The sequence below is a fragment of the Nocardioides sp. Kera G14 genome (genome assembly GCF_020715565.1).
Lineage (GTDB): Bacteria > Actinomycetota > Actinomycetes > Propionibacteriales > Nocardioidaceae > Nocardioides.
The window spans coordinates 962,907-1,015,230 of sequence record NZ_CP085839.1 but is presented as its reverse complement, the minus strand read 5'-3'; the positions used below and the strand labels follow the sequence as shown (position 1 = coordinate 1,015,230).

Annotated in this window: 60 protein-coding genes, 1 tRNA gene and 2 pseudogenes (2 of these 63 only partly in view); 32 read left to right on the top strand and 31 right to left on the bottom strand. The window is 69.7% G+C overall.

The genetic code is table 11. The features are described from left to right. The 4 genes from LH076_RS05090 to LH076_RS05075 all read right to left on the bottom strand — a co-directional run. Window positions 1-563, bottom strand: partial view of a sigma-70 family RNA polymerase sigma factor gene (locus LH076_RS05090; RefSeq protein ID WP_227783576.1) — the 5' portion only. Its footprint begins 25 nt before the window's first position; only the first 563 of its 588 coding nucleotides appear in the window; its start codon is at window positions 561-563; its stop codon lies beyond the left edge, outside the window. Between the two features lie 67 nt (window positions 564-630). Further along, complete coding sequence (locus LH076_RS05085; protein ID WP_227782915.1) at window positions 631-1,272, bottom strand: alpha/beta family hydrolase; 642 nt, start codon at window positions 1,270-1,272, stop codon at window positions 631-633. Between the two features lies 1 nt (window position 1,273). Beyond that, window positions 1,274-1,969, bottom strand: a complete 696-nt coding sequence (locus LH076_RS05080) for an SOS response-associated peptidase (RefSeq protein ID WP_227782914.1) — start codon at window positions 1,967-1,969, stop codon at window positions 1,274-1,276. Between the two features lie 24 nt (window positions 1,970-1,993). Then, window positions 1,994-2,530: a hypothetical protein gene (locus LH076_RS05075; protein ID WP_227782913.1), complete on the bottom strand. Its 537-nt coding sequence runs from the start codon at window positions 2,528-2,530 to the stop codon at window positions 1,994-1,996. Between the two features lie 334 nt (window positions 2,531-2,864). Between LH076_RS05075 and LH076_RS05070 the strand changes: the two genes are divergently transcribed. The 6 genes from LH076_RS05070 to LH076_RS05045 all read left to right on the top strand — a co-directional run bounded on the left by LH076_RS05070 (window position 2,865) and on the right by LH076_RS05045 (window position 10,567). Beyond that, window positions 2,865-5,309 carry a sigma-70 family RNA polymerase sigma factor gene (locus LH076_RS05070; RefSeq protein WP_227782912.1) on the top strand — a complete coding sequence of 815 codons (2,445 nt, stop codon included), beginning with the start codon at window positions 2,865-2,867 and terminating at the stop codon, window positions 5,307-5,309. Between the two features lie 13 nt (window positions 5,310-5,322). Beyond that, window positions 5,323-6,636 (top strand): 3-phosphoshikimate 1-carboxyvinyltransferase, encoded by a 1,314-nt coding sequence (gene aroA / locus LH076_RS05065; RefSeq protein ID WP_227782911.1) that lies wholly within the window; start codon window positions 5,323-5,325, stop codon window positions 6,634-6,636. Window positions 6,637-6,643: 7 nt separating this feature from the next. Further along, complete coding sequence (rsgA, locus tag LH076_RS05060; RefSeq protein WP_227782910.1) at window positions 6,644-7,657, top strand: ribosome small subunit-dependent GTPase A; 1,014 nt, start codon at window positions 6,644-6,646, stop codon at window positions 7,655-7,657. Window positions 7,658-7,678: 21 nt separating this feature from the next. Further along, entirely contained in the window at window positions 7,679-8,548 is an 870-nt protein-coding gene (locus tag LH076_RS05055; RefSeq protein ID WP_227782909.1) for an inositol monophosphatase family protein, read from the top strand. Window positions 8,549-8,603: 55 nt separating this feature from the next. After that, on the top strand, window positions 8,604-8,978 hold the full coding sequence (locus tag LH076_RS05050) for an FKBP-type peptidyl-prolyl cis-trans isomerase (RefSeq protein ID WP_227782908.1): 375 nt from the start codon (window positions 8,604-8,606) through the stop codon (window positions 8,976-8,978). Window positions 8,979-9,397: 419 nt separating this feature from the next. Next, entirely contained in the window at window positions 9,398-10,567 is a 1,170-nt protein-coding gene (locus LH076_RS05045; RefSeq protein ID WP_227782907.1) for a PQQ-dependent sugar dehydrogenase, read from the top strand. Here LH076_RS05045 and LH076_RS05040 read toward each other — a convergent pair whose 3' ends face one another. Beyond that, complete coding sequence (locus LH076_RS05040; protein ID WP_415753316.1) at window positions 10,568-10,792, bottom strand: RNA-binding S4 domain-containing protein; 225 nt, start codon at window positions 10,790-10,792, stop codon at window positions 10,568-10,570. It abuts the gene before it with no gap. Window positions 10,793-10,905: 113 nt separating this feature from the next. Further along, window positions 10,906-12,150 (bottom strand): DUF445 domain-containing protein, encoded by a 1,245-nt coding sequence (locus LH076_RS05035; RefSeq protein ID WP_227783575.1) that lies wholly within the window; start codon window positions 12,148-12,150, stop codon window positions 10,906-10,908. Between the two features lie 55 nt (window positions 12,151-12,205). Here LH076_RS05035 and LH076_RS05030 point away from each other — a divergent pair, with 55 nt between their 5' ends. Beyond that, window positions 12,206-12,601: an adenylyltransferase/cytidyltransferase family protein gene (locus tag LH076_RS05030; protein WP_227782905.1), complete on the top strand. Its 396-nt coding sequence runs from the start codon at window positions 12,206-12,208 to the stop codon at window positions 12,599-12,601. On the opposite strand, the gene LH076_RS05025 is transcribed toward LH076_RS05030, so the two are convergent. Continuing rightward, complete coding sequence (locus LH076_RS05025; protein WP_227782904.1) at window positions 12,588-12,935, bottom strand: hypothetical protein; 348 nt, start codon at window positions 12,933-12,935, stop codon at window positions 12,588-12,590. The two genes, LH076_RS05030 and LH076_RS05025, sit on opposite strands and share 14 nt — an antisense overlap. Before the next feature lie 39 nt (window positions 12,936-12,974). Here LH076_RS05025 and purU point away from each other — a divergent pair, with 39 nt between their 5' ends. Then, window positions 12,975-13,832, top strand: coding sequence for a formyltetrahydrofolate deformylase (gene purU, locus LH076_RS05020; protein ID WP_227782903.1), 858 nt, complete (start codon window positions 12,975-12,977; stop codon window positions 13,830-13,832). 58 nt (window positions 13,833-13,890) lie between these two features. Beyond that, window positions 13,891-14,172, top strand: a complete 282-nt coding sequence (locus LH076_RS05015; protein ID WP_227782902.1) for a hypothetical protein — start codon at window positions 13,891-13,893, stop codon at window positions 14,170-14,172. On the opposite strand, the gene LH076_RS05010 is transcribed toward LH076_RS05015, so the two are convergent. Continuing rightward, a complete protein-coding gene (locus tag LH076_RS05010) occupies window positions 14,169-15,332 on the bottom strand; it encodes a matrixin family metalloprotease (protein WP_227782901.1) in 1,164 nt (387 codons plus the stop codon). The two genes, LH076_RS05015 and LH076_RS05010, sit on opposite strands and share 4 nt — an antisense overlap. A gap of 216 nt (window positions 15,333-15,548) precedes the next feature. On the opposite strand from LH076_RS05010, the gene LH076_RS05005 reads away from it, so the two are divergent. Then, window positions 15,549-17,180, top strand: a complete 1,632-nt coding sequence (locus LH076_RS05005) for a nitrate- and nitrite sensing domain-containing protein (protein WP_227782900.1) — start codon at window positions 15,549-15,551, stop codon at window positions 17,178-17,180. A 101-nt stretch (window positions 17,181-17,281) separates the two neighbouring features. On the opposite strand, the pseudogene LH076_RS05000 reads toward LH076_RS05005, so the two are convergent. After that, a pseudogene (locus LH076_RS05000) lies at window positions 17,282-17,704 on the bottom strand (ATP-binding cassette domain-containing protein); the annotation flags it as partial. Continuing rightward, a complete protein-coding gene (locus LH076_RS04995; RefSeq protein WP_415753140.1) occupies window positions 17,701-18,171 on the bottom strand; it encodes an amino acid ABC transporter permease in 471 nt (156 codons plus the stop codon). The pseudogene LH076_RS05000 and the gene LH076_RS04995, both read right to left, overlap by 4 nt. Before the next feature lie 259 nt (window positions 18,172-18,430). Between LH076_RS04995 and LH076_RS04990 the strand changes: the two genes are divergently transcribed. The 3 genes from LH076_RS04990 to LH076_RS04980 are packed head-to-tail and all read left to right on the top strand — an operon-like array spanning window position 18,431 to window position 20,560. After that, the gene (locus LH076_RS04990) at window positions 18,431-19,591 is read left to right on the top strand and encodes a CDP-glycerol glycerophosphotransferase family protein (protein ID WP_227782899.1); all 1,161 of its coding nucleotides are present in this window, start codon (window positions 18,431-18,433) and stop codon (window positions 19,589-19,591) included. Beyond that, on the top strand, window positions 19,588-20,241 hold the full coding sequence (locus LH076_RS04985) for a hypothetical protein (RefSeq protein WP_227782898.1): 654 nt from the start codon (window positions 19,588-19,590) through the stop codon (window positions 20,239-20,241). Before LH076_RS04990 ends, LH076_RS04985 begins: the two co-directional genes overlap by 4 nt. A 10-nt stretch (window positions 20,242-20,251) precedes the next feature. Next, window positions 20,252-20,560 (top strand): hypothetical protein, encoded by a 309-nt coding sequence (locus LH076_RS04980; protein ID WP_227782897.1) that lies wholly within the window; start codon window positions 20,252-20,254, stop codon window positions 20,558-20,560. Between the two features lie 168 nt (window positions 20,561-20,728). On the opposite strand, the gene LH076_RS04975 is transcribed toward LH076_RS04980, so the two are convergent. Together LH076_RS04975 and LH076_RS04970 are read right to left on the bottom strand one after the other, a co-directional pair. Continuing rightward, the gene (locus LH076_RS04975; protein WP_227782896.1) at window positions 20,729-21,703 is read right to left on the bottom strand and encodes an SRPBCC family protein; all 975 of its coding nucleotides are present in this window, start codon (window positions 21,701-21,703) and stop codon (window positions 20,729-20,731) included. Between the two features lies 1 nt (window position 21,704). After that, a complete protein-coding gene (locus LH076_RS04970) occupies window positions 21,705-22,052 on the bottom strand; it encodes an ArsR/SmtB family transcription factor (protein WP_227782895.1) in 348 nt (115 codons plus the stop codon). A gap of 122 nt (window positions 22,053-22,174) precedes the next feature. On the opposite strand from LH076_RS04970, the gene LH076_RS04965 reads away from it, so the two are divergent. The 3 genes from LH076_RS04965 to LH076_RS04955 all read left to right on the top strand — a co-directional run bounded on the left by LH076_RS04965 (window position 22,175) and on the right by LH076_RS04955 (window position 23,181). Next, window positions 22,175-22,384, top strand: coding sequence for a hypothetical protein (locus LH076_RS04965; protein WP_227782894.1), 210 nt, complete (start codon window positions 22,175-22,177; stop codon window positions 22,382-22,384). A 5-nt stretch (window positions 22,385-22,389) separates the two neighbouring features. Continuing rightward, complete coding sequence (locus LH076_RS04960) at window positions 22,390-22,665, top strand: hypothetical protein (RefSeq protein ID WP_227782893.1); 276 nt, start codon at window positions 22,390-22,392, stop codon at window positions 22,663-22,665. A gap of 84 nt (window positions 22,666-22,749) precedes the next feature. Further along, a complete protein-coding gene (locus LH076_RS04955; RefSeq protein ID WP_227782892.1) occupies window positions 22,750-23,181 on the top strand; it encodes a DUF5709 domain-containing protein in 432 nt (143 codons plus the stop codon). Between the two features lie 18 nt (window positions 23,182-23,199). Here the strand turns inward: LH076_RS04955 and LH076_RS04950 are convergent, their stop codons facing one another. Both LH076_RS04950 and LH076_RS04945 read right to left on the bottom strand, forming a co-directional pair. Next, window positions 23,200-24,297, bottom strand: a complete 1,098-nt coding sequence (locus tag LH076_RS04950; RefSeq protein ID WP_227782891.1) for a glutamate--cysteine ligase — start codon at window positions 24,295-24,297, stop codon at window positions 23,200-23,202. A gap of 5 nt (window positions 24,298-24,302) precedes the next feature. Continuing rightward, window positions 24,303-25,442: a M20 metallopeptidase family protein gene (locus tag LH076_RS04945; RefSeq protein WP_227782890.1), complete on the bottom strand. Its 1,140-nt coding sequence runs from the start codon at window positions 25,440-25,442 to the stop codon at window positions 24,303-24,305. A gap of 41 nt (window positions 25,443-25,483) precedes the next feature. Here LH076_RS04945 and LH076_RS04940 point away from each other — a divergent pair, with 41 nt between their 5' ends. Further along, window positions 25,484-26,038, top strand: a complete 555-nt coding sequence (locus LH076_RS04940) for a hemerythrin domain-containing protein (protein ID WP_227782889.1) — start codon at window positions 25,484-25,486, stop codon at window positions 26,036-26,038. Here LH076_RS04940 and LH076_RS04935 read toward each other — a convergent pair. Together LH076_RS04935 and LH076_RS04930 are read right to left on the bottom strand one after the other, a co-directional pair. Continuing rightward, entirely contained in the window at window positions 26,016-26,810 is a 795-nt protein-coding gene (locus LH076_RS04935) for a glycerophosphodiester phosphodiesterase family protein (RefSeq protein WP_227782888.1), read from the bottom strand. The genes LH076_RS04940 and LH076_RS04935 overlap by 23 nt on opposite strands. A gap of 92 nt (window positions 26,811-26,902) precedes the next feature. After that, window positions 26,903-27,661: a lysophospholipid acyltransferase family protein gene (locus LH076_RS04930; RefSeq protein WP_227782887.1), complete on the bottom strand. Its 759-nt coding sequence runs from the start codon at window positions 27,659-27,661 to the stop codon at window positions 26,903-26,905. Window positions 27,662-27,715: 54 nt separating this feature from the next. Between LH076_RS04930 and LH076_RS04925 the strand changes: the two genes are divergently transcribed. Beyond that, window positions 27,716-29,401 carry an aldehyde dehydrogenase family protein gene (locus LH076_RS04925; protein WP_227782886.1) on the top strand — a complete coding sequence of 562 codons (1,686 nt, stop codon included), beginning with the start codon at window positions 27,716-27,718 and terminating at the stop codon, window positions 29,399-29,401. Window positions 29,402-29,440: 39 nt separating this feature from the next. Here LH076_RS04925 and LH076_RS04920 read toward each other — a convergent pair whose 3' ends face one another. Continuing rightward, the gene (locus tag LH076_RS04920) at window positions 29,441-29,899 is read right to left on the bottom strand and encodes a VOC family protein (protein ID WP_227782885.1); all 459 of its coding nucleotides are present in this window, start codon (window positions 29,897-29,899) and stop codon (window positions 29,441-29,443) included. A 30-nt stretch (window positions 29,900-29,929) separates the two neighbouring features. Between LH076_RS04920 and LH076_RS04915 the strand changes: the two genes are divergently transcribed. Next, window positions 29,930-30,964 (top strand): YihY/virulence factor BrkB family protein, encoded by a 1,035-nt coding sequence (locus LH076_RS04915; RefSeq protein ID WP_227782884.1) that lies wholly within the window; start codon window positions 29,930-29,932, stop codon window positions 30,962-30,964. Window positions 30,965-30,985: 21 nt separating this feature from the next. Here the strand turns inward: LH076_RS04915 and LH076_RS04910 are convergent, their stop codons facing one another. Further along, complete coding sequence (locus LH076_RS04910; RefSeq protein WP_227782883.1) at window positions 30,986-31,414, bottom strand: SRPBCC family protein; 429 nt, start codon at window positions 31,412-31,414, stop codon at window positions 30,986-30,988. 137 nt (window positions 31,415-31,551) lie between these two features. On the opposite strand from LH076_RS04910, the gene LH076_RS04905 reads away from it, so the two are divergent. The 4 genes from LH076_RS04905 (at window position 31,552) to LH076_RS04890 (ending at window position 34,633) form a co-directional block, all read left to right on the top strand. After that, on the top strand, window positions 31,552-32,523 hold the full coding sequence (locus LH076_RS04905) for a family 43 glycosylhydrolase (RefSeq protein ID WP_227782882.1): 972 nt from the start codon (window positions 31,552-31,554) through the stop codon (window positions 32,521-32,523). A 54-nt stretch (window positions 32,524-32,577) separates the two neighbouring features. Further along, the gene (locus LH076_RS04900) at window positions 32,578-33,681 is read left to right on the top strand and encodes an S-(hydroxymethyl)mycothiol dehydrogenase (protein ID WP_227782881.1); all 1,104 of its coding nucleotides are present in this window, start codon (window positions 32,578-32,580) and stop codon (window positions 33,679-33,681) included. Then, on the top strand, window positions 33,681-34,292 hold the full coding sequence (locus LH076_RS04895; RefSeq protein ID WP_227782880.1) for an MBL fold metallo-hydrolase: 612 nt from the start codon (window positions 33,681-33,683) through the stop codon (window positions 34,290-34,292). Before LH076_RS04900 ends, LH076_RS04895 begins: the two co-directional genes overlap by 1 nt. A gap of 62 nt (window positions 34,293-34,354) precedes the next feature. Continuing rightward, a complete protein-coding gene (locus tag LH076_RS04890; RefSeq protein ID WP_227782879.1) occupies window positions 34,355-34,633 on the top strand; it encodes a hypothetical protein in 279 nt (92 codons plus the stop codon). On the opposite strand, the gene LH076_RS04885 is transcribed toward LH076_RS04890, so the two are convergent. Next, window positions 34,621-35,487: a sigma-70 family RNA polymerase sigma factor gene (locus LH076_RS04885; protein WP_227782878.1), complete on the bottom strand. Its 867-nt coding sequence runs from the start codon at window positions 35,485-35,487 to the stop codon at window positions 34,621-34,623. The genes LH076_RS04890 and LH076_RS04885 overlap by 13 nt on opposite strands. Before the next feature lie 46 nt (window positions 35,488-35,533). Here LH076_RS04885 and LH076_RS04880 point away from each other — a divergent pair, with 46 nt between their 5' ends. Further along, window positions 35,534-35,761, top strand: coding sequence for a hypothetical protein (locus tag LH076_RS04880; protein ID WP_227782877.1), 228 nt, complete (start codon window positions 35,534-35,536; stop codon window positions 35,759-35,761). A gap of 3 nt (window positions 35,762-35,764) precedes the next feature. On the opposite strand, the gene LH076_RS04875 is transcribed toward LH076_RS04880, so the two are convergent. Then, entirely contained in the window at window positions 35,765-36,340 is a 576-nt protein-coding gene (locus LH076_RS04875; RefSeq protein ID WP_227782876.1) for a hypothetical protein, read from the bottom strand. A 47-nt stretch (window positions 36,341-36,387) separates the two neighbouring features. Further along, the gene (locus LH076_RS04870) at window positions 36,388-37,236 is read right to left on the bottom strand and encodes an ERCC4 domain-containing protein (protein ID WP_227783573.1); all 849 of its coding nucleotides are present in this window, start codon (window positions 37,234-37,236) and stop codon (window positions 36,388-36,390) included. 138 nt (window positions 37,237-37,374) lie between these two features. Here LH076_RS04870 and ligD point away from each other — a divergent pair, with 138 nt between their 5' ends. Next, window positions 37,375-38,325 carry a non-homologous end-joining DNA ligase gene (gene ligD, locus LH076_RS04865; RefSeq protein ID WP_227782875.1) on the top strand — a complete coding sequence of 317 codons (951 nt, stop codon included), beginning with the start codon at window positions 37,375-37,377 and terminating at the stop codon, window positions 38,323-38,325. Window positions 38,326-38,341: 16 nt separating this feature from the next. After that, complete coding sequence (locus tag LH076_RS04860; RefSeq protein WP_227782874.1) at window positions 38,342-39,268, top strand: hypothetical protein; 927 nt, start codon at window positions 38,342-38,344, stop codon at window positions 39,266-39,268. On the opposite strand, the gene ilvD is transcribed toward LH076_RS04860, so the two are convergent. From ilvD to LH076_RS04845, 3 genes are all read right to left on the bottom strand, one after another. Beyond that, window positions 39,258-40,949 (bottom strand): dihydroxy-acid dehydratase, encoded by a 1,692-nt coding sequence (gene ilvD, locus LH076_RS04855; RefSeq protein ID WP_227782873.1) that lies wholly within the window; start codon window positions 40,947-40,949, stop codon window positions 39,258-39,260. The genes LH076_RS04860 and ilvD overlap by 11 nt on opposite strands. 171 nt (window positions 40,950-41,120) lie before the next feature. Next, window positions 41,121-41,567: an acyl-CoA thioesterase gene (locus LH076_RS04850; protein ID WP_227782872.1), complete on the bottom strand. Its 447-nt coding sequence runs from the start codon at window positions 41,565-41,567 to the stop codon at window positions 41,121-41,123. Between the two features lie 179 nt (window positions 41,568-41,746). Next, entirely contained in the window at window positions 41,747-43,210 is a 1,464-nt protein-coding gene (locus LH076_RS04845; RefSeq protein WP_227782871.1) for a protein adenylyltransferase SelO, read from the bottom strand. A gap of 421 nt (window positions 43,211-43,631) precedes the next feature. On the opposite strand from LH076_RS04845, the gene LH076_RS04840 reads away from it, so the two are divergent. Continuing rightward, a complete protein-coding gene (locus tag LH076_RS04840) occupies window positions 43,632-43,898 on the top strand; it encodes a hypothetical protein (RefSeq protein WP_227782870.1) in 267 nt (88 codons plus the stop codon). Window positions 43,899-44,251: 353 nt separating this feature from the next. On the opposite strand, the gene LH076_RS04835 is transcribed toward LH076_RS04840, so the two are convergent. From LH076_RS04835 to LH076_RS04825, 3 genes are read right to left on the bottom strand one after another with little or no spacing between them, the layout of a single operon-like run. Continuing rightward, window positions 44,252-44,698, bottom strand: coding sequence for a cupin domain-containing protein (locus tag LH076_RS04835; RefSeq protein WP_227782869.1), 447 nt, complete (start codon window positions 44,696-44,698; stop codon window positions 44,252-44,254). Next, window positions 44,695-45,051, bottom strand: coding sequence for a carboxymuconolactone decarboxylase family protein (locus LH076_RS04830; protein WP_227782868.1), 357 nt, complete (start codon window positions 45,049-45,051; stop codon window positions 44,695-44,697). The genes LH076_RS04835 and LH076_RS04830 overlap by 4 nt, the downstream gene beginning before the upstream one ends. Beyond that, window positions 45,048-46,097 carry a zinc-dependent alcohol dehydrogenase family protein gene (locus LH076_RS04825; protein WP_227782867.1) on the bottom strand — a complete coding sequence of 350 codons (1,050 nt, stop codon included), beginning with the start codon at window positions 46,095-46,097 and terminating at the stop codon, window positions 45,048-45,050. The genes LH076_RS04830 and LH076_RS04825 overlap by 4 nt, the downstream gene beginning before the upstream one ends. A 224-nt stretch (window positions 46,098-46,321) precedes the next feature. Between LH076_RS04825 and LH076_RS04820 the strand changes: the two genes are divergently transcribed. After that, on the top strand, window positions 46,322-46,981 hold the full coding sequence (locus tag LH076_RS04820) for a TetR/AcrR family transcriptional regulator (protein ID WP_227782866.1): 660 nt from the start codon (window positions 46,322-46,324) through the stop codon (window positions 46,979-46,981). Window positions 46,982-47,160: 179 nt separating this feature from the next. Here LH076_RS04820 and LH076_RS04815 read toward each other — a convergent pair. Together LH076_RS04815 and LH076_RS04810 are read right to left on the bottom strand one after the other, a co-directional pair. Next, window positions 47,161-47,234 (bottom strand) — tRNA-Met (locus LH076_RS04815). 61 nt (window positions 47,235-47,295) lie between these two features. Next, the gene (locus LH076_RS04810) at window positions 47,296-48,147 is read right to left on the bottom strand and encodes an alpha/beta fold hydrolase (RefSeq protein ID WP_227782865.1); all 852 of its coding nucleotides are present in this window, start codon (window positions 48,145-48,147) and stop codon (window positions 47,296-47,298) included. A 101-nt stretch (window positions 48,148-48,248) separates the two neighbouring features. Between LH076_RS04810 and LH076_RS04805 the strand changes: the two genes are divergently transcribed. Beyond that, window positions 48,249-49,649 (top strand): circularly permuted type 2 ATP-grasp protein, encoded by a 1,401-nt coding sequence (locus LH076_RS04805; RefSeq protein WP_227782864.1) that lies wholly within the window; start codon window positions 48,249-48,251, stop codon window positions 49,647-49,649. 8 nt (window positions 49,650-49,657) lie between these two features. On the opposite strand, the gene LH076_RS04800 is transcribed toward LH076_RS04805, so the two are convergent. Then, window positions 49,658-50,122 (bottom strand): ATP-dependent zinc protease, encoded by a 465-nt coding sequence (locus LH076_RS04800; protein WP_227782863.1) that lies wholly within the window; start codon window positions 50,120-50,122, stop codon window positions 49,658-49,660. Between the two features lie 27 nt (window positions 50,123-50,149). Here LH076_RS04800 and LH076_RS04795 point away from each other — a divergent pair. From LH076_RS04795 to LH076_RS04790, 3 genes and pseudogenes are all read left to right on the top strand, one after another. Next, window positions 50,150-51,007 (top strand): annotated as a pseudogene (locus LH076_RS04795) (ATP-grasp domain-containing protein); the annotation flags it as partial. Between the two features lie 9 nt (window positions 51,008-51,016). Further along, window positions 51,017-51,346 carry a cation:proton antiporter regulatory subunit gene (locus LH076_RS16995; protein ID WP_415753314.1) on the top strand — a complete coding sequence of 110 codons (330 nt, stop codon included), beginning with the start codon at window positions 51,017-51,019 and terminating at the stop codon, window positions 51,344-51,346. Between the two features lie 38 nt (window positions 51,347-51,384). Next, window positions 51,385-51,645, top strand: a complete 261-nt coding sequence (locus LH076_RS04790; protein WP_227782861.1) for a hypothetical protein — start codon at window positions 51,385-51,387, stop codon at window positions 51,643-51,645. Between the two features lie 52 nt (window positions 51,646-51,697). On the opposite strand, the gene LH076_RS04785 is transcribed toward LH076_RS04790, so the two are convergent. Beyond that, window positions 51,698-52,324 carry the 3' portion of a DUF4032 domain-containing protein gene (locus LH076_RS04785; protein ID WP_227782860.1) on the bottom strand. Its footprint extends 573 nt past the window's final position, so 627 of the gene's 1,200 nt are visible here — the last part of the coding sequence; its start codon lies off the right edge, out of view — the gene reads right to left on this strand; its stop codon occupies window positions 51,698-51,700.

Sequence of the window (52,324 nt, the reverse complement as noted above, 5' to 3'; positions counted from 1 at the left end):
TCGCTGAGCAGGTCGCGGAGCTGGCGCCGGCCGCGATGGAGCCGCGACATGACCGTGCCGATGGGCGTGTCCATGATCTCGGCGATCTCCTTATAGGCGAACCCCTCGACGTCGGCGAGGTAGACGGCGAGGCGGAACTCCTCGGGCAGCTTCTGCAGCGCCTCCTTGACCTCGGAGTCGGGGAGGTGGTCGAGCGCCTCGGTCTCCGCGGACTTCAGGCCGCTGGAGCTGTGCGACTCGGCGCGGGCGAGCTGCCAGTCCTCGACGTCCTCGGACATCGACTGCTGCGGCTCGCGCTGCTTCTTGCGGTAGGAGTTGATGAAGGTGTTGGTCAGGATCCGGTAGAGCCAGGCCTTCAGGTTGGTGCCCTCGCGGAACTGGTGGAAGGACGAGAACGCCTTGGCGAACGTCTCCTGGACCAGGTCCTCCGCGTCGGCGGGGTTGCGCGTCATCCGCATCGCGGCGGAGTACAGCTGGTCGAGGAACGGCAGAGCGTCGCGCTCGAAGCGCTGCGCCCGCTCGTCGTCGGTCTCGACTGGGGACTCAAGGGTTGGCTCGGACATCAGGTCCCAGACTACGGCCTCAGCCGCGACGCCCTCGGGACGCTCCAACACGATGGTCATGTGGGTTTCAACCCACGAGGCGCAGAGTCCATTCCGCGACCGCGTCGACGATTCCCCGGAGGCTCATCTCCTCGGCCGCGAGGTGGCGGGCGGGGATCTTGAAGCCGTGGTCGGCGTAGGGCACCTCGACGAGCTCGGTGCGGGGCAGTGCAGGGAACTCCTCGGGCCGGCCGAACGGGTCCCTCTCCCCCTGGACGACGAGCGTGGGGAGCTGGGTGTGGGCGAGCTCGTCGAGGCGGGACTTCTCCGGCCTGCCCGGTGGGTGCAGGGGGAAGGCCAACGCCAGGCAGCCCGTCGCTCCCAGCGACTTCGCGGTCCGGCAGGCCGAGCGGGCACCGGCCGAGCGCCCGCCGACGATGAGCGGTGTCCTGGACCTGAGCTGGTCGGCGACGGCGGTGAGGCCGGTGTCGAGGGTCTTCGGGGGCGAGGCGATCTTCTTGCCGGCGACCTTCCACGGTTGTTCGAAGAGGAGCACGCTCACGCCGTAGCTCGGCAGCCCGAGCGCGAGCGCCTGGAGATCACGGCTGTCGACACCGCCACCGGCGCCGTGGCTCAGCAGCATGGTCGCCACCGGCCGGGCGGCCCGGCGTTGGAGCAGCCGGCCGTCGCCGTACGGCGTGGGGACGGTCGTCTGGGTGACGGCGGCCATCTCAGGCCTCGGTCAGCGGGGCGATGAGCTCCGGACCGTTGTTGCGCACGTTGCCGACGGCGGTGGTGACCGGCCAGGCCTCGACGTGCGTGGCGGGCGTGAGTAGGTCGAGGGAGGCACCGCCCTCGCCGAGCCACGCGCCCCACCGGTCACGCTCGACCAGCAGCGGCATCCGATCGTGGAGCAGGCCGAGCTCATCGGTCGCCGTCGTCGTGATCACGGTGCAGGACCAGAGGAAACCCTCGCCCTCGGGCGCCCCGGGATCCCGCCAGATCTCGTAGAGGCCGGCCATGGCGAGCGATCCGCCGTCGACGGGATGGATGTAGAACGGCTGCTTGGTGCCGTTCTCGGCCTGGTACCACTCGAAGTAACCGTCGGCCGGCACGAGGCAGCGACGGGCCGCGAAGGCCTTGCGGAACGCGGGCTTCTCGGCGACGGTCTCCACCCGGGCGTTGATCATCCGGGCCCCGCCCTTGGCGTCCTTCGACCACGACGGCACGAGCCCCCAACGGGCCGTGCGCAGCTGCCGCGCCGGCGCTTCTGTCTCGTGGGAGGTGCGCTCGGCGACGATGTAGACCTCGTCGGTCGGTGCGACGTTGTAGCTGGCCGGCAGCTCGGTCGCGAGCCTGAGCTCCTCGACATCGAACTCCTGGGCGAGCTCACCCGCCGACTTGCTCGAGGCGTAGCGACCGCACATGCGGCCAACCCTAGTCAGGCCGCGTCAGGCGCTCCGGGCGAGCTCGTCGAGGAGGTGGGCAGCCGACGCGTCCGTGGTCGGAAGTCTTTCGATCCAGACCCGAGCGGCGCGGTCGGAGACCATCCGGCGCAGCAGGTTGACCCGCTGGACGAGGGCGTCGTCACGCCTGGCGACCACGACGACCCGACTGGCTCCGACCTTGCCGATCGCCTCCTGGCCCGTGAAGACGCTGCGTGCGGCGTGACCCACGAGGGTCAGGCGCCGGGCGACGGCCCACAGGTCGAGGCCATCGGGCTGGGCCAGCTCGGCGACGACGAGCGCATGGCGGTCCGCGTCCTCGCGGGCGTCGCGGTAGAGGCCTGCCAGTCGCTCCCGCAGGTGGGCCATCGACGAGAGGCCGGTGAGCGGGTCCGAACAGGAGAGGCCGTGGAGGTAGGCGAGGGTGGCCTCGCTCCACGCAACGCTGAGTGCTTGCATCTCGTCGAAGTCGGGATCGCGTTCGGCGACGAGTCGAGTGGTCGACCGGAGCCCCTCGATGCTCTCTCCCAGCGAGACCCCCATGTCCGCCAGGTCACGACCGACCACCCAACACGCCTCGAGGACACGCCCCGGCTCGGCGGAGGCCAGAGCCTCCCCGGCTGCTTCGAAGCGCGGTGGCAGTGCCGCCGCCCCCCGTCCCTCAGAACGGCGGGCACGTCCTCCGCGCCTACCGAACAGCCCCAACTCCGGTCTCCGCCCTCATGTCTGCCGCTGCTGTGTACGACGAAGAGACGGCAGGGTTGCCCGGTCATGACGCGACTGAGGAAACTTTTCGTCGAGGTTCTTCGGAGAGATCGCGTCATGACGCCGCGCGCGAGACGTCGTTGTCCTCGAAGGAACACAGAGGGGGTAGTCCATGTCCGAGGTGAGCGACGCGCTCCCACAGCTCGATGAGCCCGGCGACGCCGAGCTCATCTCCGCTGTGCGCGGCGGTGACACGCAGGCCTACGGCATGCTCTTCGAGCGCCACGTCGAGGCGGCGCGCCGCCTCTCACGGCAGCTCGTGTCGGCCGGCGACGTCGACGACCTGGTCTCCGAGGCCTTTTCGAAGGTCCTGACGGTGCTGCAGAAGGGAGGCGGCCCGGACCTCGCCTTCCGCGCCTACCTGCTCACGTCGATCCGTCGCCTGCACGTGGACAGACTGCGCAGCGGGGCGCGGCTGCAGACGACCGACGACCTGACGCCGTACGACCCCGGGGTGCCCTTCGAGGACACGGCCGTCGCGGGCTTCGAGAACGCCACCGCGGCCAAGGCGTTCGCGTCCCTCCCCGAGCGCTGGCAGCAGGTCCTCTGGCACACCGAGGTCGAGGGCCAGAAGCCCGCCGACATCGCGCCGCTGCTCGGCATGAGCGCCAACTCCGTCTCCGCGCTGGCCTATCGCGCGCGGGAGGGGCTGCGCGAGGCCTTCGTCTCGATGCACGCCCAGGAGGCGGTCGAGGACGCGTGCGCCAAGACCCGCGCCGGTCTGGGGGCCTACCTCCGCGGCGGCTCCTCCAAGCGCGACGCGGCCAAGGTCGAGTCCCACCTCAAGGACTGCCGCGAGTGCTCAGCGATCCATCTCGAGCTGGCCGAGGTCAACTCCAACCTCGGCGCCGTCCTCGCCCCGATGCTGCTCGGCTCGGCCGGCGTGGGCTACCTGGCCGCCGCGCACACAGCTGCGCTGGCCGCCGCCAAGGGCGGCGTGCTGCTCTTCCTCGACCGCGCCAAGGACTGGGTGCTGCACAACCCTGCCGGGCGCGCGACCGGTGGCGCGGCTGCCGCGGTCGTCACCTGCGTGGCCGTGGCCGCGGGCGTCCAGGCCGCCGGTCACCATGCTCCTCCTGTCGCAACTCCTCGGAAGCCGGTGAGCGTCAGCACCGCCACGCCGTCGAACGTGCCAGCACCGCCGGCGCCGGCCCCGGCGACCACGACCCCGGCCGCCCCCACCACACCTCCCGTCGCCATGGCCGCGACCGCCAGCCCAGCACCGGCGGTGGTCCCGGCTACGGTGGCCGCGCAGCCCTCGGCGTCCGAATCCGACTCCGACGAGGCCGAGCCGCCGGTGATCTCCACTCCGCTGCCCGCCGTCACGCTGGCCCCCGAAGCCGGCTCCACGGTCATCGACCTGACCAACGGTGCCACCCACCCCGACGGCGACCCGCTCACCGTGAAGTCCGCCCGGATCGTCGGGGCTGCCCATGGGGCGGTCGACCTCGGCGGTGTCGCGGCACGGCCGATGGTCGGCGTACGCCGGAGTTCGGGTCCGACCACGATCACCTACACCCCGGATCCGGCGTGGCGCGGCACCGAGACCATCGCCTACGTCCTGAGCGACGGACATCACGGCACGGTCTCCGGCACGGTCTCCGTCACCACGCCCGACCGGGCGCCGGTCGCGACCGACGACAGGCTCGAACTGCACGCCGCCTACTCCGTCACCACGCCGCATGTGATCGACGTGCTCGGCAACGACCGCGACGCCAACCACGACACCCTCACCGTCGCCTCGGTGGGCTCAGCCCGGCTCGGCAGCGTCGAGCTCGTCGACGGCGAGATCCGCTACACCCTGCCGGTCTGGAAGCGCGGCCAGGTCGCCGACCAGACCGACACCTTCAGCTACACGGTGAACGACGGCTTCGGTGGTACGTCGACCGGCACCGTGTCCGTGGTCATCGGGTTCACCCCCAACGCGGCGCCGGTGCCGACGTCGACCTCGCTCGATGTGGACTACGAGCATGCGAAGACCGTCCGGCTCGACGACCTTGCGGTCGACCCCGACGGGGACGAGCTGTCCGCCACCATCGCGACACAGGCACACCACGGCACCGCCACCCTCGCAGGTGGGATGGTGACCTACACGCCTGAGGAGCACTTCTCCGGAGAGGACTCGTTCACGCTCTCGGTCGACGACGGAGTCGCCTCGACGACCGTGGTCGTGCCAGTCACGGTCGCCCCGAACCCGGTCCACCTCGGCCTCACCGACGACCATCCGGCGGAGCCGACCGGCGACGTCGGCAACCACTTCGCGGTCAGCGGGTTGCCGACCGGCGGATCGGCGAAGCTCGAGATCAGCGTGACCGGCTTCGCCGGCTACAACGGCCATGCCAGTGGCAGCGGCCAGTGGGACGTGGCGGGAGGTGCGCACTGCACCACTCCGCCGGCTGACGGAAGCTCGAGTTTCACGGTGGTCTGCACCGTGTCGGACAACGGAGAGGTGCTGCACTGGGACTTCGACGTCGACAGCACCTGGTCACTGCAGGCGACCCTGACGGCGACCGACTTCGACGCCGACGCCGTCGAGATCACCAAGGGCAGCAACTGAGTAAGGTTGACGGGTGATCCCCGACCCCTGGCCCGCGCCGCACGCGACCCAGCCCGTCGAGACGGTCGTGTCGCTGCCTGGGTCGAAGTCGCTGACCAACCGCGCACTGATCCTTGCGGCGATCTCGGACGGGCCGTCGACCGTGCACGGCGCGCTGCGGTCCCGAGACTCGCTGCTGATGGCCGGAGCACTGGAGGCGCTGGGCGCGGAGATCGACACCCTCGGCCCGGACTGGTCCGTGACACCGATCCCCGCGGTCGGTGCCTTCGAGCGACTCGACGCCACCGTGGACGTCGGCCTCGCCGGAACGGTGATGCGCTTCGTGCCGCCCGTCGCGGCGCTGAGCCGCGGTGCGCTCGCCTTCGACGGCGACGAGCACATGCGACAGCGGCCGGTCGGTCGGATCCTCGACGCACTGCGCGATCTCGGTGTCTCCGTCGAGGGTGAGGCCCTCCCCTTCACCCTGCACGGCACCGGATCGGTGCCCGGCGGGGTCGTCACCATCGATGCGTCGGAGTCGAGCCAGTTCGTCTCGGCCCTGCTGCTGGCCGGGGCGCGTTATGAGCGGGGTGTCGACGTACGGCACAGGTCGGACGCGCCGGGAAGCACCGTTCCCTCCCTCCCCCACATCGACATGACCGTCGACATGCTGCGCGGGCACGGGGTCGAGGTGGACACCTCCGAGCCGAACCGTTGGGTGGTCGCGCCGGGCCCGGTCAAGGCCGTCGACGAGACGATCGAGCCCGACCTCTCCAACGCCGGTCCCTTCCTGGGTCTCGCGGCGCTCACGGGCGGCACCGTCACCGTCATGGGTTGGCCCGAGGAGACCACGCAGCCCGGCCGCGACTGGGTCAGCATCCTGTCGCTGATGGGCTGCACCGTCTCCCTCGGCGAGGAGGGACTCACCGTCACCGGTCCTGCCGTCGGCCACCTGCAGGGCGTCGACCTCGACCTGCACGACGTCGGCGAGCTGACCCCGGTGGTCGCAGCCCTGTGTGCACTGGCCTCCACGCCGTCGCGGCTCACCGGCATCGCCCACATCCGCGGCCACGAGACCGACCGGCTGACGGCTCTCGCGACCGAGCTCAACGCGCTCGGCGCGAGCGTCGAGGAGCTCCCCGACGGACTGGTCATCACGCCGACTCCCCTGCACGCCGGCCTCTTCCACACGTACGCCGACCACCGCATGGCCCACGCCGGCGTACTGCTCGGCGCCGCGGTCCCGGGCATCCTCGTCGAGAACGTCAACACGACGTCCAAGACCTTCACCGACTTCGCGCCCTTCTGGGCCGGGCTCTTCGACACCGCCGTCGACACCGGGAGCTGAGCCGGGCTTGGCGCGGAACAACGCCCGCTACGGGCGCGAGGACGTCGAGGCCTACGACCGCCCCCGGCGCCACACCCGACCGCGTACCAAGGACCGACCGACCTACGAGGACGCCGTCGACGGGATCGTCGTCACCGTCGACCGCGGCCGCTTCACCGTCCATATCGACGGACCCGACGGCCGCCGCGAGATCTGGGCGGTCAAGGCACGGCCGCTGGGCCGCAAGGGTGTCGTCACCGGTGATCACGTTCGTGTCGTCGGCGACACGTCGGGCATCGACGGGGCGCTGGCACGCATCGTGGAGGTGCGCGAGCGCACCACCGTGCTGCGGCGCACCGCCGACGACGACGACCCGGTCGAGCGGGTCCTCGTCGCCAACGCGGAGCAGCTCGTCGTCGTCACGGCGTTGGCCGACCCCGAGCCACGCCACGGCCTGATCGATCGGGCCCTGGTGGCGGCGTACGACGCGGGCATGCAGCCGCTGCTCTGCCTCACCAAGGCCGATCTCGCCGACCCGGAGGTGCTGCTGTCGACCTATCGCAGCCTCGGTGTGCCGTGGGTCGTGACCCGCTCGCTCGAGGGTGACCTGGGAGAGCTCAAGGAGCGGCTCGTGGGCAAGACATCCGTCCTGCTGGGGCATTCGGGCGTCGGCAAGTCCACGTTGGTCAATGCTCTGGTGCCCTCGGCGGCTCGCGAGGTGGGGCATGTCAACGCCGTCACGGGACGCGGTCGGCACACCTCCACCTCGGCCCTCATGCTCGCCCTGCCCGACGGCGAGGGCTGGGTGATCGACACCCCCGGCATCCGCTCCTTCGGACTTGCGCACGTCGAGCCCGACCACCTGATCGAGGCCTTCCCCGACCTCGACGAGATGACCGAGGACTGCCCGCGCGGCTGCACCCACGGCAGCGACGAGCCCGAGTGCGGCCTCGACGAGGCCATCGAGCGCGGGGAGGCCGATCCCGAGCGCGTGGAGTCCTTCCGCCGACTGCTTGCGGCCCGCTCCGTCACCGACTACTAGTCCGGCTACTACGCTGGGCCGGTGCCTGAGGACTACACCGACGACCTGCGACTGGCGCACCTGCTCGCCGACGACGCCGACTCGATCAGCAACGACCGCTTCAAGGCGCTCGACCTGCACGTCATGACGAAGCCCGACCTGACCCCGGTCTCCGACGCGGACAAGGCGGTCGAGGACTCGATCCGCCGCACCCTCTCGCGTGCCCGCAACCGCGACGCCATCACCGGCGAGGAATTCGGATCAACGGCCGGCTCCTCTGCGACATCTGGCCGCCGCTGGATCATCGACCCGATCGACGGCACCAAGAACTACGTCCGCGGCGTGCCCGTCTGGGCCACGCTCATCTCGCTCGCCGTCGAGGACGAGGTCGTGATGTCCGTCGTCTCCGCCCCCCAACTCGGCCGCCGCTGGTGGGCGTCGAAGGGGCAGGGGTCCTGGACGGGCAAGTCCCTGATGAAGGGCACCCAGCTGCACGTCTCCGACGTACGGCGCCTCGACGACGCCTCGTTTGCCTACTCCGACCTCTCGGAGTGGGAGGACCGTGGCAACCTCGACGGCATGATGGCGCTGATGCGCCGGGTGTGGCGCACGCGCGGCTACGGCGACTTCTGGTCCTACATGCTGCTCGCGGAGGGCGCCGTCGACATCGCGGCGGAGCCCGAGCTGGCGCTCTACGACATGGCCGCGCTCGTCCCGATCGTGGTGGAGGCGGGCGGGTCGTTCACGTCGCTCGACGGCAAGCCCGGGCCGTGGGGCGGCAATGCGCTCGCGACCAACGGTCACCTGCACGAGGCTGCGCTCTCCTTCCTCGGCTCCTCGTCGTCCACCGACGACCCCGACGAGCCGCCCACGACCGGCCCGGGCACCGTCACGCACCTGCACGGCCGCTGACCACCGACCGTCGCTCGGTGAGCCGCTCAGTAGGCCGCTCAGTAGGCTGGTCGGCATGACTGCTGAGAAGCCCGAGATCGACTTCGTCGACCCGTCCGAGACCTACACCGACCTCGTGATCACCGACCTCCGCGAGGGCGAGGGCGACGAGGCCGTGGCCGGGAAGACCGTCACCGTCCACTACGTCGGTGTCGCGCTGTCGTCGGGCGAGGAGTTCGACGCCTCCTACAACCGAGGCGCGCCCTTCCAGTTCCCGCTCGGCGGCGGCCGCGTCATCGCCGGCTGGGACCAGGGCGTCGCAGGCATGAAGGTCGGCGGTCGCCGCCAGCTCGTCATCCCGCCGCACCTCGGCTACGGCAGCCGCGACCTCGGCGTGATCAAGCCGAACGAGACCCTGATCTTCGTCGTGGACCTGCTCGGCGTCAGCTGACGTCTCGGTCATGCATGCCGCTCGATCCCGTGAGGACGCAAGCGCGGGTACTCCACGCGGGCGTGAGACTTGATCGGCGCTCTCCACGACATAGTGGCATTCCCCATGTCAGCCTCGTTCTCGCCGACTACGCCAATGGGACCGGCCCGTTGGACCACTCAATTGGACCAATGCGCTCCATCCACGCGCTTGGTTGGAGTGGCCTGGTGGTCCAACAGAGTGGTCCAACCGGGTGGTCCAACAGGCGTAGCGCGGTGCCACGCGGCGTACAGACGTTGGGACCAGCGCGTCATGCGGGGTGAATGAGGGACAAGCGGTCGCTCTTACGGCGCCATCCCGGACTCATCGTCACAGTCTCGGCTGGATGCGGCTGGAGCCGCCCGATGACCCGCCTTGGTCGTACGCGGGATGCTGGGGTCATGCGGAGGAGATCGGCGCTGTCGCTTGTCGCCGGCCTCAGTGTGTTCGCACTCGTGGCCGGATGTGGGGACACGTCCGACGACGACCCGTCCGCGTCCCCGACCGCAAGCTCCGCGACGACGAGCACACCGGCGAGGAGCACACCGGCGCCCTCGAGCTCAGCCCCTGTCTCGAGCCCGCCACCCACCGACGCCATGCCGTCGGCCAAGGTCGTGAAGACCATCGCCAGCGGCCTCGACGTGCCGTGGGGGCTGGCGCTGCTGCCCGACGGCTCTCTGCTGGTCTCCACTCGCGATGACGGGGTGATCCATCGGATCGACCTCGCCACCGGCCGGATGAGCCGGTTCGGTGAGGTGACCGGCGCGGTGAGCAACGTCGACCAGGGTGGAGAAGGTGGGCTGCTGGGGATCGCGGCGTCGCCGACGTACGCCTCCGACCACACGCTCTTCGCCTACTACTCCACCGCCGACGACAACCGGATCGCCCGCAGCACCGACGGCCGACGGTGGCAGGTGATCCTCGACGGCATCCCGCACGGCGTGCACCACAACGGTGGCCGTCTCGCCTTCGGCCCGGACGGCATGCTCTACGTCGGCACCGGGGAGTCCGGCGAACCGTCGCTCTCGCAGGACCCCGACTCGATGGGCGGCAAGATCCTCCGGATCACGACGGCCGGGAAGCCGGCGCCGGGCAACCCCGACCCGAGCTCGCCGGTCTGGACGATCGGCCACCGCAACGTGCAGGGACTGGCCTTCGACAAGGACGGACGGCTGTGGGCCAGCGAGTTCGGCGACCACACCGCCGACGAGCTCAACTGGATTCGGAAGGGCCGCAACTACGGCTGGCCCGACACGCAGGGGCGCACCGACGACCAGCGGTTCACCAGCCCGGTGGCGCAATGGGGCACCGAGGAGGACAGCCCGAGCGGCATCGCGATCGCGTCGGGCGCCGTCTGGATGGCTGCCCTCCAAGGCGAGCGGTTGTGGCGAATCCCCTTACAGGGCACGGATGCCGGCACTCCGAAGGGCTTCCTCGACGGTCGCTACGGGCGGCTGCGCAGCGTGCTCGCGATCGACGACCACACCCTCGTGGTGACGACCAGCAACCGCGACGGCCGCGCGACGCCGCGCACGGGCGACGACCGGGTTCTGCTTGTCAGCGTCAGCTGATCACCAGGGCAGGTCGTCCTCGAACTGCTCCCCGTCGACCGGGGTGGCGAACTGGCCGCCGAGCTGCACGACGTCGCCCATGCTCAGCTGCCGGCCGCGGCGGGTCTCGACCTGTCCGTTGACGAGCACCTCGCCGCCGGCGATGACCTCCTTGGCCACCGAGCCCGAGTCGACGAGGTTCGCGAGCTTGAGGAACTGGCCCAGCCGGATGATGTCCCCCGTGATCGGCACCTGCTCGGCGAGCTCGTGCGGATCGGGCGTGGACGCCTCAGGCGTCGAGGAGCGCTTGCGGCGGCCGAACATGTCTCGCAGTCTCTCACGCCGGCATCACGGACAGGTCACGTCACAAGGACGGTGACAGCGTGGATCAGTACGCCGACAAGGCCTCCGACGATCGTGCCGTTGATCCGGATGAACTGCAGGTCGCGGCCGACGTGGAGCTCGATCCGCTCCGAGGCCTCGCGACCGTCCCACCGCTCGATCGTGTGCGTGATGATCGCTGTCGCCTCGGACCCGTAGCGCGAGACGATGAAGACCGCGGCGTCGCTGGCGAGCGCGTCGATCCGGTTCCGCAGGGCCTCGTCAGCCAGGAGCGCCGCGGAGAAGTTGGTCAGCTCGTGGAGCAGGCGCTCACGGACCGCGCCCGAGGGATCCTTGAGCGACGTGGTGAGCGCCCGGCGCAGTGCGTTCCAGACCGAGATCGAGGAGGCGAGCACCTGCGGGTGCTCGAGCATCCGGTCCTTGAGCCGCTCGGCCCTCTCCTGCGTCTCCGGGTCCTCCTGCAGGCCGGTCGCGAGCTGCGCGAGCCAGGAGTCGAACGCGAAGCGCGCGCGGTGCTGGGAGTCTGCCTGGATGTCCTCGATCCACTTGATCATCTCGAGGTGGATCCTGCTCGCCACCCCGTGGTTGAGCGCCTGCGGCGTCCACCACGGCGCCCGCTCCTCGAGCACGTCGGTGACGGTGTCGGGGTTCTCCACGAGCCATTCGCGGAGCTCGAGGAGGCCGAGATCCACCAGGCCACGATGGAGATCGTCCTCCACGGCCTCGGCCAGCAGGCCGCCGAGGATCGGGGAGATGGGCTCCTGCCGCAGCCGCGGGAAGACGGCCTCCGACAGCAGTGCCGAGACGTGGTCGTCACGGACCCGGGCGAGCCCCGCGGCAGCAACCGTCGAGATCTCGTCGACCACGGTGCGGGCGTTCGCGGGGTCGGAGAGCCACGTGCCCACACGGAGCGCGGGCTTCACCGTCGCGATCCGGTCGCGGATGATCGACTCGTGGAGGAAGTTCTCGCCCACGAACTCCTCGAGGCCGCGGCCCAGCTCGTCCTTGCGTTTCGGGATCAGCGCGGTGTGCGGGATCGGCAGGCCGAGCGGGTGCCGGAACAGGGCGGTGACGGCGAACCAGTCAGCGATCGCACCGACCATCGACGCCTCGGCGCCCGTGTTGACGAAGCCCCAGAACCCACCCCGGTCGAGCGTCAGGAGGTAGACGACGGCCGCGAAGCAGAGCAGCCCCGTGGCCAGGGTCCGCATCCGGCGCAGCGCCTGCCGACGTACGGCGTCGCCCGCTGTGTCCCCCGCCATCAGACTCACGTGTGCGATTCTGCCGGGTCGGACCTGAGGTGGCAGGATGCGGGCCGTGTCGCGCACGGTCATCACCTTCGGAACCTTCGACGTCTTCCACGTCGGGCATCTGCGCATCCTCGAGCGTGCCGCCTCGTACGGCGACCGGCTGGTGGTCGGCGTCTCCGCGGACGCCCTCAACCTCAAGAAGAAGGGCCGCGCCCCGATCTACAGCGAGGCGGAGCGGCTCTCCATCGTCAACGCACTGAAGGGTGTTGATGAGGTCTTCGTCGAGGAGAGCCTCGAGCTCAAGCGGCACTACATCGAGCAGTTCGCCGCCGACGTCCTCGTGATGGGTGACGACTGGGCCGGTCGCTTCGACGAGTTCAAGGACATCTGCGAGGTCGTCTACCTGCCGCGCACGCCGGCGATCTCCACGACCGCGCTGATCGAGAAGATCAGTCAGGCCTGACCTCTTCGAGCGTCGAGGTGCCGGTGGACCTGTCACCGGTGCTCCACTGCCAACTCTCGTGCAGACGGATCCGGCCGTCCTCGAGCACCTCGGGCGTCGAGTGGCAGCTACCGGCCTGGAGTTCACCCTCGACGGTCAGCTGGTGATAGCGGAAGTCGAGGTTTCCCTCGGCGTCGACCAGTCCGATCAGGTGGCCGGCGACGATGTCGCCGCCCTGGTAGGCGGACGTGATCACGCGACGACGCTGTCGGTAGACGAACACGGTCTCCGTGGACACTGTGCCGTTCGGGGAGAGCGAGACGGGTCGGAACACCCGGCCGTCGTAGTCGATCACGGGCCGAAGGTTATCGCCGCAGCCCTAGACTGGTCGGTCGTGACCCGCCCCGAGTTCGTGCTGACCATCGACTGTCCCGACGCTCCGGGACTCGTGCACGCCGTCAGCGGCTTCCTCGTCGCACGTTCGGGCAACATCATCGAGGCGCAGCAGTTCAACGACCCGAACAGCGGGCGCTTCTTCCAGCGGGTGCACTTCGAGGTCCTCGACGACACGGTCACCCTGGCCGACCTGAGCGAGGGGTTCGCCGCGGTGGCCGATCACTTCAGCATGGCGTGGGAGCTGAGGGATGCGGTGACGCCGTACCGCACGCTGTTGATGGTGAGCAGAGAGGGCCACTGCCTCAACGACCTGCTCTTCCGATGGTCGACCGGTGCCCTGCCGATCGAGATCCCGGCGATCGTCGGCAACCACCTCGACCTCAAGCCGCTCGCCGACCACTACGGCATCGACTTCCACCACATCCCCGTCACGGCCGCCACCAAGGCGGACGCGGAGGCTCAGCTGATGGAGCTCGTCGACGGGCTCGGCATCGACCTCGTGGTGCTGGCGCGCTACATGCAGATCCTGAGCGACGACCTCTGCGGGCGGCTGGCGGGCCGCGCGATCAACATCCACCACTCCTTCCTGCCCAGCTTCAAGGGCGCCCGGCCCTACCACCAGGCGTGGGCCCGGGGCGTGAAGCTCGTCGGCGCGACCGCGCACTACGTCACCGCCGAGCTCGACGAGGGCCCGATCATCGAGCAGGACGTCCTCCGGGTCGACCACCGCACCAACGCCTCCGACATCGTCGCCGCCGGCAAGGACGTGGAGGCTCAGGTGCTCTCCCGTGCCGTGAAGTGGCATGCCCAGACCCGCATCCTGCTCAACGGCCACCGCACCGTGGTCTTCCACTGAATCCTGATCCCCTCAGGCACTGGCGTAACCGTGCTCTGGCGCGCATCGTTGGAAGACCATGGCGCACCACCCCAGCCGCAACGAAGCGCTGCTCCTGCTCTCGGCCAGCGAGGGCATGTCACCCGAGCAGCGCCGCCTCGCCATGACCCTGTGCCTCGACGCCATCGTCGCCGCGCCGTCGATGTGCAGCACCCATGTCGGCCGCATCGCTCGTGAGGGTGCGGAGCTCCTGCTCGGGCTCGAGTTCCCGGAGCTCGGCCACGAGATGACGATGGAGCTCGCGCGTACCTGCGAGCGGATCGCCGTCAGCCGGGCGTACGACGCCGCACAGGGGTCTTAGAGGCAGCCGCCCGCCAGGCCCACGGCCGCGAAGCCTGCCAGGTCGCCGGCGCCGTACTGCGTGTAGGAGCGCGCGGTCACCGTCGGCGCCATCATCTGCGACGCATCGGCCGTGTGACCCAGGCCGAGCACGTGTCCCATCTCGTGCATGACGACGTACCCGAGGGTCTTGCCCTTCCCCATCCGGGACTTGAGCTTCTCCGTTCGGTCGATCACCATGCCGCCGCTGAAGTACTCGGCCCTCCGGCTCGACCCGACCTGCGTCGAGCGGCTCCAGGAGCCGGACACGGCCAGCACGGTTCCGCGCAGCTCGCCGGCCTGCTGCGGCTTGGCCCACGCGATGGTGAAGCCGTAGTTCGGCATCCCGCTCCGCGATGAGTTGCCGCCGGCGAAAGGCACGCCGTTGGAGTATCCGGAGAAGCGGAAGGTGAGGCCGGAGGCCTCGTGGACCTTCTGCATCGCGGCCATGATCGTGGGCAAGGCGTTCTTCGGCATCCCGGCGCGGTTCACGTAGAAGGGGATCGGGGCACACGGGTTCCATCGGACATCACCCGAGGACAGTCGTGCATAGGAGCGGGCGGATCCCCTTGCCGCGTACGGAACCCGGACGCCCACGGTGAAGGGCGACGTCGCCTGCTCGGTGCTGGTCCCAGTCGCCGCCGAGAGCACGCGCCAGGTGTGGGTGCCGTAGAAGCCGGTCGGCACGGCCACGGCGTAGGTGCCGGAGGCGGTGGTGGGCACCGTCGCAATGGACGACCAGCCCGTCGGCGTCTTGAGCTGCAGGCTCACCCGGGCGGCGCTGACCGGTGTGGGAGCGGGTAGCTCGGTGACAGACGACGCGCCCGCGAGCAGGCTGCTGACCGTGGTGGTGGCCCCGCTGAGCATGCGGTCCAACGCACTCAGTACGCCGCCGGCCGGGGCCTTCACCTGGCCGCCGATGACGAGCCGACTGTTGAGTCCGACCATTCGGCCGCCACGCAGGCTGACCGAGACGGAGGTCGGCGGCAGCGTGACCCCGCTGCTCGCGCTGGTCGAACCGGCCGCCGGTGCCGCACCAGCAGCGTCGGCCGCGGCGGCCGACTGCGCGGTGGCGGGCACGACGGTCGCGACGAGGGCTGCTGCCGCAAGAGCGCCACTGGCAAGACGAGGGAATCGGTTCATGCCTCGCCCATCGGCATTCCCCGACCACTACCCCAGTGATCATCGCTGGGACCTTAGTCCGAATTCACTAGTCGACGTAGCCATGTAGTCCGAACGACCACTGGGGTAACCCGGATGCGCCGTTCCCGTAGGACCTTCGTCCCCTTTCGACCCCAGGGCCTGTCGCAACCGGGCGGGGATCTGGTGCGATGGCTCGGTCCACACTCGGGAGGGGCAATGGCGAAGCCGAAGAAGAGCCGTCTGCGGAGCATCCGTCCGCGGCTGATCGGCGTCCTACTGATCCCGACGGTCGCGGCACTCGCCCTGGGGTCCTTCCAGACGGCCCAGCTCGTGCAGCGCTCCCACGAGCTCTCCCGCAGCGAATCGTTGGTGCGCACGCTGCCGAGCGCCTTCCAACTGGCGCTCCAGCTCCAGGTCGAGCGCGACGCGGAGACCGCGTTCGGCGCCGACAAGGCGTCCCTGGGCAGGCTCCGGATCACCACCGATGCGCTCGTCGACCACTGGCGCGCCGAGGTCCCGACGATCGACACCGCCGGCAGTCCGGCGCTCTCCCAGGACCTGGCACTGATCACCCGCGACCTCGGCAGACTGGACACGACCCGCGCCCGCCTGGGCGAGGAGTCCACCCGCGCGGCGGCCCGTACGGACTACACCGACACGCTCAACGTCCTCCTCGGCCTGGCGCAGCGACTCCCCTTCGTCGATGACCCCACGCTCTTCGATGAGACGGCCGCACTCGCAGAGGTCCGCCCCGCCGTCGAGGCGCTCGGCGACCAGGGCGACGCCGTGGCGGCCGCCCTGTCCGGCGGGCGGCTCGACGTCCGCGACCTGACGACCCTCGCGGACGCGACCTCCCGGTGGAACGTCGCGACCCTCGCCTTTGCCCGCCAGACGACCCCCGGCATCCGCCTGAAGTTCGAGCAGGCCAGCGGCATCGACGCCACCAGTGGCGTGGTCCTCGCAGGGAACCCCATGCAGAACGCGATCACGGAGCTGCTCTCCACCGGCGACCCGGCCTCGATGGGCATGACACCGGACGAGTTCCTCGAGGTGCAGGGGAAGTTCGTCACCGCGATGACCGGCATCATCGTGGGCGCAGCCGACGAGCTCGAGGCCCACCTCCACGACCGGATGACGCACGCCCGCACCGAAGCGATCGTGGCGAGCTCGCTGCTCCTGCTCACGCTCCTGGTCGCCCTGGTCGAGGCGCGCCGCAACCGTGAGAAGCTCCTGGTGCCCGCCGGCGGGGACGCCGCGCCGGTCGAGACCGCCGTCGGGGTCGCCGCGCCCGCCGAGCCTCCGACGCCCTCGGAGCCCACCGTCGTCGCCCCCACGACGAGTACCGCCCTCCCCGCCCACGAGCGACCGCGCGTCACGGCGCCGGACCAACCGCTGCCGGTGCTGCCCGCCGTGGCGGTCGTACCCAGGCCCGACTCCGGACCGTCGACCTGGTTCACGCCCATCCAGAGTGCCCAGCCCGAGGACCTGCTCACCCACTTCTTGGCCTACGGCCGCGGCGAGACGCCCACGCCTGTGGTCGCCGTCCCGGCGCCCCGCCGCGAGCCGGATCTCGTGGAGGACACCAGCGGGGCCGTCGTACCGTTCCCGGCCGGATTGCGCTCCGACGCAGACGAGTGGGATGACGAGGCGACGATCTTCGCCGTCCTGCAGTCGGAGTGGTTCACCCGCCTGACGGACACGCGACACCCCGAGACGTGGGAGTCGCCGGACGACCAGGGCTGGCAGCGGGCGGCCCAGCTCGCGGCACCGGACGTGGATGCGGCCCTCCCAGAGACGGCCATCGGAGCCCTTCCCCAGCGGGTGACGGGCCAGCACCTGGCTGGCTGATCGACAGATCCCGGAGATGTCAGTGCTGCAGGCGGGCCAGGAAGTCCCGCGTGGCCGGCTGTTGGGGTGCGTCGAAGATCTGCTCCGGCGTGCTGCTGTCCGCCCGAGAGCCGGTCCGGGTAGGAGCCGGCGTGCTCGGCGAGACCGATCCGCTCCAGCAGCTCGCGGCCCCGCGTGTCGGCCTGGGCCTTCGGCACACCCTTGACGCGCCGCAGGGCGAGCGTGACGTTGGCGAGCACCGTGAGGTGGGGGAAGAGGTTGTAGTGCTGGAAGACGACGCCGATCCGTGCCCGGACGGCGTCCACGTCCACCCGCGGATCGCTGATGTCCTTCTCGGCGAGGAAGAGCTGGCCGTCGTCGATCGGCTCGAGCAGGTTGATCGTCCGCAGCAGCGTCGACTTGCCCGAGCCCGAGGCGCCGATGAGCACCACGACCTCGTGCTTGGCGACCTCGAGGCTGACGCCGTCGAGGACGACGCGGTCGCCGAACCGCTTCTGCACCTGGTGGATCCGCAGGGTGGTCATACGACTCCCCCGATCTGCTCCCGGGTCCGGGCGCGGGCGGTCAGCCAGTCGGTCAGCCGGATGAAGGGCCAGGAGAGCAGCACGAAGAGGAGTCCCGCGACGACGTACGGCGTGAAGTTGTACGTCGTCGACACCTCGATCTGCGCGGCCCGGACCGCATCGACCGCACCCAGCACCGAGATCAGGCCGACGTCCTTCTGCATGGAGACGAGATCGTTCATCAGCGCCGGCGTCACCTTGCGCACGGCCTGGGGCAGCACGATGAGGAGCAGCGTCTGGCCATAGCTCAGGCCCAGGGACCGTGCGGCGAGGCTCTGCGAGGGATGCACCGCCTCGATGCCGGCACGGAGGACCTCGGCGACGTACGCGCCGTAGGTGACGACGAGCGCGATCGTGCCCCAGACGTAGGACGGCACGCGGCCGGTGAGTCCCAGACCCGGAATCCCGAAACCGACGAGGTAGAGCACGATCAGGAGCGGGATGCCGCGGAAGAGGTCGGTGTATGCGGGATCAGCTCAGATGGCGCTGCCGACGCCCCCGCCGGCACCGCGACCGGTCAGCCGGCGTACTCGCCGTGGGTCGACGACGACAAGCCCGAGTCGGGCAAGGGCTTCGAGGCGGCCGTCGCGTACGTTCAAAGTCGAGTCAAACGCATGACTTCATGGTGGCAGATGGGCGCCGCGCTCGGGTTAGGTACGCGAAACATTCGGGACTTACGATCCGTCAGTGCTGAAGGCCCCCACCATCGATGTCATCGCCTACTTCGCTGACGACCCCACCCGGGTCTACCAGCTGTTGCAGTGGCTGCCGGTGCTCGAGGGGCTCGATCCGAGTCATCCGGTCGGAATCGTGACGCGTGACCACGACACCGCGATGGTCGTGCGCAGCAGCACCACCCTGCCGGTCTTCTGCGCGCCGGAGTTCCACGAGATGCACGAGCTCTACCCTGCGCTCGACGCCAAGGTCGCGGTCTACTGCAACAACTCGATGCGCAACTTCCAGTCGCTGCTGGACAACCGACTGCTGCACGTCCACATCAACCACGGCGAGTCGGACAAGCAGTCGATGGTCTCCAACAACGCCAAGGCCTACGACCGCGTCTTCGTCGCCGGTGAGGCCGCCGCGCAGCGCATCGTCAGCGGGCTCCTGGAGTTCGACGACTCCAAGCTCGTGCGGATCGGCCGCCCGCAGCTCGACCTCCAACCGGAGCCGATCATCACGGAGTCGCCGCGCCGCACCGTCCTCTATGCGCCCACCTGGGAGGGCGACGCCGAGTACAACGACTACACGTCGGTCGACGTCTTCGGCGCGCAGATCATGGCAGCGATCCTCGCGGTGCCCGATGCCCGTGTCGTCTACAAGCCACACCCCAAGGTGACGACGTCCGAGGTCCCCGCCGTCATCGAGGGGCACCGCGCGATCATGTCGCTGCTGGAGTCCGCCGCAGCCGCCGAGCCGGAGGCCGGTCACGAGGCGGTCCTCGTCGGCGACATCCTCGCCGTCATGCCGCACTGCGACGCGATGATCACCGACGTCTCGTCGGTCGGCCTGGACTGGCTCTACCTCCGCACCGAGAAGCCGATCCTCATCACCGACAAGCATGGCGACGCCGAGAAGCTCCGTCAGGAGGTGCCCGTCTCGCGTGCCGCCGACGTGCTGCAGGCCGAGGACGTCAACGACATCCCCGGCCTCACCGCCCTCGTGACTGCCCGGCTCGAGCACGACGAGCACCGGATCGCCCGTGCCGCGATGCGCCATCACTACTTCGACGACGTACGGGTCGGCGAGTCCACCCAGCGGTTCGAGGCCGAGATCGCGGCGCTCTGCGAGCTCCGCGACCGCCTCATCGGCGTGGCACCCTCCAGCGACGAGGCTGTCACCGCGTGAGCATCCTCAACACCGGCGCGAGCACCACGGTCCAGCTCGGACTCTGCGTCGGCGGGCTGCTGCGCACCTGGGCCGCCGACGGCACCACGCAGCTCTGGCAGGTCGAGAACGACGCGATCCTCACCGCGGTGCAGAACACCGGCATGCTCGCCCGAGCCCCCCGCGAGGACGGGCGCTTCCGTGAGGCCGCCGAGCTCACCGAGGGTACGTCGGGGCCGGAGCTCCGGCTGCCCAACGGCACCGCCCTGCGTCTGACGGCGGCGACAGGCGCGGTCTCCCCACGTGCCGAGGCTCCGCAGGAGTTCGTCCGGGCCGTCAACCAGGCGGTGCGCCACGCGGCTGAGTCCTTTGAGTTCCTCGTGGTCGAGATCGGCGGCTGGGACGCGCCTCTCGTGCCCTACGCCTTCTTCGCGCTGCACGTCGCCGAGGACGGCACCCAGCTATCCACCGTCGAGGTCTCTCCCCCGCCGTCGGGCAGCGAGCTGTGGTCGACGCACCTCACCCCCGGCGAGGAGGTCGTCTCCCTCTCCGCCCCCGTGAGCGCCGAGGCCATCGACATGGCGCCCTACTACCTCGCCGACGCGGTCCCGGGCTGGGGAATCCTGCCCTGGGACATCGCCCTGACGTTCGGCGTGCGCGAGCAGGCCTGAACCCCACGCGATGGAGGACCTCGCCACCCAGGCCGAGCTCGAGTGGGCGTACACCTACGACGGCTACGAGCGCCTGGCCTCGTCCCCCGAGGCACTGTGGTCGGTCGTGGCACCGGTGCACGAGGCGCTGCTCACGACGGGCCGCGTGCCCGAGTGGGCCGGAGTCGACCTGCTCCGTGGGCTCGCGTTCTACCTCGTCCGCGCCGACCGCCATCAGGGTGGCGGCTCACTGGGCCGGGCATGGCTCGAGCTCCTGGACTCCATCCGCGCCCACCCGGCGGCAGGTCTTGCCGACCTGCCGCCGGCCCGCACCGACTGACCGCCCGCGGCCGGGCTTGCGGTGGTCCGGGACGAGGTCGCCCACGCAATCGGGCGCCGCCGGGCCGTCTCGTCCCGGACATGCGTCCGTCCGGGACGAGGAGACCCGGGCGAGCGGCCCGAGCCGGGCGAGGTCGTCCCGGACGTCCGTCTCAGTCCGCCCGCGGCCTCAGGCGATCAGCGACTCGAGCCGCTGGTAGGACGTCTCCATGCCCGTGGTCATGCCGGTGGCAAGGATCATGTCGCGGACCTCGGCGGACGGATACGTGATCAGCAGCGAGAGCAGCGTGCCGCCGTCGACCGGAGTCAGGGTCATCTCGTTGGTGGTCGAAGGCCCGTCCATGCCGATCATCGCCTCGGTGGTGACCACACGCACCGGCGGCATCGACTCCAGGAGCTCGCCGGTAAAGCCGAACCGCTCACCCTCCGTGCCCGCCTCAGGTGCCCACTCGTAGCGATAGGTCTGTCCGACGGTCGAGGCGATCTCGCAGACCGGCATCGTCCAGCCGTCAGGTCCCAACAGCCACTGCCGCATCAGCTCAGCGTCGTCGTGGGCGCGCCAGACGTCGGCGACCGAGCCGCGAATGACCCGCGAGACCCGCACGAGGGTGTCGGAGAGGATCTGGGTCTCGACGCCGTTGCCGGCGGCGAACGACGCCAGGTCCGTCAAGACCGAGTCCATCTGGCCCATCGCGGCACGCATGCCGTCCTCCATGCCCATCTCGACGAGCTGCTCCATCTCCTCGACGGCGTTGAAGTACGTCGTGGTGGTCACCCGTGACCCCGAGCCGACGGCCTCGAAGGCGAAGACCATCCGCATCGACGGCATCTCCCGGTTGGGCGTGCCGTCCTCCAGGGCGAACCCGTCGAGGACCTCGAAGCCCTTGAGCTCGTCGACGGAGAGCCACTCCCAGTAGCCGCGGGAAACCGAGCCGTCCGGCCCGCGCATCAGATAGGAGCTCACCCCGCCGACCGCGGCATCGTGCCGCGTGAAGGTCGCGGGCCACTCCGGAGGACCCCAGAACCGCTCGAGCTGGCGGGGGTCGACGTACGCATCCCACAGCCGCCGCAGCGGTGCGGGGAAGTCGGCGACGACCGTCATGGTCAGCGCCTCAGGATCCTTCGTCACATGGGTGATGGGCATGTCACTTCTCCTTCGAAGTGGTGGGTTCGGGCTCGTCGAGGAGGGCGTCGAGGCGGTCGATCCGCCCACGCCAGATCTGTTCATAGGAGTCCAGCAGCGCACTCGCGCGCCGGATCATGTCGAGGTTTCCGCGCACCAGGCGCTCCCGTCCGCGGGCCTCCTTCGTGACGAGACTCGCCTCCTCGAGTACGGCGACGTGCTTCTGCACCGCCGCGAAGCTCATGTCATAGGCAGAGGCCAGGGACGAGACCGAGGCCTCGTCGACCAGCGTGCGCCGGACGATGTCCCGGCGCGTGGAATCAGCGAGGGCCCGGAAGATCCGGTCCACCTCGGCGTCGCTCACATCCATACGTACAACCATTTGGTTGTAGATAAGCACGGCTGCCCGGAGCTGACAAGAGGCGAATCTGAACATCGAGAAATCATGGGCGGTTCCCGTATGAGCCGGGGCCCTCCGGAGACTCTGGTCGTATGTCCACTACAGCCCTCCTCTACATCATCGGCCTCGCCGTGGTCGTGGGTGGAGCTTTTCTCGCGTTCTGGCTGCTCGACGCCCGCCGGGCGAGGGGCGTCGAGAACGACCCGTCACGTGTGGAGCAGGGCTTCGACGAGAAGCAGCTCCACCGCGACGAGGAGGAGTTCCACGAGCTCTCGACCGACCCCCGCAATCGAATGAGGTGAATGACATGTCCAAGACCCTCTATGCGTTCGGCGCCGGGTTCGCCACCGGCTACTGGTTCGCCACCCGTCCCCGCGAGCAGGCCTTCGCCGAGGTGAAGCACGCCGCGGAGACCACCAAGCACGTTGCCGAGGGAGCCGCCGGCTTCGCGAAGGAGAAGATCTCCGACGTGAAGGAAGCTCGCGCCCACAGCGACTCCGGCGGCTGGCAGGACGCCCCGCCGGACCCGCTCCTGGCGTCGTCCGAGTACGGCCAGCCCGCCAGTTCGTTCTCCCACAACTGACGATCTCTCCCGAGGTGCCCGGTCTGCGTTGTGCAGGTCGGGCCTTCGGTGTCCCACGAGTCCCCAACGATGAGGAGCATCACCATGACCGAGTCCGGACAGCTGCAGCCGGAGGAGACCCTGGACGACCGCGGGGTCGACGACGTACTCGACGAGGGGATCTCCCCGCCTGAGCGGCCTCGTGGCCTCAACGACAAGGCCACGACGGAGCTCGGCCAGCTCGAGGGTGAGACCCTTGACGAGCGGATCGCCCAGGAGGAGCCCGACATTCCGGTTCCCGACGCCGAGCGGCTCGAGCCCGGTTTCGAGGCCGACGAGGAGTACGACGACCGGGAGACCGACGACCCGGAGGACCTCTACGCCGGGGACGCCAGGTCCGGCCGCCTCGTCGCACCCGACGAGGGCGCCCACGAGGACGAGGAGAAGGACTCCGTGGCCTCCGACGTCGGCATCGACGGTGCCGGCGCGAGCGCCGAGGAGGCTGCGATGCACGTCGTCAGTGAGGACGACATCTGACAGGTGCGACGAGCGGCATCAGCTGCGGGGCGGGATCGCGAGCGCGTCAACGACGGCTCCGAACCCGCCCTTCGCATGTGCGTCGCGCTGCACCCGGGCACCGGTGCCACGCTCCCGAATCCGGGCCAGGCCGTCGATGACGAGCTGTGTGTCGTCGGTGCGGTCCAGGGCCGGCCGCACCGCCTCGACGAGGAGGTCCACCATCTCCCACGCGGGAACGAGGGTGGCGGTGAGCGCGTCGACGAGCTCCCCCTCCATCCCCCAGCGGGAGGCACGCCACATCGCGGCCCGCAGCATCTCGGTCCGGATCCGCGGAGCCGGGAGGCCGGAGGCGGCGTCGGCCGCAGCCGTGGAGACCAGCCCCCGCGCGAGCGCGGCGATCACGGGGGCGTCGGCGACGTCGGCGCAGACGTCGGCGACCCGGATCTCGAGCGTGGGATAGCGCGCCGAGAGACGGGTGTTGAAGTAGATCATTCCCTCGTCCAGCGCCGCCCCGGTGGCGACGAGGTCCGCACGCGCCTTCTCGTACGCCTCGAAGCTGCCGAACGGCTCGGTGAAGCCGGCCGAGGGCCACTGGCCCCAGAGCACCGTGCGGTAGCTCGCGTACTCCGTGTCGAGGCCCTCGAAGAACGGTGAGTTCGCGCTCAGCGCGGTGAGCACCGGCAGCCAGCCGTGGATCCGGTCGAGCACGGCCACGCCCTCCTCCGGCGACTCGACGGAGACGTGGATGTGCATGCCGCAGGTCAGCTGGCGTCGGCCGACCCGGCCGAACTGCGCCATCATCCGCTCGTAACGGGCGTCGTTGGTGGCGGTCACGTGCTGGTCGAGCGGGCTCGTCGCCGCGGGCAGCAGCCGTACGTCGCGCTCGGCGGCCGCGGTCGCCAGCTGGGTGCGACGGACCTCCAGGTCCTTGGCGAGCACGGCGATCTCACTGTGCGGCGCGGAGCCGAGCTCGGCCTGCTGGCGCTGGAGCTCGTGCTCGAACTGCCCGCGCGCATCGTGCGCCTCCGCGGCCGCGACGACCTCCTCACCCTCGGGAGCCAACCGGGCAGAATCGGTGTGGACCAGGAGGAACTCCTCCTCGACGCCGACAGTGCGCTTCTTGAGTTCAGTCACGAGCTCTATATGCCCGCAAGCGCCGCCATGTAACCGGCCGCAAGCGCAAGCGCCACGTCCCGGACGGTCTCATCGGAGGGGTGAAACGAGGGGTGGTGGAGCATGTGCGGGTCGTCGAGGCCGACGAACATCATGAGGCTGGTCACCTGGTCGCCGTACCAGCTGAAGTCGTCGGCACCGCACGACCGCAGTTCGGGCGCGAGGGTGAAGCCGAGCTGCTCGAGATGGCCCTGGGTGCGCAGCGCCAGCCCGGTGTCGTTGACCAGGGCGGGCTCGCCCTCGTGGATCGTCACCCCGCCCCGGCAGCCGTAGCCGGCCGCCACCTGGGCCACGATGTCGGTCATCTCCTTGCGGGCGGTGTCGCGGTCGCTCTCGTCGAGCACGCGCAGCGTGCCGCGCGCGACGGCGCAATCCGGGATGACGTTGGGGGCCGCGCCGGCATGGACCGCGCCGATGCTCAGCACCGCGGCGTGGAGCGGGTCGAGCCTGCGGCTGACCACCTGCTGCAGCGCCACGATGACCTGTGCCATGGCGAGCACCGGGTCACGCGCGAGGTGTGGATATCCGCCGTGCCCACCGTGCCCGGTCACCGTGATGGTGAACTGGTCGGTCGCGGCATTGACCGCTCCCGGCGTTGCGGCGATCTCGCCCTTCGCCAGCAGCGGCTGCACGTGCGCGCCGACGATCGCGCCCACCCCGTACTTCTCGAGGACGCCGTCGGCGACGATGTCGCGTGCCCCCGAGGGCGGCTGCTCCTCCCGTGGTTGCAGCACCGCCAGCATCGGCAGGTCCAGCGTGTGGGCCGCCCGTGCGAGCGCCGCGACGGCGGCCATGTGGACGTCGTGTCCACAGGCGTGCATGAAGCCGTTGCTCGCTGCATCCGCCTGCCCGTCGCGCTCGTGCACCGGCAGCCCGTCCAGCTCCGCCCGTACGGCGACGACCCGGCGTGACGGCGGCCCGACCCTGACCACGCGACCGGTGTCGGCGACCGCCTCGCTCTCGCCGGCGCCGATGGCATTGGCGATCCGGGTCGCTGTCCGCCACTCGCCGCCTGAGGGTTCCGGGGCGGCGTGGAGGGTGTGCCGTAGCGCGATCGCGGCGGGCAGCTCCGCCTCGAGGGCATGGGTCAGCTTGTCCAAGGACATGCCCACGGATTACCCGATCATGCGCGGGGTAATCGACCCGCATGGATACCGATGTCGTCGACCTGATCATGAAGGACCACCGCGAGTTGGAGCAGCTCTTCGACGAGCTGCTCAACTTCCCCGATAAGCGCGCCAACCTGCTTCCCGTGATGACCACGCTCCTCACCGCCCACTCGCGCGCTGAGGAGGCCGAGGTCTACCCCAAGGCCGCCGAGGCCGGCGGGGCCGACGACGTCGAGCACAGCCAGGAGGAGCACCTGCTCGCCGACGAGCTGGCGCTGAAGCTCACCCAGATGCCGCCGGACTCCCCCGACTTCCCGGCCGCACTCAAGGCGCTCGTGGACGCGGTGACCCACCACGTCCAGGAGGAGGAGGAGAAGGTCCTCCCGGGGATGAGGGAGAACATGGACAGCGCCGTCCTCTCCCAGCTCGGTGAGGCGTTCCTGAGCAGCCGCGCCGAGCACCTCGGTGAGCAGCCCGAGGACAAGACCAAGGAGCAGATGCTCATCCAGGCCGACAACGCCGACATCTCCGGCGTCTCAGGCCAGAGCAAGTCCGAGTTGGAGAAGACGCTCAGCGAGCACGCTGACAAATGATCTCCGCCGAGCGCCCGGCCGGCCATTGGCCGCGCTCGATCAGGACATCACGCAACAGGTCGGGGCGATCGGTGATCAGGCCGTCCACCCCCTCGTCGAGGAGCCGGTGCATCGTCGCCGGCTCCTCGACACCCCAGACCATGACCCGCAGGTCGAGGTCATGGGCGATCTCGACCACCCGCGGCACGTAAGAGCGCACCCGGCCGAGGCGGTAGGGCACGTGCACGAAGGTCGCCTCGGAGCGGAAGCGTGAGGCCTTGAGCCGCGTCCGACCGCACGTGAGCAACGTGGTCATCCGCCCCCAGCCCATGTTGGAGTGGACGTCGGGGAACCGGTCGCGGGCGAGCTTGAGCGTCCGGTCCCAGCCGCCGGTCAGGCAGACCCGGGACGATGCGTCGTAGTGCTCGATCAGGTCGAGCGTCGCCGCCATCGCGGCCGGGTCCTTGAGGTCCACCATCAGGTTGGCCTGCGGGAACGCATGCAGGACGTCGGCGAGCGTCGGCACCCACACCCGTGGAGCCAGCTCGACCATGCTGAGCTCCTCCAGGGTCAGGTCGGCGATCGCCTCCGGGCGTCCCGCGATCCGCTGGAGGGTCGGGTCGTGGAAGAGCACCGGCACGCCGTCGTACGTCATGCGGACGTCGAACTCGAGATAACGGATCCCGAGTGCGAGGGAGCCCCGGAAGGCCTCCATGGTGTTCTCAAGCCCGATGCCGGCCCCACCTCGGTGGGCCACGGCGATCGGGAGCGTCCCCGATCCATATCCGGTCACACCACCAGTCTCAGTGATCTCTCAGGCGGATCCGGCACCGGCGAGCCCGAAATCGGCAGTGTTCATCGGCCCTTCACCGGGCGTACCGCCCCCTACTGGTCGCGGGCGGCCTTGCGCTCGGCGCGGAGCCGGCGCTCCTCGGCGTAGGCCGCAGCGGCCTCCTCGAGGGTGGGCGCGGTGCCGCCGTACGCCTTCGGCAGCCACCACGATCCAGGCGGCTGCTCCTCGGCCGGGTGGTTGCGGATCAGCTCGTCGAGCATCGCCTCCATCCGGGACTTGAGCTCGGCCGTTTCGGCGACAGGGTCCTCACCGGTCACGTGCATCGGCTCACCCACGGTGATGCCGATCGTCTTGTGCCGCTTGAAGTCCGCTGATCGTCCCTTGGTCAGGAACCGCTGGGTCCCCCACAGCACCACCGGGATCAGGGGTACGCCGGCATCGGCCGCGATGCGCACGGCGCCGGTCTTGATCTCCTTGATCATGAAGCTCTGCGAGATCGTGCCCTCGGGGAAGATGCCGACCAGCTCGCCGTCACGGAGTTGGTCCGCGGCGATCCGCATGCCCTCGGCGCCGTCGGCGCGGTCGATGGCGATGTGGTGGAAGGAGCGCATCACCGGTCCGCCGACCTTGTGCTCGAAGACCTCCTTCTTGGCGATGAAGCGGGTCAGTCGGCCGCGGTCGGCCCCGGGGACGCCCGCGATGACGTAGTCGACGAAGGAGAGGTGGTTGATCGCGAGCAACGCTCCCCCGGTCTCGGGGATGTGCTCCTCCCCCGAGGCCCGGATGCGGACGTCGCCGAGCTTGAACCACGCACGGGCCGCCTTGATCACGGCCGGGTAGACGATGTCCATGCGGCGATCCTGCCAGCCCTCCCGCAATCGTGGCCACGGCCCTAGGGTGACGTCATGACCACCACTCCCGAGATCGGGTTCGCCACCACCGCGGAGCTCGACCAGGCCGTCACCGAGCTCACCGCCGGAGCGGCGGGCTGGGCACGGATGGACCTGCGCGCGCGGATCGACCTGCTCCAGCGCACCCATGCGGCCGTGGCGCAGGTGGCCGAGGCCTGGGCACGCGACGCCATCGCCGCCAAGGGCATCACGTCCGAGCAGCTCGAGGGCGAGGAGTGGCTGACCGGCCCCTACGGCACGATGATGTGGCTGCTGGCCGCCGTGGAGTCGCTGCAGAAGATCGCGCAGGGCAAGTCGCCGCTCGACGGCGTCAAAGCCTCACGCACCGCGAACCGCACCACCTTCCGGGTGCTTCCGACGAACCTCTACGAGTTCAACATCTACAACGGCTTCACCGGAGAGCTTTGGATGCGGCCGGGCGTCACCGCCGAGCAGGCCCGCGCGAACGCCGGGCTGGGCGCGGTGCGTCCGGGCGAGAACGGCGGCGTGGGCCTCGTGCTCGGCGCCGGCAACGTCTCCTCGATCGGTCCGCTGGACGTGCTCTACGAGCTCGTCGCGTACAACCGCGCCAGCGTGCTGAAGCTCAACCCGACGTTCGGCAGCCTCAAGTCGACGTACGAGGCGGCCTTCGCACCGCTCGTGAGGGCGGGGCTGGTGCGGATCGTCAACGGTGGCGCCGAGGAGGGCGCCTACCTGACCCGGCACGAGGGCATCGGGCACGTGCACATCACCGGCTCGGGCGTCACGCACGACATGATCGTGTGGGGCTCGCTCACCGACCGCAGCGAGCGCAGGCTCGACAAGGAGATCACCAGCGAGCTCGGCGGCGTCTCGCCCATCATCGTGATCCCGGGCGACTGGTCGGCCGAGGACCTCCGCTTCCAGGCGGAGAACGTCGTGACCCAGCGCCTGAACAATGCCGGCCACAACTGCATCGCCGGGCAGGCGCTGATCCTCAGCTCGGACTGGGCACAGAAGGACGCCTTCCTCGCCGAGCTCCGCGACGTGCTGTCGACCACGGAGGCCCGTGCCGCCTGGTATCCCGGCTCCGACCGCAAGCTGGCTCTGGCCCAGGACTCCTACCCCGAGGCCGAGAGCCTCAACGGGCGACTGCTGATCAGGATCGACGAGACCACGTCGCAGGACCTGCTGACCACCGAGTACTTCGCCCCGGTGCTCGGCCACACCGAGGTGCCCGGCCTCGGCGGTGACTTCTTCGCCAACGCCGTCGCCTTCGCCAACGACCGACTCGACGGCACGCTCGGCGCCAGCATCATCGTCGCCCCCGCCGACCGGAAGGCGATCTCGAACTTCGACGCCATCCTCGCCGACCTGCGCTACGGCACGATCGGCATCAACGTCTGGAGCGCGATCGGCTTCCTGCTCCCGGCCGCCGCCTGGGGCGCCTTCCCGGGCAACACGATCGAGAAGGTGGGGTCCGGCATCGGGATCGTGCACAACTCCTTCCTCGCCGCCGACGTCGAGCGGACCGTCATCCGCGGGCCCTTCCGTCCGTTCCCGCGGTCGGTGCTGCACGGCGAGGTGAGCCTCTTCCCGACGCCGCCGTGGTACGTCACCGGGCGCACCGGGACGGGCACGGCCAAGGCCCTCACGGACTTCGCCGCCAAGCCGAGCTGGGCGCGGCTGCCCAAGGTGCTGCTCCGGGCCTTCGGCCGCTGACCCTGGCCTGGCCCTGGTCAGGTCCTGGTCAGGTCCTGGTCAGTCGAGGCAGAACTCGTTGCCCTCGGGGTCGAGCATCACGATGAAGCCCTCCTCCATCGCGTCCGGCTCGACCCGGCGCTGACGCGTCGCACCCAGGGCGACCAGGCGGTCGCACTCGCGCTCCAGCGCCGCCATCCGCTCCTCGCCCTTCAGGCCCGGGGCGGCACGGAGGTCGAGGTGGAGCCGGTTCTTCGTGACCTTCTCCTCCGGCACGCGCTGGAAGTAGATCCGCGGGCCCGTGCCTTCGGGGTCCTCCAGGGCCGAGGCCTGGTTGCGCTCCTCCTCCGGCACGTTGTGGGCCTCGAGGAACCCCTCCCACGCCGCCAGCGGGTCCTCGTCGGGCGTCGCCCCGACGCCGGGCGGGAACGGATGGACGTACCCCAGGGCGTCCCGCCAGAAGGTCGAGAGGCCCTTCGGGTCGTGACAGTCGAACGTGACCTGCACCGTCGTGCTCATAGGCCTCACTCTGCCGGGTATCCCTCCCGCATGGCCACCGATGTCAGCCGCAGCGCCCCCGAGTCGAGCAAGCCGGACTCTCCCGACGACCTGAAGAAGCGGTCGTGGATCTACGTCGCCAGGACGACGATCCGCGAGTTCTCCGCCGACCAGTGCACCGACCTCGCGGCAGCGCTCACGTACTACGCCGTCCTCGCGCTCTTCCCGGCGTCGATCGCCCTCCTCTCTCTGCTCGGATTCGTCTCCGACCCGACGAAGACGGTCGACTCGCTGATGGGCATCCTCAACGACGTCGGCGCGGGTTCGGCGACCAAGACGGTCCGGCCGATCCTCGAGGAGCTGGCGAACGCGGGCGGTGCCGGCTTCGCGCTGATCATCGGTCTCGCGGCGGCCCTGTGGTCGGCGTCGGGCTACGTCAGCGCCTTCGGTCGTGCGATGAACCGGATCTACGAGATCGAGGAGGGTCGGCCGATCTGGAAGCTGCGCCCCCTCATGCTGCTGCTCACCTTCATCACGGTCGTCCTCGCCGCGCTGGTGGGACTCGCGCTGGTCCTGACCGGCCCCGCCGCGCAGGCCGTCGGTGATGCCGTCGGCCTCGGCTCCACCGCCGTCCTGGTCTGGAACATCGCCAAGTGGCCGGTGATGCTCGTCGTCGTCATGCTCATCGTCGCGCTGCTCTACTACGCCACGCCGAACGTGCAGCAACCGAAGTTCCGTTGGATCAGCATCGGCGCCGCTGTCGCGATCGTGATCTGGATCGTCGCGTCCGCCGCCTTCGGCGTGTACGTCGGCAACTTCTCCTCCTACAACAAGACCTACGGCTCGCTGGCCGGCGTGGTCGTCTTCCTGCTGTGGCTGTGGATCACCAACCTGGCGCTGCTCTTCGGTGCCGAGCTCGACTCCGAGCTCGAGCGCGGTCGTGAGCTGCAGGCCGGCATCCCCGCCGAGGAGGAGCTGCAGCTCCCGCCGCGTGACACGCGCCTGATCGAGAAGAACGCGAAGAAGCGCGACGAGGTCATCGCCCGCGGCCGGCGCCTGCGCCGCAGCCGCGGCGAGCACGAGTGACACCCGCCCGAGCTGGGTCCCCTACGGGACGAGGTTTGGGAGCGCCTTCGTGAGCGTGCGGGTGAGCACCTTCCCGACCACCGGCGCGAGGCCGGGCACGGCGCTGTCGAAGGCGATCGCGTAGTCGAGGTCGGTGCCGCCGTCCGGGCGCGGCATGAGTCGCTGGACGCCGTGGTGGTCCTTGATCGGCGCGAGGCCGCCGGTGATGCGGTACTCGATCAGGTGCGGCGGCTCGGAGACCGTCGTCGTCTCCACGAAGCCCGGCAGCAGCGGCACGATCCGCAGCGTCCGAGCCGAGCCGACGCCGTTGCGCGACGTCTCCCCGTCGCGGAGCCGGGTGATGTTCGCACCGAAGAGCGGGCCGAGGTTCTCGTGCTCCGACAGCGCGTCGAAGACCTCCTGCGGTGAGGAGGTGAACGAGTGGGTGACGTGGACGCGCACGGTACTCATGGCTGCACCCTCCCATGAGTTACCCATGAGTTGGCGGCGAACTTCTCGAACCTCCCACGCTTCGGCCGATTCTCGGGTTACGGTCCCGCCACCGGCCTGCGGAGGGATCGGGCAGGCTAGGGATTTCGGGAGGGTGCATGAGGCGCAGACGCGCGCTCGTGTGGGTCGTCGCTGCGCTCGCGGCGGCGACCATCATGACGACGGTGCCGGCGGCAGAGGCGAAGAAGGGGCCGCGACCACTCGTCTATCGACACTCGGTCGCCGACCCGAGTGTCGCGAAGGTCGGGCCGAAGAAGTACGTGGCGGTCTCCACCGGGAAGCGCGTCGTCCGACAGGTCTCCTCGAACGGCCGCACCTGGCGCCTGACCCGCACTCCCCTCGTCCGTCGCCCCCGCTGGGCGAAGCGGACCGGCGGCATCTGGGCCAGCGAGATCGTCCACATCGGCAGGCGCTGGGTCCTCTACTTCGCCGCCCCTGCCAGGAACCGGCGCGGACGCTGCATCGGCGCCGCCGTCTCCACCTCGGCGACCGGACGCTTCAGGGCTGTCCCCGGCCGGCCCCTGGTGTGCTCGTCGAACCGCGCGGGCGTCATCGACCCGTCGTCGTACGTCAGCGGGCGCAGGACCTACCTGCTCTACAAGATCGATGCCAAGCCGTCCGCGATCAAGCTGCTGCGCCTCAATCGCGCCGGCACCCGCCGGGCCGCCCGGCACAGCCGCGTCCTGGTGCGCAGCCGTGGTGTCGTCGAGAACCCGGTCATCCTCCGACGCGGCGGCTACTACTACCTCTTCACCTCGATCCGCAGCTATGCGACGTGCAACTACGCCACGACGGTCCGGCGCTCGCGATCGCTGGTCCACTGGCGAGGACATCCCGCTCGGATGGTCCTCTCGCAGCACATGACCGGTCTCTGCGGGCCGGGTGGCGCCGACATCGTGGCCACCAAGCGCGGCGTGACGATGTACTTCCACGGCTGGGTCTGCGGCGGCAGCACCCGACCGTGCACCGTTCGGCCGCACCGGGCGCGCCGGGCCGTCCGTGCGTTGTACGCCGTCAAGCTCAACTTCCGCCACGGCTGGCCGGTTCGCGCGGGGTACGTGAAGGGCTGACCCTTCCCCGAGTAGCCTCGACGAGCCAGCGTTCCCCACCGAGGAGTTGCTCCAATGCCGCAGACCGTCAAGGGCGTCATCGCCCGCGCCAAGGGCGCACCCGTCGAGGTCGTGTCCATCGTCGTCCCCGATCCGGGACCCGGAGAGGCCGTCGTACAGGTGCAGGCCTGCGGTGTGTGCCACACCGACCTGCACTACCGCGAGGGCGGCATCAACGACGACTTCCCCTTCCTGCTGGGCCACGAGGCCGCCGGCGTCGTGGAGGCGGTCGGGCCGGACGTCACGGAGGTCGCTCCCGGTGACTTCGTGATCCTCAACTGGCGCGCCGTCTGCGGCCAGTGTCGGGCCTGCAAGCGCGGCGAGCCGCAGTACTGCTTCGCCACCCACAACGCGACGCAGCGGATGACGCTGGAGGACGGGACCGAGCTCAGCCCGGCTCTCGGCATCGGCGCCTTCGCGGAGAAGACCCTCGTCGCCGCCGGCCAGTGCACGAAGGTCGACCCCGAGGCGCGGCCCGCGGCCGCCGGCCTGCTCGGCTGCGGCGTCATGGCGGGCATCGGCGCCGCGATCAACACCGGCGCCGTCACGCGCGGCAAGTCGGTCGCCGTGATCGGCTGCGGCGGCGTCGGCGTCGCCGCCATCGTCGGCTCCGCGCTGGCCGGCGCCAACCCGATCATCGCCGTCGACATCGACGCCAAGAAGCTCGACAAGGCACGCGAGCTCGGCGCCACGCACACCGTCGACTCCTCGACGACCGACCCGGTCGAGGCGATCAAGGAGATCTCCGCGCAGTTCTACGACGGGGCCGACGGCGCCGACGTCGTCATCGAGGCCGTGGGCCGCCCTGAGACATGGAAGCAGGCCTTCTACGCCCGCGACCTCGCGGGCACCGTCGTGCTGGTCGGCGTTCCGACGCCCGACATGAAGGTGCCCGACCTGCCGCTCATCGACGTCTTCGGCCGCGGCGGCGCGCTGAAGTCGAGCTGGTACGGCGACTGCCTGCCGTCGCGCGACTTCCCGATGCTCATCGACCTCTATCGCCAGGGCCGCCTCGACCTCGACGCGTTCGTCACCGAGGAGATCAAGCTCGACGAGATCGAGGCGGCCTTCGAGCGGATGCACCACGGCGACGTACTCCGCTCGGTGGTACTGCTCTGATGGCCGCCCGCGTCGACCACGCCGTCACCTCGGGGACCTTCTCGCTCGACGGCGAGACCTTCGACGTCGACAACAACGTCTGGGTGGTGGGCGATGACGAGGAGTGCCTCGTCATCGACGCGCCGCACTCGGCCGACGCGATCCTCGAGCTCGTCGGCGACCGGCGGCTCACCGCCATCGTGTGCACCCACGCCCACGACGATCACGTCCGGGTCGCCCCGGAACTGCGCGAGCGCACCGGCGCACCGATCCTGCTCCACCCGGCCGAGCGGCCCCTCTGGCAGCTCACGCATGACGACCTGGTCTGGGACGCCGACCTCGCGAACGGCCAGATCCTGACGGTTGCAGGGATCGGGCTGCAGGTGCTCCACACGCCCGGCCATGCTCCCGGCGCGGTCTGCCTCTACTCCCCCGACCTCGGCTGCGTCTTCACCGGCGACACCCTCTTCCAGGGCGGCCCGGGCGCCACGGGCCGCTCGTTCTCCGATCGGCCCACCCTCGAGGAGTCGATCCGCTCCAAGCTCTTCGCCCTGCCGCCCGACACGGTCGTCCACACCGGCCATGGAGACGACACGACGCTCGCGGAGGAGCAGGCGCGCACCTGGAGTTGAGGCCCTGTCCACGGCGCCTCCGCGGGCGTACCGTGGAAGGTCCTAAGAAGGAGGTGGTCACGATGACGAACCTCTGGGTTGCCAACCTCGGCGTCATCGTCCTGGCGGTGGCAACCGCCGGTCTCTTCATCGGCCTCTGGATGCTCGACGCGTCCCGGGCCCAGCACATCGAGCACGACGGCAGTCGTCGCGACACCGCCCCGCACCCTGATGACTGGCACCCGCTGCCTGTCCGACACCTCGGCCCCCGTGGGCTCGATGACACCTTCGAAGGCGGACTCGGCGTCTGGGGCCACCACGTCTGGCGGAGTGAGGAACGCCGCCAGCGTCAGCGCTCCTGAGTCCGCTCCGCGGCACCGGCCCGTCGGCGTACGGCCGCCAGGGCCGCGGGGTCGGCACGGAACTCGAGGCGACGTACGCGCCCGTCCTCGACCGTGAAGTCGAAGGCGACCTTCACCTCGCCGCGGTGGATCCACGCGGCCCCGGGCCGCGTCTCGACGAAGACGGGGAAGGCGGTGGAGGCGCCGCCGTTGAAGAACGCGGCGACCTCGTCGGCGCCCTGCATCCGGGCAGGTGTGCCCATCGTGACCGCGGCCGCGTCGGCGCTCACGAGGACATCGGGAGCGAGCAACTCCAGCAGCCGCGCGAAGTCACCGTCGCGGGCCGCCGCCATGAAGGCGTCGACGACCTGCCAGTCGGCGAGCGCATCCTCCGGAGCGGCGAGGCTGACCTTCGCCCGGGCCCGGGAGGCGAGTTTGCGTGCGGCGGCGTGCGACGTCTCCAACATGGCGGCGATCACCGGGAAGTCCACGCCGAAGGTGTCGTGCAGGACGAAGGCGACCCGCTCCGCCGGCGTGAGCCGGTCGAGCACGACCTGCAGAGCGATCCCGACGGTGTCGGCGAGCACCGCCTCGTCGGCCGGATCCGCGGCGTCGACGTCGGGCTCGTCCAGGTGGCTGGCCTCGAGGGGCTCCGGCGCCCGCGCCCGGAGGCGGTCGAGGCATAGGCGCGAGGTGACCGTCGTCAGCCACCCACCGAGGTTGTCGACCGGCTCGGTCGTGCCGTGCAGCCGGAGCCACGCCTGCTGGACCACGTCCTGGGCGGCATCAGGATCCCCGAGGATGCGCGCAGCGATGCGTACGAGACGCGGTCGTTCGGCCTCGAACTCCTCGGTCAGCTGGTCATCTGTCGCCATCCGGTCACACTCTCCTCGTCGAAATCGTCAGCACTGTATGAAGACGATGACCTGCCAGGACCTCGGCGGCCCCTGCACCCTCGCCCATCATGGCGACTCGGCCGACGACGTGATCAAGGCCCAGGACAAGCACCTCAAGGATGCGGTCAAGGCCGGCGACACCCTTCACGGCCCTGCCCGCGCGGAGATGAAGGGCCGCTGGCTGCACCCGAAGAAGTCGATGGGTTGGTACAACGACGTCAAGCAGCGCTTCGCCGAACTCCCCGAAGGCTGAGTCTCAGGCGAAACACTGCACGACGGCCCACGCCCCCGATCGGCTCTGATGCGAGATGACCTTGCCGTCGAGGGTGACCGTGCAGGTGAGGGTGCCGCGGATCACCTGTCCGATGACTCCGACGAGTGGCTCGACGCCCTGCACCTGCTCGGCCTTCGACCACGATCCCGTGGACTGCAAGGAGCCCGAGTCGTAGCCGTCGCCGGTGTTGAAGGCGTACCTCACGGACATGGGTCCGTTGTCGGAGGCTGTCAGTCGGATGACCGCCCGCCGGGCACCCAGCGTTGCGGAGCTGCCCTGGAAGGCACTCGTGAGCCATGACGGCGCCTTGCCCTGTGCACTGGCCTTCTCGGTCCCGTCCGTGCCCGTCGCGGTCTCGATCGGCTGCGGCTCGGCGTCCGATCCCGGGAAGAGAGGCGTCGCAGCGGACGGGGCGTCCGCAGCGCTGGCCGGACCCTCCACGTCCTCACCGCCCCGCGGCCGGATCGCCCACCCCACCGCGATCAGCAGCAGGCACACCACGACCGCCACGCCGAGGGGGATCGCTCGCGAGGACCTGCGGCGGTTGCGGTAGGGCATGTAGGGACAACGACCGGGTGCAACCCCTGCTACGCGACGATCACGCTTCAGTCGGCGTGGAAACGTGGGCTGGAGTTCGCCTGGACCACCTCGCCGGTGAGACCGTCGATCAGCTGGGCGCCGTCGCCGGCCGAACGCAGGGCACGGAGCGCGATCGCCCGCCGGTCGAACGACTGGGTCTCGGCGTCGCGCTCCGGCTCGGCGAGGATCCAGCGCCGCGGCGCCCGCACTCCCCTGCCCGGCCGTTCGGGTTCGGCCTCACGGTCGACCGGGGCGACGTACTCGCCGGCCAGCGCCACGGCGATTCGACCCGCGAGCACCCGGCCGATACCGGGATGGCCCAGCAGCCCCTGGGGCGCGGCCGCGGCGACCGCCGCAACGCTGCCGTAGGCGGCGAGCACGCTGCGAGCCATGGTCGTGCTGATGCCCGGCACGATGGAGAGCATGACCTCGGCCTGTCCTGACGGATGACGCGGAGCCCGGCGAGGGCCGTCGATCCGCGTGGTCGGCGCCGCTCGCCGAGCCCGCTTGGCGAGTCGGACGATCCACGCCGCGCTATCCTCGGCGTCCAGGCTGTGCAGGACGGTGAAGCCGTCCTCCACCAACCGACACACGGCGCCGCGCCACGCGTCCTCGGGGATCCCCGACGGTTCGCCCTCGATCATCAGCACCGCTTGCGGGAACGCCGACTGCAGACGCACCGCCTGGTCGAAGATGCGACCGTCACGGATCGACGCACCGAGATCGGCAGGGCCCTTCCGCTCGACCGCCAGACCGTGCCCGAGCACGTAGTCGCCCACCGGAAGATCCGTCAGCTGTACGTCGAGACCAGCGGCGACGAGAGCCTCCGGGATCGCGCTGCTCCGCTCGCGGTGGTCGACCAGCACCGGACCCATCTCGACCACTCCTCCACGCTACCTGTCCGGCTGTCGCGGCCTCCGGCTCGCATGATCGGCCACGGGTTGGGGAAGGCTGCAGGCATGCCGCCGCCATCGACGACCCCTGCCGGTCCTCCCGGAACTGATGTGGTGCCGATGCTGGCCACCGCCGGCACGCTCGAGGGTCTGGGGGCTCAGGAGCACTGGGCCTTCGAGATGAAGTGGGACGGCGTACGCGCCCTCGTCCACCTCGACGACGGTGCGGTGCGGCTGGTCTCGCGCAACGGCAACGACATGAGCACCGCGTATCCGGAGCTCACCGACCTCGCGGACGCGGTGGTAGGCCGTACGCCGGGCCCGACCGTCCTGGACGGGGAGATCGTCAGCTTCGACGCCGACGGTCGGCCAAGCTTCGCGCGCCTGCAGAAGCGGATGCACGTGGGCAACGCCGGGGCCGCGGCGAGGCTGGCGGCGAGCGAGCCGGTGGTGTTGCTGCTCTTCGACGTCCTCGTCCTCGGCGGGGAGTCGCTGCTGGCTGAGCCCTACACCGAGCGCCGGCTGCGGCTCGAGGGACTCGACCTCGCGGGACCGGCATGGCAGACCCCGGCCGCCTTCGTCGGCAGCGGCGACGAAGCCCTCGCGACCAGCCAGCAGCACCGGCTCGAAGGCGTGGTCGCCAAGCGCCTGTCCTCCAACTACCAGCCCGGACGCCGCTCGGCCGACTGGATCAAGATCAAGAACATCCGTACGCAGGAGGTCATCGTCGGTGGCTGGACCCTCGGCCAGGGAGCCCGCGGCGGCAAGATCGGCGCCCTGCTCCTTGGCCTCCCCGACGGTCCGCGCCTGAGGTACGTCGGCAAGGTGGGCACGGGGTTCACCGCCTCGATGCTGCAGCACCTGGCCAGTGACCTCGCGCCGCTGGAAGCCGTGGACTCACCGTTCGTGGAGGTGCCTCGGGCCGATGCCCGGGGCGCGCACTGGGTCACACCGACGCTGGTCGGAGAGGTGACCTTCACCGAGTGGACCCGCGACGGTCGACTGCGCCATCCGTCCTGGCGAGGACTGCGGCCCGACAAGCGACCCGACCAGGTGGCGCCAGAATCCTGAGCCGAGGAGGGCAGCGATGAGCGTGCTCGAGATTGCGGGCGAGCTGTACGGGCTGGTGCCTGCGGAGTTCATCCGCGCTCGCGACGCCGAGGCGAAGCGGCTCAAGGGCACCCCGGAGGCAACGGTGGTCAAAGGCCTGCCCAAGGCCTCGACCGCCGCCTGGGCGGTCAACCTCCTGGTCCGGCACGCGACCGAGGAGGTCGAGCAGATGCTCGCCGTCGGCGCCGCGCTGCGCGCGGCCCAGGCAGACCTCGACGCTGCTCAGTTGCGGACTCTCACCACCCAGCGGCGACAGCTCACGGCCGCGATGACTACGCGGGCCCGTGCGCTGGCCCTCGAGCACGGGGTCCGGCTGACCGAGTCGGTGGCCGAGCAGGTCGAACAGACCCTCACCGCGGCCATGATCGACGAGAACGCAGCGGCAGCGGTCCGCAGTGGGCTCCTGCTCACCGCCTTGACCTCGACCGGCATCGAGCCCGTCGACGTGACCCGCGCCGTCGCCCTTTCCGAGGCGGTCGGCCATCACGCCGCTCCCGCTCCAGCGGGACTGCGGGCGGTGAAGAAGCCGTCCGGGCGTCGTCGGGCCGATGACGCCGAGCGGGCCGCTGCCGAGCGCAAACGGGCGGAACAGGCCGAACGGGCCGAACGACGGGAGGCTGCTCGACAGGCGGTCGAGCAGGCACGACGGGAGGCGGAGGCCGCCCGGGCCAGCCAGCAGGAGGCCAACCGCCTCGTGCACGAGCGGCAGGCCGGCGTACTCCAGGCGCACGCCGAGCTCGAGGAGCTCCGCCGCCGGGTGATCGAGGCCGAACAGGCCGCCAAGGAGGCCGAGGACCACCTGGCCGATGCCGAGGAGGCTCAGGCTTCAGCCGACGCGGCGGCGACCGAGGCCGAGCACACGCTCGACGAGGCGCTCAGACTGTCGAAGGACCTCAACTCGTGACGGCGCCGTGCGCGGCCGACTGGACGAGCTTGGCGTACTTGCCGAGGACCCCGGTGGTGAAGTGCGGCGGCACCGGCGTCCAGCCCTCGCGACGTCGCTCGAGCTCGTCGGGCTCCACCTCGACCTCGAGCGACCCGTTGAGTACGTCGAGCGTGATCGGATCGCCGTCACGGACGAACGCGATGGGCCCACCGTCGGCCGCCTCGGGCGCGATGTGACCGACACAGAGGCCCGTCGTGCCGCCTGAGAACCGGCCGTCCGTGATCAGCAGGACGTCCTTGCCGAGGCCGGCCCCCTTGATCGCACCCGTGATGGCGAGCATCTCCCGCATGCCGGGGCCACCCTTGGGACCCTCGTAGCGGATCACGACGACGTCTCCGGGCTGGATCCGGCCCTCGGTCAGGGCGTCGAGCGCGGCGCGCTCGCGGTCGAAGACCCGGGCCGTGCCACGGAAGACGGTCTCGTCGAAGCCGGCGCTCTTGACCACTGCCCCCTCGGGCGCCAGCGAGCCGTGCAGGATCGTGATGCCGCCGGTGCGGTGGATCGGGCGCTCCATGGAGCGGATGACGTCGTCGTCGAGCGGGGCCGGGGCCAGGTCGGCAAGGTTCTCCGCCATGGTCTTGCCAGTGACGGTGAGGCACTCGCCGTGCAGCAGGCCGGCGTCGAGAAGCGCCTTCATGACCACCGGGATACCGCCGATCTTGTCGACGTCGTACATCACGTAGCGGCCGAAGGGCTTGAGGTCGGCCAGGTGTGGGACCTTGGCGCCGATCCGGCTGAAGTCCTCGAGCGTGAGGTCGACGTCGGCCTCCCGTGCGATGGCGAGCAGGTGGAGGACAGCGTTGGTGGAGCCGCCCAGCGCCATCACGACGGTGATGGCGTTCTCGAACGCCTCCTTGGTCATGATCTGGCGGGCGGTGATCCCCCGGCGCAGGAGCTCGACCACGGCCTCCCCCGAACGGTGAGCAAAACCGTCGCGGCGCCGGTCGACCGCCGGCGGGGCCGCTGAACCGGGCAGGGACATGCCGAGTGCCTCGGCGACGGAGGCCATCGTGTTGGCGGTGTACATGCCACCGCAGGCGCCCTCGCCCGGACAGATGTTGCGCTCGATCTTGTCGAGCTGCTCACGCGAGATCTTCCCCGCCAGGCAGGCGCCCACGCCCTCGAAGGCATCGATGAGCGTGACGTCCTTGCCGTCGACCTGTCCGGGCATGATCGTGCCGGCGTACAGGAAGACACCGGCGAGATCGAGGCGCGCGGCGGCCATCAGCATGCCGGGCAGCGACTTGTCGCAGCCGGCCAGCAGCACGGATCCGTCGAGTCGCTCGGCCATCATCACGGCCTCGACGGAGTCGGCGATGATCTCGCGCGAGACGAGCGAGAAGTGCATGCCCTCGTGGCCCATCGAGATGCCGTCGGAGACGGAGATCGTCCCGAACTCCAGCGGATAGCCGCCGCCGGCGTGGACGCCGTTCTTCACCGCCTTGGCGAGCCGGTCGAGCGAGAGGTTGCACGGCGTGATCTCGTTCCAGCTGCTGGCCACACCGATCTGGGGCTTGGCGAAGTCCTCGTCGCCGAGGCCGACGGCACGCAGCATGCCGCGCGACGCGGTCGCCTCGATGCCGTCCGTGACCTGCCGGGACCGCGGCTTGATGTCGATCTCGTCGTGCTCGCTCGTCATGTTTGCAGGTTAGCCCGGTCGCTTCTGCCCGCAGAGGAAAGCAAGCGACTCGACCTCGTTGGCGCAGGCGGGCCCCTTCGTTCTGCCCGGGCTCCGGGACCGGTTCCGAGCAATACCTTCGCGCCATTCCCCCGCTTAAGCGCGTGACTCTGGAACCGCGACCAGCCGTGGTTAGGCTCGGCGCAAGTCCACGAGACGCGCTGCCAGAGCATCCGAGACCCGAGCCTTGCCGCCTGTGGAGTAGTCGAAGGTAACGATCAGCGATTCGCCATCTGCAGCGACCGCGCCATGGTGGTGGCTCACAGCCCGGTACCGCATGACGAACCGGTCGTGGCCCACCTCCCCGATCTGCGCGCCTACGGTCACTGTGTCGGGATGAGTCAGCGGGATCCGGAACCGGCAGCTTGCCGAGTGCAGAATCGGTCCGACGCCGTCCGACTGCTCGATCGAGCCCAGGCCCAGCTCTGCTAAGCACTTGATCCGAGCCGTCTCGAAGTAGCGGAAGTAGACGGCGTTATTCACGTGTCCCATGGCGTCCATGTCGCCCCACGCAACGGGGATCTGCACCGTCACCGGAAAGTCTGCGAGCAGTTCGCCGATCGGATCTTCGTCAGTCACCGACACAGGTTATCGATGCGTGATGTCCTCTCAGCGTCGGTCTGGCGGCTGCGGAGACCCATCCCAGACCGCGCCCCTTCGGGCGACCCCGGTGGCAAGGAGCCGGTGCGCCAGGTAGGGCTTTGGCCACGACTGGCGTGGCGCCATCGCACCCGGCTCTTTCGACGACCGGACGTCGTTCAGGTACCGCAGTAGGTGGTGTAGCGGCCGAAGTCTTCGGGAGCCGGCGCGGCGTACAGCTCGAGGCCGGGCCGCTCGGTCCAGGGGTGCCGCACCACCTCGACCAGCTGTCGCACCAGGGCGAGGTCGCCAGCGGTGGCAGCGTCCAAAGCGTCCTCCACGAGGTGGTTGCGCGGAATGTAGAGCGGGTTCGAGCGGTCCAGGAGGCTGTCGTCAGGAGCCAGCGCCAGCCAGCGGGCGAGCCAGTCATCGATGCCGGCCAGGTCGAGGAAGAGCCCCCGCAGCGGCTCGGCGGAGCCCCGAGCGGCCGAGCCAAGGGCCCGGAATCCGCTGGTCCAGTCGACGCGGTCGGCGCGTAGGAACTGGACGAACTGCTCCGCCAGCTCGTCGACCTCGTCCACTGCGCCGGCGGCTCTGGACAGCCCGAGCTTGGCCCGGAGCCCGGTCGACCAGGCCGCGGAGTAGGTCGGCGCGAAGCGGCCCAGCGACTCCACGGCCAGCGCAACGGCGGCGTCCTGGTCGTCGGCCAGCAGCGGGAGGAGGCTCTCGGCGAAGCGCGCGAGGTTCCACTCAGCAGCGACGGGTTGGTTGCCGTAGGAGTAGCGCCCACCGGTGTCGATGGAGCTGAAAACCGTGGCGGGGTCGAATGCTTCCATGAAGGCGCACGGCCCGTAGTCGATGGTCTCGCCGGAGATCGTCATGTTGTCGGTGTTCATGACGCCGTGGACGAACCCGAGGAGCATCCAGCGGGCGACGAGCTCAGCCTGGGCGACAACGACGCTCTCGAAGAGGGCACGGTAGGGGTGCTCGGCCAAGGCTGCTGTGGGGTGGTGACGCTCGATGGCAAAGTCGGCCAGCCTGCGCAGCAGGCCCAGGTCGCCGGTGGCGGCGGCGTACTGGAAGGTGCCGACACGCAGGTGGCTGCTCGCCACCCGTGCGAGCACTGCACCGGGGAGGACGGTCTCGCGTCGTACGGGCCGGCCGGTGGCGACCACCGCGAGCGCACGGGTGGTCGGTACGCCGAGGGCGTGCATGGCCTCACCCATGACGTACTCGCGCAGCATCGGGCCGACCGCGGCCAGACCGTCGCCGCCGCGGGAGAACGGCGTGCGTCCGGAGCCCTTGAGGTGCAGGTCGCGGAGCCGACCCTCGCGGTCTGTGAGCTCGCCGATCAGGAGCGCTCGGCCGTCGCCGAGCCGGGGCGAGTAGCCACCGAACTGGTGGCCGGCGTACGCCTGCGCCACCGGTGTCGCCCCGGGAGGCATCCGAGTGCCCGTGAGCAGACGCAGACCATCGGGAGTGTTCAGCTCCTCCGGGTCGAGCCCGAGCTCGACGGCCAGCTCGTCGTTGAGCAGCAACAGACGGGGGTTCGGGGCCTCGGCAGCCTGCCAAGGCACCGCCAGTTCGCCCAGCTCGTCGGCGAACCGGTGCTGAAAGACGGTCGTAACGGAGCCCGTGGTCACCTCGCCAAGCGTACGGACCGGCCGAACGACCTCGAATCGTGTCGGGGTCGACGATGAGCGACGCGAGAACTGCCAAATCGCCGACGGCGACCAGATCCAGGCGTCGGGTACAAAGACATGTGTGGTTGCGCGACCTTTCACGAGGCTTGGCATTCTCACGATTGCTGGGCACCTCGGCTACGAGTTGGCCGCCGGCGTCGCCGTACCGGGGTCGCCGCACCTGGGGGTGGGCAGAGCGTCTGTGATGCTCGGCGCCCCGTTAGCAGCGGCGTATGCCCCAGCGGCGAGGCTGACCAGCCCTCGCGGTGACCGCCGCTTTGCCATGCTCAACGGGTTCTTCGCAGCAGCCGTTATCGGGCACTACAGCAGCTGGCCGCGGGTCTGGCGTGCAGGTTTACCGTGGCTGACCGAGTGCGAAGGGTTGGACGGTCGAATCATCGGTCCCTACAACGTGCTGCTGCAGGTCTCGGCGCTGGCAGCAGCCGGAGGGCTCATCGAGAATCGGAGCCAGTGGCGCTGGGGCTTCGGCACTGTGCTCCTCGTGGCCCCCGTACTGCGGTGGATCACGCCACGGGAGTACGACCGCCTCTTGGAACAGGCCAAACAGCGTCCGTCGTGGTGGAACCGTCGGCTGGCACGAGGTCCCTCGAGACCGGCCACTCAAGCGAGCCGTCGCGCGGGCTACTGAGCCGTGAGCGATGGGTTTCCGATGATCGAGTCAGCTCGAATGCTTTCAGGCTCGGTCCCCAGCGGGAACCGAGCCTGAGTCTTGTAGCGGGGACACCGGCCGCTCTCGCGGCCTAACGCCCCGATGAAGTCCTTGCAAGCGTGAGAATCAGTCGTGCGGTGGCAAGTGCCCGCCATGTTGCGTCACGGCGCGTAGTGCGCGACGTCGCCCGGCCGTGCCGAGCAGCGGACAACTCTTCGCCAAGGTTCAGGCGGTGTGGAAGGTCGGCGCCGCTCGCGGCCGTTGAAGTCGCTCAGCTCAAGCCAGCTCGATGCCGCTGACGGTGAGCTTGCTCCGCATGACGCCATCGCCCCTCAGTCGCCGGCCACGGGATTGTGTGCGCTCTTCGGCAGCTGGGCGTACTCCTCGTCGATGACCGGCTCGAGCCATTCGTTGCTCACGCCCTCGCCGGGGGTGATGAAGGCGAGGTGGGAGAACCACGAGTCCGCCTTGGCGCCGTGCCAGTGCTTGGTGCCGGCCGGGACCCGGACCACGGTGCCTGGCTCCATGCTGACCGGATCCTCGCCTTCGGCCTGGTACCAGCCGGAGCCGGCGGTGCACATCAGGATCTGGTCCCCGCCACCGGCGGTGCCGTGATGGATGTGCCAGTTGTTGCGGCAGGAGGGCTCGAAGGTGATGTTGGCGACCGGAACGCTCCCGGGCGCGAGCAGGGCGTTGTAGCTCTGGCCGGTGAAGTACTGCGCGTAGGCGTCGTTCTTCTTCCCGAGCGGGAAGATCTGGTCGAAGTCGTCGTGGCTCATGCTGACTCCTCGTTCTCGATGATGTTCTTCAGGACGGTGGTAGCGCCCATGCCGTTGGGCCAGCCGGCGTAGAAGGCGAGCTGCAGAAGCGCCTCCTTCAGTTCGTCGTCGGTGACGCCGTTGCGGCGGGCGAAGGCGAGGTGGAACTGCAGCTGGTCCATCTTCCCGAGCGCTGTGAGCGCGGAGATGGTGATGAGGCTGCGGTCGCGCTTGGAGAGCCCGTCGCGCTCCCACACCTCATCGAAGAGGACCTTGTCGGTGTAGTGCACCATCCCAGGTGCGAAGTCTCCGAAGGCGTTCTGTCCGCCGGTCCAACCGGCCTTCTCGTTGTTGTCGTCGTTGTTGTCGCTCATGCCAATTCACTGACCTTGACCAAGGCCTTGATCGCGCGCCGCTCGTCCATGGCGGCGTAGGCCTCGGCGATGTGGTCGAGGTCGGTGGTCAGGTCGAAGACCTTGCCGGGGTTGATATCGCCGGCCAGGACGGCCTTGAGCAACTGCGGCTGGTAGTGGCGGGCCGGTGCGGGGCCGCCGCGCATGCCGACGTTGCGGTAGAAGGTGCCCTCGGCGTCGACCGCGGCGTCGTGCGGTACGCCGACGCGGCCCACGATGGCGCCGGCCTTGGCGATGGCGAACGCGGTCTGGGTCGACTCCTTGGTGCCGACGCATTCCAGGACTGCGTCCGCGCCGTAGCCGTCGGTGAGGTCCTGCAACGCCTTGACGGCGGCCTCACCGCGCTCGTTGATGATCTCGGTGGCGCCCCACTCGCGGGCCAGGGTGTGCCTGGACTCGGTCTTGCTGCCGAGCACAATGATCCGCTCGGCGCCGAGCATCTTGGCCGACAGCACGCCGGAGAGCCCGACCGCGCCGTCGCCGACGACGGCGACAGTGTCGCCTTCCGTGACGCCGGCGCTGACGGCGGCGTGGTAGCCGGTGGCCATCACGTCGGAGAGCGCAAGCATCGAGGCCATGGTCTCCTCGGAGAAGTCCGCACCCTCAACCTTGACCAGGGTCCCGTCGGCGTGGGGGACGCGGACGAACTCGGCCTGGCCGCCGTCGCCCTCACCGCCCTGGCCGAAGAAGCCGCCGTGGACGCACGCGGTGTGGAACCCGTCCTCGCAGTTCTTGCAGGTGCCGTCGCTCCAAGAGAACGGGGAGATGACGAAGTCGCCGAGCGCGAGGCCGGCGACGGCCTCACCGATCTCGTCGACCACGCCAATGAACTCGTGGCCGACCGAGCCGCGGGGCAGGTCGGAGATGCCGCGGTAGAACCACAGGTCCGATCCGCAGACGCAGGCCAGCACCACGCGCACGACGGCGTCGGTGGGCTCGTTGATGGCGGGCTTGGATCGCTCCTCGACCGTGATGTTGCCCGGGCCGTTGAAGATCGCTGTCTTCATTTCTCGCTCCTTGGTTGGCGGTGGTCTCCTGGTGCTCGGCGTTCACGTGGCGAAACATCGGCACACCGGCTGGTCATGGGCCCCCCCGGTGTGATTCGCGTCAGTACCGGAAGCAGTCCTGCGGACTGGGATAGCGTCAATATCCGGAGACGTCCCATCCGCTTGCGTGCACTGTAACACCGAAGCGGATACTATTCATCCGCTTCGCTGGTAGGGTGAGTCACATGAGCGAAGGCAACGAGCAGCGGCCCCTGCGCAAGGACGCGGTCATCAACCGCGAACGCCTCCTCGCAGCCGCTCGAGAGCTCTTCGCCGTCCGCGGCCTGGACGTCACCCTCAACGACATCGCCCACCACGCCGGAGTCGGCGTTGGCACCGCCTACCGGCGCTTCGCCAACAAGGAAGAGGTCATCGACGCGCTCTTCGAAGAAGCGCTACAAGACATCGCTGCCGTGGCGAACGAGGCGCTCACCGAACCGGACGCATGGGCCGGCTTGGTCATGTTCCTCGAGCGGTCACTGCACATGCAGTTCGGAGACCGCGGCCTGAACCAGATCATGAACAACGCCGCGCTCGGCCGCGACCGCGTCAGCGACGCACGCGACCACATCGCGCCGCTCATTCACCAGCTGGTCGAGCGCGCCCAGGAGCAAGGTGTGGTCCGGCCCGACCTCGACCAGTCGGACTTGATCTTCGTCCAGCTCGGGCTCTCGGCGATCATGGAGAGCAGCCGAGCCATCGCACCAGGGCTCTACACCCGCTACCTGACGCTGTTCCTCGACGGCATCCGCACCGACCGGAGCGATTTCTTACCGCTACCGGTCCGGGCTCTCAGTGCTGAGGAAACACACCGCGCCATGACACGGGAGCGCGACGTCAGCTAGCCCACCGCTCGAAGGCCGCCGGACGCCATCCTGATCACGGCCGCGCCCGGGCGCCCCGTCGAGAGCACCTCAGGTCGGATACACGCGCCCGCCCAGGACACCGCGAGGCTGCAGGCGCCGGGAACGGTTGCGGAAAGCAGAGAGCCCCTCACAGTCTGTGAGGGGCTCTCTGTCTGAAGTAGCGGGGACAGGATTTGAACCTGTGACCTCTGGGTTATGAGCCCAGCGAGCTACCGAGCTGCTCCACCCCGCGTCGGTGAATAGAACGTTACAGGTGCGGCCGGGAGAACCCAAATCGCGCGGCCTCCGATCGTTCAGGGCCGGGTCAGGAACGTGATCAGGGCTCGGTTGAACTCGGCGGCGTGCGAGACATTGAGCCCGTGCGGCCCGCCCGCGATGAGGACGAGCTCGCTGTGCGGCACCGCCCCGTGCGTACGCCGACCAGAACCCTCGAACGGCACGACTCCGTCCGCGTCACCATGGACGACCAGCGTCGGCACGGTGATCCGGCCGAGGTCCTCCCGGAAGTCCGTGATGCCGAAGGACTGCAGCGCCTCGAGAGCCGGCAGTTTGCCGGCCTGGTGGCACAGCCGGAGCGCCTCCTGTCGCTGGTCCTCGCTGATGAGCAGGTTCCCGTCGGCGTTCGGCGAGAAGAACTTGCGCGTGAAGTCGTCGTAGAACGCATCCTGGTCCGCGGTCAGCTGGGCCGTCATCTTCGTGGCCTCGGACATCTCGAGCGGGCCGTCGGGGTTGCCCGGGGTCTTCATCATCATCGGCGGCACGGCCGCAGCGAAGACGACACTGTGCAGCCGGTCCTCGCCGTGCTTGGCGACGTACCGGGCGACTTCGCCGCCACCCATCGAGAAGCCGACCAGCGACGCGTCGTGCAGGCCGAGCGCCTCGATCAGCCCGGCGAGGTCGTCCGCGAGGGTGTCGTAGCTGTAGCCGGTGGCGGGCTTGTCGCTGCGACCGAATCCCCTGCGGTCGTAGGTGATCACGCGGAGCCCGGCCCCCTGAAGGGCGCCGAGCTGACCCACCCACGAGTCACCCGAGAGCGGCCATCCGTGGATGAGGACCACGGGTCGACCGGAACCGCCGTGGTCCTCGACGTGCAGTTTCACGTCCTTGAGCCCGAGCAGGCGAGTGTTGACAGTGAGATCAGTCATCTTCACGCCGTACCCCCGACCCCCGGTCGCATCCCGGGCATAGCCGGCCCCGCGACGGGTACCGCTCCACGTCGACATCAACGAGCAGGGAGGGACTGCCGATGAAGCGGTGGGGCGACTACGACACAGGCGAGGCCTACGACGAGGTCTTCGCAGCACCGGGCGAGGTCCGGGAGGTCTATGCGGAGACGATGGCGCGACTCGAGCGCACCGACCTCGACAAGCTCTCGAGGACGGTCAACGAGCAGCTCGCTGCCGACGGAGTCGTCTTCGGCGGCGAGGAGGCCCACGCCTACCAGGTCGACCCCATCCCCCGCCTCCTCACCGAGGACGAGTGGAACCTGCTCGCCCGCGGCGTCAGCCAGCGCGCCGAGGTGCTCAACGCACTCGTCGCCGATGCCTATGGGGAGCGCCGCGCGGTCAACGAGGGCGTGCTGCCGGCTCGGGTGCTGGACGAGACGCCGTACTTCGAGAAGGACCTGGCCGGGTGGCCCGAGCCGCCGGACGGCTGGGTCACCGTGATCGGCTTCGACCTCGTCCGCGATCGCGACGGCCGCTTCCGCGTCCTCGAGGACAACCTCCGTACGCCGGCCGGCCTCGCCTACGCCGACGCGGCCAACAGCGTGGTCGCCGACGTCACCGACCTCGGACCCCAGACAGACTCCCCCTCCTTCCTGCAGGCGGGCGCCGACGCGCTCCGGCGCGCACTGGAGAGCTCGGCCCCTGACGTCGACGGCGAGCTGCTGCTCATCACCGACGGAGAGCTGAACTCCGCGTGGTACGAGCACCAGCGCATCGCCGAGGCGGCCGGGCTGCGCATCGCGCTGGTCAATGACCTGCGCCGCCGCGGGGACCGGGTCGAGCTCTCCGACGGGACGCCCGTGCGGGCCTTCTACCGACGCAGCGACGACGACAGCATCCGTGACGAGAACGGCGTGATGACACCTCTCGCCGAGATCGTGCTCGACCCGCTCCGCGCCGGCCGGGTCGGCATGGTCAACCGCTTCGGTGGCGGGGTTGGCGACGACAAGATGCTCTACGCGTACGTCGACGACCTGACCCGCTTCTACCTCGGCGAGGATCCACTCCTGCCGTCGGTCCGGACCTATGACCTGCTCAACGAGGCGAAGCTCGCCGACGCTTCCGAGCGCCTGCATGAGCTCGTCGTCAAGCCGCGTGACGGCTACGGCGGTCACGGTGTCGTCGTCGGGCCCGCGGCCTCCGAAGAGGAGATCGAGGAGGCGCGGAAGGCCATCCACGACGACCCGCACGCGTGGATCGCCCAGGACGTCATCGAGCTCTCGACGCTGCCGGTCATCGTCGACGGTCGGCTCGAGCCCCGCCACGTCGACCTGCGAGTCGTCGCGGTCCGCGACGCGGACGGCGTCACTGCGCTGCGAGGCGGTCTGACCCGGGTCGCGCTCGAGGCGGGCTCGATGGTGGTCAACTCCTCCCGCGACGGCGGTGCGAAGCCGACCTGGGTCGTTCCGGGTCGGGGCTGAGCGACGACTCAGTCGTCGGACTTGCGATGCCGATCCCGGATCCGCCGCTTCGGCTTGCCTCCGAGGTAGGAGGCGGACGAGTCGACGAGGAAGCCCTTGCTGAGCAGCTCGCGTCCGACCAGCATCCGGTAACCCATCGAGTCGCGTCGGGTCAGCGTGACCTCGGCGGGAACCACCTCGTCCAGGAGCCGGACGTCCAGCGTGACGACGTACCGGACCTGCGCCACGCCGTTGGAGGAGCGCACCTTGCGTCGGTCGGTCACCGGCAGCTCTACCTGGACGTTGTCGGCGGCCGAGCGCTGCAGCGGATGGATCTCGAAGCGAACCCACGGCGCACCGTCCCGCTCGAACTCCTCGACACCGAAGGCGTGCAGTGAGGACGTCTGGGCGCCTGTGTCTATCTTGGCCTTGAGCCATTCGACACCGACGCCCGGCAGGCCGACCCACTCGCGCCATCCGACCAGTCTCTCCACGCCGTCTATCCAAGCAGGAAGTCCTACGTGAAGATCGCGATCCTCTCGCGCGCGCCTCGTGCCTACAGCACCCAACGGCTCCGTGCCGCTGCCGTCGACCGCGGTCACGAGGTCAAGGTGCTCAACACACTGCGCTTCGCGATCGACCTCTCCGGAGACGAGCCCGACCTGCAGTTCCGCGGCCGACGACTGAGCGACTACGACGCGATCCTGCCGCGCATCGGCAACTCGATCACCTACTACGGCACCGCCGTCGTCCGGCAGTTCGAGCAGATGGACGTCTACACGCCCAACACCGCAGCTGGCATCGCCAACAGCCGCGACAAGCTGCGCGCCAACCAGATCCTGTCGCGCCACGATGTCGCGATGCCGCCGACCGCCTTCGTGCAGGGCCGCGCCGACGTGATCCCCGCGATCGAGCGCGTCGGTGGCGCGCCGGTCGTGATCAAGCTGCTCGAGGGCACGCAGGGCATCGGCGTCATCCTCGCGCCGGACAAGAAGGTCGCCGAGGCGATCATCGAGACCCTCCAGTCCACCCGCCAGAACGTCCTGATCCAGAAGTTCATCAAGGAGTCCAAGGGTCGCGACATCCGCGCCCTCGTCGTCGGTGACCGCGTCGTCGCCGCGATGCGGCGCAGCGCGCAGGGCGACGAGTTCCGCTCCAACGTCCACCGCGGCGGCTCGGTCGAGCGGATCGAGATCACCGAGGAGTACGAGCAGACCGCCGTGCGCGCGGCCCAGATCATGGGCCTGAAGGTGGCCGGCGTCGACATGCTCGAGAGCGACGAGGGACCGCTCGTCATGGAGGTCAACTCCTCCCCCGGCCTGCAGGGCATCGAGGAGGCCACCAAGCTCGACGTCGCCGGAGCGATCATCGACTACATCGCCAATCAGGTGAACTTCCCCCAGATCGACGTCCGTGAGCGGCTCGCCGTCTCCACGGGGTACGGCGTCGCCGAACTCGTCGTGCACGGTGACGCCGACATCGTGGGCAAGTCGCTGGGCGAGTCGGGTCTGCGTGACCGCGACATCAGCGTGCTCACGCTCCACCGCGGGAGTCTCGTGATCCCGAACCCCAACGCCCGCCACATCCTCCAGGCCGAGGACCGGCTGCTCTGCTGGGGCAAGCTGGAGGAGATGCGCTCGATGATTCCCGAGCGCCCCAAGCGTCGGCCGCGGGTGAAGAAGCTGCCCAAGCAGCCGATTCCGGAGCCATTGGACTGATTTCGCATAAGACCGCAGCGTTAGGGCACACCCCTTGCATGCGATCACTTGTTGTCATCCTGCTCGGCGGCGCCGCCGCCTATGTTGTCGCCCGCAAGCTGGGTCTGACTTCGCGCAAGGAGGCCGTCGCCTTCGCCGGCTCGGCCGCCACCGCGACGCAGGCCGCCAGCCACAAGGCCTCCGAGAAGGCGGCCGATGTCGCCTCCAAGGCTGCCGAGGCCGCCGCTCCCGTCGCCGACAAGGTGGCGGAGAAGGTCGAGGAGTTCGCGCACAAGGCCGCGGACACCATCCGCCCCTGAGCCTCGCTGACCCTGTCAGTCCTGATGGCCGCGCACCCATGGTGCGCGGCCATCAGGGGTTGAAGTCCAGAACGGTCTTCACGTAGCTCCTGACCGCTTCCTCGCGCCCGACGTCCTCACCGCGCGCCTCACTGAGGAACCAGCGGTGCTGGCTGATCTCGAAGAAGAGCTCGGCGTCGGGGAGCGCCCCGTTGCGGAACTCGTCGGGCACGAGCCGCAGCGTCCCGTAGTACTTGTCGTCGAGCCACTCGCGCGCCGCCTCGTCCTCGGCGACCGGATGACCGACACCGGCCTCCCAGCGGGCCTTGAACCGCGCGAGCTCCGCCAGCAGCGTGCGCGCCTGGTTCTCCTGCACGTCGAGCCCGGTGAGCTGGAAGAGCCGCCGCACATGGTGCCCCGGCTCGAAGACCTGCGGCTGGTAGCGCAGTAATGACCCGCCCTCCATGGGCGTGATCTCCATCTGCTCGATGTCGAAGCCGAGCTGGTTGAGGCGACGTACGCGCTGGTCGATCCGGAAGCTCTCGTCGCGCGGGATCACCTCCGGGCTGGTGATCTCCCACCACAGGCTCTCGTACGCCGGCCGCAACTGCTCCGCGATCGCGACCGGGTCCAGGCTGCCGGTCGACACGCCGCTCGCCTGCACGTCGAAGAGCTCACCCAGGATGTTGCCGGTCGCGAC

What these genes read in the sequence shown, in the direction of transcription:
- LH076_RS05085 (WP_227782915.1), bottom strand. Translation starts at nt 1,272, where the DNA reads ATGGCCGCCGTCACCCAGACGACCGTCCCCACGCCGTACGGCGACGGC.
- LH076_RS05080 (WP_227782914.1), bottom strand. Translation starts at nt 1,969, where the DNA reads ATGTGCGGTCGCTACGCCTCGAGCAAGTCGGCGGGTGAGCTCGCCCAG.
- LH076_RS05075 (WP_227782913.1), bottom strand. Translation starts at nt 2,530, where the DNA reads ATGGGGGTCTCGCTGGGAGAGAGCATCGAGGGGCTCCGGTCGACCACT.
- LH076_RS05070 (WP_227782912.1), top strand. Translation starts at nt 2,865, where the DNA reads ATGTCCGAGGTGAGCGACGCGCTCCCACAGCTCGATGAGCCCGGCGAC.
- LH076_RS05050 (WP_227782908.1), top strand. Translation starts at nt 8,604, where the DNA reads ATGACTGCTGAGAAGCCCGAGATCGACTTCGTCGACCCGTCCGAGACC.
- LH076_RS05045 (WP_227782907.1), top strand. Translation starts at nt 9,398, where the DNA reads ATGCGGAGGAGATCGGCGCTGTCGCTTGTCGCCGGCCTCAGTGTGTTC.
- LH076_RS05035 (WP_227783575.1), bottom strand. Translation starts at nt 12,150, where the DNA reads ATGGCGGGGGACACAGCGGGCGACGCCGTACGTCGGCAGGCGCTGCGC.
- LH076_RS05015 (WP_227782902.1), top strand. Translation starts at nt 13,891, where the DNA reads ATGGCGCACCACCCCAGCCGCAACGAAGCGCTGCTCCTGCTCTCGGCC.
- LH076_RS05010 (WP_227782901.1), bottom strand. Translation starts at nt 15,332, where the DNA reads ATGAACCGATTCCCTCGTCTTGCCAGTGGCGCTCTTGCGGCAGCAGCC.
- LH076_RS05005 (WP_227782900.1), top strand. Translation starts at nt 15,549, where the DNA reads ATGGCGAAGCCGAAGAAGAGCCGTCTGCGGAGCATCCGTCCGCGGCTG.
- LH076_RS04980 (WP_227782897.1), top strand. Translation starts at nt 20,252, where the DNA reads ATGGAGGACCTCGCCACCCAGGCCGAGCTCGAGTGGGCGTACACCTAC.
- LH076_RS04975 (WP_227782896.1), bottom strand. Translation starts at nt 21,703, where the DNA reads ATGCCCATCACCCATGTGACGAAGGATCCTGAGGCGCTGACCATGACG.
- LH076_RS04970 (WP_227782895.1), bottom strand. Translation starts at nt 22,052, where the DNA reads ATGGATGTGAGCGACGCCGAGGTGGACCGGATCTTCCGGGCCCTCGCT.
- LH076_RS04965 (WP_227782894.1), top strand. Translation starts at nt 22,175, where the DNA reads ATGTCCACTACAGCCCTCCTCTACATCATCGGCCTCGCCGTGGTCGTG.
- LH076_RS04960 (WP_227782893.1), top strand. Translation starts at nt 22,390, where the DNA reads ATGTCCAAGACCCTCTATGCGTTCGGCGCCGGGTTCGCCACCGGCTAC.
- LH076_RS04955 (WP_227782892.1), top strand. Translation starts at nt 22,750, where the DNA reads ATGACCGAGTCCGGACAGCTGCAGCCGGAGGAGACCCTGGACGACCGC.
- LH076_RS04945 (WP_227782890.1), bottom strand. Translation starts at nt 25,442, where the DNA reads ATGTCCTTGGACAAGCTGACCCATGCCCTCGAGGCGGAGCTGCCCGCC.
- LH076_RS04940 (WP_227782889.1), top strand. Translation starts at nt 25,484, where the DNA reads ATGGATACCGATGTCGTCGACCTGATCATGAAGGACCACCGCGAGTTG.
- LH076_RS04930 (WP_227782887.1), bottom strand. Translation starts at nt 27,661, where the DNA reads ATGGACATCGTCTACCCGGCCGTGATCAAGGCGGCCCGTGCGTGGTTC.
- LH076_RS04925 (WP_227782886.1), top strand. Translation starts at nt 27,716, where the DNA reads ATGACCACCACTCCCGAGATCGGGTTCGCCACCACCGCGGAGCTCGAC.
- LH076_RS04920 (WP_227782885.1), bottom strand. Translation starts at nt 29,899, where the DNA reads ATGAGCACGACGGTGCAGGTCACGTTCGACTGTCACGACCCGAAGGGC.
- LH076_RS04915 (WP_227782884.1), top strand. Translation starts at nt 29,930, where the DNA reads ATGGCCACCGATGTCAGCCGCAGCGCCCCCGAGTCGAGCAAGCCGGAC.
- LH076_RS04910 (WP_227782883.1), bottom strand. Translation starts at nt 31,414, where the DNA reads ATGAGTACCGTGCGCGTCCACGTCACCCACTCGTTCACCTCCTCACCG.
- LH076_RS04905 (WP_227782882.1), top strand. Translation starts at nt 31,552, where the DNA reads ATGAGGCGCAGACGCGCGCTCGTGTGGGTCGTCGCTGCGCTCGCGGCG.
- LH076_RS04900 (WP_227782881.1), top strand. Translation starts at nt 32,578, where the DNA reads ATGCCGCAGACCGTCAAGGGCGTCATCGCCCGCGCCAAGGGCGCACCC.
- LH076_RS04895 (WP_227782880.1), top strand. Translation starts at nt 33,681, where the DNA reads ATGGCCGCCCGCGTCGACCACGCCGTCACCTCGGGGACCTTCTCGCTC.
- LH076_RS04890 (WP_227782879.1), top strand. Translation starts at nt 34,355, where the DNA reads ATGACGAACCTCTGGGTTGCCAACCTCGGCGTCATCGTCCTGGCGGTG.
- LH076_RS04885 (WP_227782878.1), bottom strand. Translation starts at nt 35,487, where the DNA reads ATGGCGACAGATGACCAGCTGACCGAGGAGTTCGAGGCCGAACGACCG.
- LH076_RS04880 (WP_227782877.1), top strand. Translation starts at nt 35,534, where the DNA reads ATGACCTGCCAGGACCTCGGCGGCCCCTGCACCCTCGCCCATCATGGC.
- LH076_RS04875 (WP_227782876.1), bottom strand. Translation starts at nt 36,340, where the DNA reads ATGCCCTACCGCAACCGCCGCAGGTCCTCGCGAGCGATCCCCCTCGGC.
- LH076_RS04870 (WP_227783573.1), bottom strand. Translation starts at nt 37,236, where the DNA reads ATGGGTCCGGTGCTGGTCGACCACCGCGAGCGGAGCAGCGCGATCCCG.
- ligD (WP_227782875.1), top strand. Translation starts at nt 37,375, where the DNA reads ATGCTGGCCACCGCCGGCACGCTCGAGGGTCTGGGGGCTCAGGAGCAC.
- LH076_RS04860 (WP_227782874.1), top strand. Translation starts at nt 38,342, where the DNA reads ATGAGCGTGCTCGAGATTGCGGGCGAGCTGTACGGGCTGGTGCCTGCG.
- ilvD (WP_227782873.1), bottom strand. Translation starts at nt 40,949, where the DNA reads ATGACGAGCGAGCACGACGAGATCGACATCAAGCCGCGGTCCCGGCAG.
- LH076_RS04835 (WP_227782869.1), bottom strand. Translation starts at nt 44,698, where the DNA reads ATGAGCCACGACGACTTCGACCAGATCTTCCCGCTCGGGAAGAAGAAC.
- LH076_RS04830 (WP_227782868.1), bottom strand. Translation starts at nt 45,051, where the DNA reads ATGAGCGACAACAACGACGACAACAACGAGAAGGCCGGTTGGACCGGC.
- LH076_RS04825 (WP_227782867.1), bottom strand. Translation starts at nt 46,097, where the DNA reads ATGAAGACAGCGATCTTCAACGGCCCGGGCAACATCACGGTCGAGGAG.
- LH076_RS04820 (WP_227782866.1), top strand. Translation starts at nt 46,322, where the DNA reads ATGAGCGAAGGCAACGAGCAGCGGCCCCTGCGCAAGGACGCGGTCATC.
- LH076_RS04810 (WP_227782865.1), bottom strand. Translation starts at nt 48,147, where the DNA reads ATGACTGATCTCACTGTCAACACTCGCCTGCTCGGGCTCAAGGACGTG.
- LH076_RS04805 (WP_227782864.1), top strand. Translation starts at nt 48,249, where the DNA reads ATGAAGCGGTGGGGCGACTACGACACAGGCGAGGCCTACGACGAGGTC.
- LH076_RS04790 (WP_227782861.1), top strand. Translation starts at nt 51,385, where the DNA reads ATGCGATCACTTGTTGTCATCCTGCTCGGCGGCGCCGCCGCCTATGTT.